General features: G+C 63.3%; 50 protein-coding genes, 2 tRNA genes and 4 pseudogenes (1 of these 56 running past the window's edge). 21 read left to right on the plus strand and 35 right to left on the minus strand.

The window, feature by feature from the left end; all coding sequences use genetic code 11:
• A partial coding sequence (locus AB4Y34_RS35355; protein WP_368718657.1) for a hypothetical protein occupies positions 1-278 on the minus strand: 278 nt, incomplete at its 3' end.
• A gap of 458 nt (positions 279-736) precedes the next feature.
• On the opposite strand from AB4Y34_RS35355, the gene AB4Y34_RS35360 reads away from it, so the two are divergent.
• The 3 genes from AB4Y34_RS35360 (at position 737) to dhaL (ending at position 4,375) form a co-directional block, all read left to right on the plus strand.
• Positions 737-2,227 carry a M81 family metallopeptidase gene (locus AB4Y34_RS35360; protein WP_368718658.1) on the plus strand — a complete coding sequence of 497 codons (1,491 nt, stop codon included), beginning with the start codon at positions 737-739 and terminating at the stop codon, positions 2,225-2,227.
• Between the two features lie 78 nt (positions 2,228-2,305).
• A tRNA-Val gene (locus AB4Y34_RS35365) sits at positions 2,306-2,382 on the plus strand.
• Positions 2,383-2,668: 286 nt separating this feature from the next.
• Positions 2,669-4,375: a dihydroxyacetone kinase subunit DhaL gene (dhaL, locus tag AB4Y34_RS35370; protein WP_368718659.1), complete on the plus strand. Its 1,707-nt coding sequence runs from the start codon at positions 2,669-2,671 to the stop codon at positions 4,373-4,375.
• 40 nt (positions 4,376-4,415) lie between these two features.
• Here the strand turns inward: dhaL and AB4Y34_RS35375 are convergent, their stop codons facing one another.
• The 5 genes from AB4Y34_RS35375 to AB4Y34_RS35395 form a co-directional block, all read right to left on the minus strand.
• Entirely contained in the window at positions 4,416-4,550 is a 135-nt protein-coding gene (locus tag AB4Y34_RS35375; RefSeq protein WP_368718660.1) for a hypothetical protein, read from the minus strand.
• 36 nt (positions 4,551-4,586) lie between these two features.
• A complete protein-coding gene (locus tag AB4Y34_RS35380) occupies positions 4,587-5,642 on the minus strand; it encodes a permease (protein WP_368718661.1) in 1,056 nt (351 codons plus the stop codon).
• Between the two features lie 25 nt (positions 5,643-5,667).
• Positions 5,668-6,735: a tRNA 2-selenouridine(34) synthase MnmH gene (gene mnmH, locus AB4Y34_RS35385; protein WP_368718662.1), complete on the minus strand. Its 1,068-nt coding sequence runs from the start codon at positions 6,733-6,735 to the stop codon at positions 5,668-5,670.
• 118 nt (positions 6,736-6,853) lie between these two features.
• Entirely contained in the window at positions 6,854-7,909 is a 1,056-nt protein-coding gene (selD, locus tag AB4Y34_RS35390; RefSeq protein ID WP_368718663.1) for a selenide, water dikinase SelD, read from the minus strand.
• A 271-nt stretch (positions 7,910-8,180) separates the two neighbouring features.
• The gene (locus AB4Y34_RS35395; protein ID WP_368718664.1) at positions 8,181-8,507 is read right to left on the minus strand and encodes a beta-xylosidase; all 327 of its coding nucleotides are present in this window, start codon (positions 8,505-8,507) and stop codon (positions 8,181-8,183) included.
• A gap of 225 nt (positions 8,508-8,732) precedes the next feature.
• Between AB4Y34_RS35395 and fdnG the strand changes: the two genes are divergently transcribed.
• From fdnG to AB4Y34_RS35435, 8 genes and pseudogenes are all read left to right on the plus strand, one after another.
• On the plus strand, positions 8,733-11,801 hold the full coding sequence (gene fdnG / locus AB4Y34_RS35400) for a formate dehydrogenase-N subunit alpha (RefSeq protein WP_368718665.1): 3,069 nt from the start codon (positions 8,733-8,735) through the stop codon (positions 11,799-11,801).
• Between the two features lie 9 nt (positions 11,802-11,810).
• A complete protein-coding gene (fdxH, locus tag AB4Y34_RS35405; RefSeq protein WP_176107291.1) occupies positions 11,811-12,734 on the plus strand; it encodes a formate dehydrogenase subunit beta in 924 nt (307 codons plus the stop codon).
• Positions 12,731-13,387, plus strand: a complete 657-nt coding sequence (locus AB4Y34_RS35410; RefSeq protein WP_176369582.1) for a formate dehydrogenase subunit gamma — start codon at positions 12,731-12,733, stop codon at positions 13,385-13,387. The genes fdxH and AB4Y34_RS35410 overlap by 4 nt, the downstream gene beginning before the upstream one ends.
• Before the next feature lie 145 nt (positions 13,388-13,532).
• Entirely contained in the window at positions 13,533-14,531 is a 999-nt protein-coding gene (gene fdhE / locus AB4Y34_RS35415) for a formate dehydrogenase accessory protein FdhE (RefSeq protein ID WP_368718666.1), read from the plus strand.
• Positions 14,532-14,577: 46 nt separating this feature from the next.
• Positions 14,578-16,026 (plus strand): L-seryl-tRNA(Sec) selenium transferase, encoded by a 1,449-nt coding sequence (gene selA / locus AB4Y34_RS35420; RefSeq protein WP_176384721.1) that lies wholly within the window; start codon positions 14,578-14,580, stop codon positions 16,024-16,026.
• Positions 16,027-16,039: 13 nt separating this feature from the next.
• A complete protein-coding gene (gene selB, locus AB4Y34_RS35425; protein WP_176384723.1) occupies positions 16,040-17,953 on the plus strand; it encodes a selenocysteine-specific translation elongation factor in 1,914 nt (637 codons plus the stop codon).
• Between the two features lie 51 nt (positions 17,954-18,004).
• Positions 18,005-18,100 (plus strand) — tRNA-Sec (locus AB4Y34_RS35430).
• Between the two features lie 772 nt (positions 18,101-18,872).
• Positions 18,873-19,178 (plus strand): annotated as a pseudogene (locus tag AB4Y34_RS35435) (LysR substrate-binding domain-containing protein); the annotation flags it as partial.
• A 332-nt stretch (positions 19,179-19,510) separates the two neighbouring features.
• On the opposite strand, the pseudogene AB4Y34_RS35440 reads toward AB4Y34_RS35435, so the two are convergent.
• Together AB4Y34_RS35440 and AB4Y34_RS35445 are read right to left on the minus strand one after the other, a co-directional pair.
• A pseudogene (locus tag AB4Y34_RS35440) lies at positions 19,511-20,229 on the minus strand (SDR family NAD(P)-dependent oxidoreductase).
• A gap of 95 nt (positions 20,230-20,324) precedes the next feature.
• The gene (locus AB4Y34_RS35445) at positions 20,325-20,459 is read right to left on the minus strand and encodes a hypothetical protein (RefSeq protein ID WP_255209060.1); all 135 of its coding nucleotides are present in this window, start codon (positions 20,457-20,459) and stop codon (positions 20,325-20,327) included.
• Between the two features lie 41 nt (positions 20,460-20,500).
• On the opposite strand from AB4Y34_RS35445, the gene AB4Y34_RS35450 reads away from it, so the two are divergent.
• Both AB4Y34_RS35450 and hemA read left to right on the plus strand, forming a co-directional pair.
• Positions 20,501-20,824 (plus strand): hypothetical protein, encoded by a 324-nt coding sequence (locus AB4Y34_RS35450; RefSeq protein ID WP_368718690.1) that lies wholly within the window; start codon positions 20,501-20,503, stop codon positions 20,822-20,824.
• 148 nt (positions 20,825-20,972) lie between these two features.
• A complete protein-coding gene (gene hemA, locus AB4Y34_RS35455) occupies positions 20,973-22,244 on the plus strand; it encodes a glutamyl-tRNA reductase (RefSeq protein ID WP_368718691.1) in 1,272 nt (423 codons plus the stop codon).
• 64 nt (positions 22,245-22,308) lie between these two features.
• Here hemA and AB4Y34_RS35460 read toward each other — a convergent pair whose 3' ends face one another.
• The 8 genes from AB4Y34_RS35460 to AB4Y34_RS35495 all read right to left on the minus strand — a co-directional run bounded on the left by AB4Y34_RS35460 (position 22,309) and on the right by AB4Y34_RS35495 (position 31,769).
• Positions 22,309-23,316 (minus strand): LysR family transcriptional regulator, encoded by a 1,008-nt coding sequence (locus AB4Y34_RS35460; RefSeq protein WP_368718667.1) that lies wholly within the window; start codon positions 23,314-23,316, stop codon positions 22,309-22,311.
• Positions 23,313-24,302: a LysR family transcriptional regulator gene (locus AB4Y34_RS35465; protein WP_176384744.1), complete on the minus strand. Its 990-nt coding sequence runs from the start codon at positions 24,300-24,302 to the stop codon at positions 23,313-23,315. Before AB4Y34_RS35465 ends, AB4Y34_RS35460 begins: the two co-directional genes overlap by 4 nt.
• Positions 24,303-24,508: 206 nt before the next feature.
• A complete protein-coding gene (locus AB4Y34_RS35470; protein ID WP_368718668.1) occupies positions 24,509-26,605 on the minus strand; it encodes an FUSC family protein in 2,097 nt (698 codons plus the stop codon).
• Between the two features lie 14 nt (positions 26,606-26,619).
• Positions 26,620-27,219 (minus strand): lactate utilization protein C, encoded by a 600-nt coding sequence (locus AB4Y34_RS35475; RefSeq protein ID WP_368718669.1) that lies wholly within the window; start codon positions 27,217-27,219, stop codon positions 26,620-26,622.
• A complete protein-coding gene (locus AB4Y34_RS35480; RefSeq protein WP_368718670.1) occupies positions 27,216-28,589 on the minus strand; it encodes a lactate utilization protein B in 1,374 nt (457 codons plus the stop codon). The genes AB4Y34_RS35475 and AB4Y34_RS35480 overlap by 4 nt, the downstream gene beginning before the upstream one ends.
• Positions 28,586-29,329 carry a (Fe-S)-binding protein gene (locus AB4Y34_RS35485; RefSeq protein ID WP_368718671.1) on the minus strand — a complete coding sequence of 248 codons (744 nt, stop codon included), beginning with the start codon at positions 29,327-29,329 and terminating at the stop codon, positions 28,586-28,588. Before AB4Y34_RS35485 ends, AB4Y34_RS35480 begins: the two co-directional genes overlap by 4 nt.
• A 30-nt stretch (positions 29,330-29,359) precedes the next feature.
• The gene (cydB, locus tag AB4Y34_RS35490) at positions 29,360-30,349 is read right to left on the minus strand and encodes a cytochrome d ubiquinol oxidase subunit II (RefSeq protein WP_368718672.1); all 990 of its coding nucleotides are present in this window, start codon (positions 30,347-30,349) and stop codon (positions 29,360-29,362) included.
• 13 nt (positions 30,350-30,362) lie between these two features.
• Positions 30,363-31,769 (minus strand): cytochrome ubiquinol oxidase subunit I, encoded by a 1,407-nt coding sequence (locus AB4Y34_RS35495; protein ID WP_368718673.1) that lies wholly within the window; start codon positions 31,767-31,769, stop codon positions 30,363-30,365.
• A gap of 243 nt (positions 31,770-32,012) precedes the next feature.
• Here AB4Y34_RS35495 and AB4Y34_RS35500 point away from each other — a divergent pair, with 243 nt between their 5' ends.
• Positions 32,013-32,765 (plus strand): response regulator, encoded by a 753-nt coding sequence (locus AB4Y34_RS35500; protein ID WP_368718674.1) that lies wholly within the window; start codon positions 32,013-32,015, stop codon positions 32,763-32,765.
• Positions 32,766-32,959: 194 nt separating this feature from the next.
• Entirely contained in the window at positions 32,960-35,410 is a 2,451-nt protein-coding gene (locus AB4Y34_RS35505; RefSeq protein ID WP_368718675.1) for an ATP-binding protein, read from the plus strand.
• 40 nt (positions 35,411-35,450) lie between these two features.
• On the opposite strand, the gene AB4Y34_RS35510 is transcribed toward AB4Y34_RS35505, so the two are convergent.
• The 10 genes and pseudogenes from AB4Y34_RS35510 to AB4Y34_RS35555 all read right to left on the minus strand — a co-directional run bounded on the left by AB4Y34_RS35510 (position 35,451) and on the right by AB4Y34_RS35555 (position 44,787).
• On the minus strand, positions 35,451-35,840 hold the full coding sequence (locus AB4Y34_RS35510) for a response regulator (protein ID WP_176384763.1): 390 nt from the start codon (positions 35,838-35,840) through the stop codon (positions 35,451-35,453).
• 59 nt (positions 35,841-35,899) lie between these two features.
• Positions 35,900-36,679: a twin-arginine translocase subunit TatC gene (gene tatC, locus AB4Y34_RS35515; RefSeq protein WP_368718676.1), complete on the minus strand. Its 780-nt coding sequence runs from the start codon at positions 36,677-36,679 to the stop codon at positions 35,900-35,902.
• A gap of 28 nt (positions 36,680-36,707) precedes the next feature.
• On the minus strand, positions 36,708-37,220 hold the full coding sequence (gene tatB / locus AB4Y34_RS35520; RefSeq protein ID WP_368718677.1) for a Sec-independent protein translocase protein TatB: 513 nt from the start codon (positions 37,218-37,220) through the stop codon (positions 36,708-36,710).
• Positions 37,221-37,310: 90 nt separating this feature from the next.
• A pseudogene (tatA, locus tag AB4Y34_RS35525) lies at positions 37,311-37,472 on the minus strand (Sec-independent protein translocase subunit TatA); the annotation flags it as partial.
• Positions 37,473-37,542: 70 nt separating this feature from the next.
• Positions 37,543-38,211: a YoaK family protein gene (locus AB4Y34_RS35530; protein WP_255209057.1), complete on the minus strand. Its 669-nt coding sequence runs from the start codon at positions 38,209-38,211 to the stop codon at positions 37,543-37,545.
• Between the two features lie 87 nt (positions 38,212-38,298).
• On the minus strand, positions 38,299-39,810 hold the full coding sequence (fumC, locus tag AB4Y34_RS35535) for a class II fumarate hydratase (protein ID WP_368718678.1): 1,512 nt from the start codon (positions 39,808-39,810) through the stop codon (positions 38,299-38,301).
• A gap of 699 nt (positions 39,811-40,509) precedes the next feature.
• Complete coding sequence (locus AB4Y34_RS35540) at positions 40,510-40,980, minus strand: acyl-CoA thioesterase (protein ID WP_368718679.1); 471 nt, start codon at positions 40,978-40,980, stop codon at positions 40,510-40,512.
• A gap of 89 nt (positions 40,981-41,069) precedes the next feature.
• The gene (locus AB4Y34_RS35545; RefSeq protein WP_368718680.1) at positions 41,070-42,395 is read right to left on the minus strand and encodes an NAD(P)/FAD-dependent oxidoreductase; all 1,326 of its coding nucleotides are present in this window, start codon (positions 42,393-42,395) and stop codon (positions 41,070-41,072) included.
• A 73-nt stretch (positions 42,396-42,468) separates the two neighbouring features.
• Positions 42,469-44,121, minus strand: coding sequence for an NAD-dependent malic enzyme (locus AB4Y34_RS35550; RefSeq protein ID WP_176384778.1), 1,653 nt, complete (start codon positions 44,119-44,121; stop codon positions 42,469-42,471).
• A 351-nt stretch (positions 44,122-44,472) separates the two neighbouring features.
• Entirely contained in the window at positions 44,473-44,787 is a 315-nt protein-coding gene (locus AB4Y34_RS35555) for a DUF4148 domain-containing protein (RefSeq protein ID WP_176384780.1), read from the minus strand.
• 259 nt (positions 44,788-45,046) lie between these two features.
• Here AB4Y34_RS35555 and AB4Y34_RS35560 point away from each other — a divergent pair.
• A pseudogene (locus AB4Y34_RS35560) lies at positions 45,047-45,284 on the plus strand (cyclic nucleotide-binding domain-containing protein); the annotation flags it as partial.
• Positions 45,285-45,452: 168 nt separating this feature from the next.
• On the opposite strand, the gene AB4Y34_RS35565 reads toward AB4Y34_RS35560, so the two are convergent.
• The 4 genes from AB4Y34_RS35565 to AB4Y34_RS35580 form a co-directional block, all read right to left on the minus strand.
• Positions 45,453-46,427 (minus strand): alpha/beta fold hydrolase, encoded by a 975-nt coding sequence (locus tag AB4Y34_RS35565; protein WP_368718681.1) that lies wholly within the window; start codon positions 46,425-46,427, stop codon positions 45,453-45,455.
• 115 nt (positions 46,428-46,542) lie between these two features.
• Positions 46,543-46,881, minus strand: coding sequence for a muconolactone Delta-isomerase family protein (locus tag AB4Y34_RS35570; RefSeq protein WP_176386092.1), 339 nt, complete (start codon positions 46,879-46,881; stop codon positions 46,543-46,545).
• Positions 46,882-47,038: 157 nt separating this feature from the next.
• The gene (locus AB4Y34_RS35575) at positions 47,039-47,515 is read right to left on the minus strand and encodes a hypothetical protein (protein ID WP_368718682.1); all 477 of its coding nucleotides are present in this window, start codon (positions 47,513-47,515) and stop codon (positions 47,039-47,041) included.
• Positions 47,512-48,066 (minus strand): Tautomerase enzyme, encoded by a 555-nt coding sequence (locus tag AB4Y34_RS35580; protein WP_368718683.1) that lies wholly within the window; start codon positions 48,064-48,066, stop codon positions 47,512-47,514. The genes AB4Y34_RS35575 and AB4Y34_RS35580 overlap by 4 nt, the downstream gene beginning before the upstream one ends.
• A gap of 106 nt (positions 48,067-48,172) precedes the next feature.
• Here AB4Y34_RS35580 and AB4Y34_RS35585 point away from each other — a divergent pair, with 106 nt between their 5' ends.
• The 5 genes from AB4Y34_RS35585 to AB4Y34_RS35605 all read left to right on the plus strand — a co-directional run bounded on the left by AB4Y34_RS35585 (position 48,173) and on the right by AB4Y34_RS35605 (position 52,767).
• Complete coding sequence (locus tag AB4Y34_RS35585) at positions 48,173-48,490, plus strand: hypothetical protein (RefSeq protein WP_368718684.1); 318 nt, start codon at positions 48,173-48,175, stop codon at positions 48,488-48,490.
• 637 nt (positions 48,491-49,127) lie between these two features.
• On the plus strand, positions 49,128-49,535 hold the full coding sequence (locus tag AB4Y34_RS35590) for a BON domain-containing protein (RefSeq protein ID WP_176383750.1): 408 nt from the start codon (positions 49,128-49,130) through the stop codon (positions 49,533-49,535).
• Positions 49,536-49,828: 293 nt separating this feature from the next.
• Positions 49,829-50,089, plus strand: coding sequence for a hypothetical protein (locus tag AB4Y34_RS35595; RefSeq protein WP_176383748.1), 261 nt, complete (start codon positions 49,829-49,831; stop codon positions 50,087-50,089).
• A 161-nt stretch (positions 50,090-50,250) separates the two neighbouring features.
• Positions 50,251-51,267, plus strand: coding sequence for an alpha/beta hydrolase (locus tag AB4Y34_RS35600; RefSeq protein ID WP_176383746.1), 1,017 nt, complete (start codon positions 50,251-50,253; stop codon positions 51,265-51,267).
• Positions 51,268-51,336: 69 nt separating this feature from the next.
• Entirely contained in the window at positions 51,337-52,767 is a 1,431-nt protein-coding gene (locus AB4Y34_RS35605; protein WP_176383744.1) for a winged helix-turn-helix domain-containing protein, read from the plus strand.
• Positions 52,768-52,884: 117 nt separating this feature from the next.
• Here AB4Y34_RS35605 and AB4Y34_RS35610 read toward each other — a convergent pair whose 3' ends face one another.
• The 5 genes from AB4Y34_RS35610 to AB4Y34_RS35630 all read right to left on the minus strand — a co-directional run.
• Entirely contained in the window at positions 52,885-54,399 is a 1,515-nt protein-coding gene (locus AB4Y34_RS35610) for an alginate export family protein (RefSeq protein ID WP_368718685.1), read from the minus strand.
• A gap of 92 nt (positions 54,400-54,491) precedes the next feature.
• Positions 54,492-55,187, minus strand: coding sequence for a YoaK family protein (locus AB4Y34_RS35615; RefSeq protein ID WP_176383740.1), 696 nt, complete (start codon positions 55,185-55,187; stop codon positions 54,492-54,494).
• The gene (locus tag AB4Y34_RS35620; protein ID WP_368718686.1) at positions 55,184-56,098 is read right to left on the minus strand and encodes a glyoxalase; all 915 of its coding nucleotides are present in this window, start codon (positions 56,096-56,098) and stop codon (positions 55,184-55,186) included. The genes AB4Y34_RS35615 and AB4Y34_RS35620 overlap by 4 nt, the downstream gene beginning before the upstream one ends.
• 40 nt (positions 56,099-56,138) lie before the next feature.
• A complete protein-coding gene (locus tag AB4Y34_RS35625; protein WP_368718687.1) occupies positions 56,139-56,585 on the minus strand; it encodes a DoxX family protein in 447 nt (148 codons plus the stop codon).
• Between the two features lies 1 nt (position 56,586).
• A protein-coding gene (locus AB4Y34_RS35630; RefSeq protein WP_368718688.1) for an amidohydrolase crosses the window boundary here: on the minus strand, positions 56,587-57,479 show its end. Its footprint extends 997 nt past the window's final position; the window shows 893 of its 1,890 coding nt (coding positions 998-1,890); its start codon lies beyond the right edge, outside the window; the stop codon is at positions 56,587-56,589.

A 57,479-nucleotide genomic window follows, 5' to 3' on the forward strand; every position in this document is an offset into this window, starting at 1 on the left:
GATGTCATGCGCAACGCCAATCCAGCCATCCGGTCCGCTCGGTCACGTTCCCGAAATAACCGGTCACGTTGCCGAAATCGCCGGTCACGATCCCGAAACGGCCGGTCACGTTCATCCGAAATACGCATTACCCGCTTCCTTCGACGAAAACGTTTGCTGGCGACCACTTGCGCGCAGATTGCCGGCATGTCGCGGCGTCCGTAGTCGAGCGGATTGACACCTAAATCGCTCGCGGTGCGCAATTCGCTACCCTCGAATCCAGCGGTTTTCCCTCCCATCCTCGCCCACGGAAAGGCGTCGCCGCATTGCCGCCTCGCGGACGTCCGGCCGTCAGCCTCGGCCAAACCTCTCTATCATGACAACTGGAACAACGCCGACCAGCAAGCCGGAACGGAGCAAGTCCCGTCGGCAAGCGCCATCCAGTTGCGTTCGACCCGGGAAGCATCGAAGCGGGCTCCACGCGGCGAACCGCATCGGGCGCGCGATCATGCGCCGCGTCGCCGCGCCACGGTCGGCTGGCTCGAGGTGTCTGTCCTCGACGGATGTGACCAGCGGCGCGGGCAATGACGCGGTCTGTTTCGCGCGCATCAGACTCAGCGCGACGATCTTCGTTCCGTGCAAGGACGGCATCAGCCACGACGAAATCGAGGACGCGCGCCGATCATCTGGAAGCCGGCTTCAAGGTGCTGCTGCAGGTGATGCTGAGCGCCGCGTCGAGAACAGGGAGCGTACGCGTATGAAGATCCTGATCGCACGAATGAACCACGAGACCAACACGTTCTCGCCGGTAGAAACCCCGCTGGCCGCATTCGGCCGCACCGGTCCCAGCTACGGCCGCGCCGCGTTCGACGAAAACAAGGGCATGCAAACGGCGATGGCCGCGTTCATCGACGCCGCCGAGCGCGTGCACGCCGAAATCGTGACGCCGATCTCCGCCATGGCGAATCCGAGCGGGCCGGTGGACGCCGTAGCCTACGATACGATCTGCGACGCGATCCTGGCAGGCGCGACGGGTTGCGACGCGGTGATGCTCGATCTGCACGGCGCGATGGTCGCCGAGAACTCGGCCGACGGCGAAGGGGATCTGCTCGCGCGCGTGCGTGCGTCGTTGCCGCACGCGCGGATCGCGGTCGCACTCGATCTGCACGGCAACGTCACGCAAAAGATGATCGACAACGCCGACATCATCGTCAGTTTCAAAACCTATCCGCACGTCGACATGTACGAGACTGGCGCGCATGCGGCGCGCCTGCTGTTCGACATGATCGACGGCCACGCGAAGCCGGTGATCGCGTGGCGTCAACCGCCGCTGCTCACGCACACGCTGCGCAGCGCGAGCGCCGACGGCGCGATGAAACGCGCGCTCGACGCCGCGCGCGCCGCCGAGGCCGATGGCATGCTCGCGGTGTCGGTGCTGGCGGGCTTCTCGCTCGCCGATATCGACGCGCCATGCATTAGCGTCGTTGTAGTGGGCAATGGCGAGCGCGCGGATGCCGAGGCGGTCGCCGAGCGTGTCGCGCGACAGATCTGGGACGAGCGCGACGATTTCGTCTATCGCAGCGCGCCGCTTGCCGAATCGGTCGCGCGGGCGGCGTCGCTCGCGCGCGGCGCCGACAAACCGGTGCTGCTGCTCGATCATGGCGACAACTGCATGTCAGGCGGCACGTGCGACACGATGGATCTGCTCGAGGAAGCATTGAAGCAGGGCCTTGAAGACATCGTCAGCGGGCCGTTGTGCGACCCGCAGGCGGTCGCGGCCCTGGCGGCTTCGGGGGTCGGAAGCACGGTCACGCTCGCGATCGGCAACAAGCTGACAAACGATGCTTTGCCCTCGCGTTCGCCGCTCGCCCTGACGGGCGTCGTGCGCGCGCTGACGGACGGCGAATACGTGATCAGCGGTCCGACCTACACCGGCCAACGCGCGTACATGGGGCGTGCGGCAGTGCTCGACGCCGGCACGGTGAAACTCGTCGTGACCGAACACACGCATGAGCCGTGGGATCTCGGCGTGTTCGAGAGCGTCGGCATCGATCCGCGCCGCGCGCGTTTTCTGCTGCTCAAATCACGCATGTATTGCCGGCCGGTCTTCGTGCCGATCGCGGCGGCGCTCGTCGAATGCGATAGTCGCGGCGTCACGAGTTCGGACTACAGTCTGTTCAGATTCGAGCGCGTGAAACGGCCGGTTTATCCATTGGACCCTGACACCGAATGGACCGCGACCAACTGATCAACACGCATGCGATTCGATAAATCGCCGCAAGGGCTTGTGAAGTCTGCAACGAGTCTCTATAATTCGCGCCTCTAAAGGCTCGTAGCTCAGTTGGTTAGAGCACCACCTTGACATGGTGGGGGTCGTTGGTTCGAATCCAATCGAGCCTACCAACGCATCTGTGACGTAGACGAAAGCGGTTCCGCTTTCGTCTACGGACCAGTCAAATCCATCCCGTCGTTCCCGCAGTTTCGCCGTTCGGCATCACGTCCCCTTCGTTTTCGTTGTCCGCTCGTGGCTCGCAGCTCGCGCACATTCACGCGTTTTCTGCCGCTGTTGCGTCGTCGTTCGACAATGCGCGGTACAGTTAGTCCTTCCGCTTTCGCCGACGACCCGACTGCCGTTGCCATCGCATCATTCGATCATGCGCTGCCGGCAGCATCCAACGGAGCTGACGCAATGAAGAAGCTCATCAACGATGTGTCCACCGTGGTCCCCGACATGCTCGACGGGCTCATCGCCCTCAATCCCCAGCTCTCGCTGTTGCAGGGCGGCACGATCGTGTTGCGCGCCGATGCCGAGGCCGTGGCCGCGCGTGGCGAGGTCGCGCTGATCTCCGGCGGCGGCTCGGGCCACGAGCCCGCGCACGGCGGCTACGTCGGCCACGGCATGCTGAGCGCGGCGGTGGCCGGCGAGATCTTCACCTCGCCATCCACCGACGCCGTGCTCGACGCAATCCGAGCGGTGGCCGGCCCCGCGGGCGCGTTGCTGATCGTCAAGAATTACACGGGCGACCGCTTCAACTTCGGCCTCGCGGCCGAAATCGCGCGCGCCGAGGGCATTCCCGTCGAGATGATGATCGTCGCCGACGACGTCGCGCTGAGCGCGAGCGGCGATCACGCGGGCCGTCGCGGACTCGCAGGCACGGTGCTGGTTCATAAGATCGCGGGCGCGGCGGCCGCGCGCGGATTGCCGTTGCCCGAAGTCGCGCGGATCGCCAAAGAAGCGGCCGCGTCGCTCGGCACGATGGGCGTCGCGCTGACGCCGTGCACGGTGCCGGCCGCGGGCAAGCCGGGCTTCGAACTGGGCGATCGCGAAATCGAATGGGGCCTCGGCATTCATGGCGAACCCGGGGTGGCGCGCGGTGCGCTGGAACCGGCCGATGCGATGGTCGGCAAGCTGCTGGCAAAGATCATCGACGATCTCGCGTTGCAGGCCGGCGAGCGCGTCGCGCTGCTCGTCAACAATCTTGGCGGCACCCCATCGAGCGAGCTCCACGTGGTAGCCGGCGCCGCGCTGCGCGAGCTCGCCGGGCGCGGCATCGAAGTTGCGCGCGCGTGGGCCGGCACGTTCCTGAGCGCGCTCGAAATGGCTGGCGTGTCGCTGACGCTGCTGCGGGTCGATGACGAACGGCTGAGTCTGCTCGACGCCGCCTCGCATACGAGCGCATGGCCCGCGCTGAGCGGCCGCGTCGCGCAGGTCGCGGTGCGTGCGGCGCCACCCGCGCCGCCAGGCGCGAGCGGCGCGACGCTCGCGCGTGACGCGACGCTGCGGCGAGCGATCGAAGCGGTCTGCGAGTGCCTGCTGGCAGCCGAGCCGATATTGACCGAACTGGACCAGCGCGTCGGCGACGGCGACCTCGGCATCAGCCTCGCGCGCGGCGCACGCGCGGTGCAGCTCGAACTCGATTCCTACGCGTCCGCAACCACGCCGAGCGCGGTGTTGCGCGGCGTCTCGGCGACGCTGCGGCGCGTGGTGGGCGGTACGTCGGGTCCGCTATACGCGGTGATGCTGCTGCGCGCGGCGGCCGCGCTCGAACCGTCGGGCGGCGGGGCCACGGCACGGCAATGGGCGACGGCGTTCAGCGCCGGTGTCGATGGATTGATGGAACTCGGAGGCGCGACGCCGGGCGATCGCACGATGGTCGATGCGCTGAAGCCCGCCGCCGGCGCGCTGTATGACGCACTCGCTCAGGGAGCGTCGACGGATGCCGCATTGCAAGCCGCCGTCTGTGCGGCAATCGATGGCACGTCGCGTACCGCTTCGATGCATCCGCGCCGCGGGCGTTCGAGTTATGTCGGCGAGCGAGCGATCGGTCATGTGGACCCGGGCGCGCACGCGGTAGTGTTGTGGCTCGCGGCGATTGGCGAGGCCCTTTCCGGTTAGGCGCGGGCGAACGCGAACGCTACTGCGAACAACGACCCCTTCAAGGCGGCAGCAGATCGAACCCAGCGAAAGCAACGACGCCGCTCAGCGCGATCAGCGCCACCGAGTGCTGTCCAACGTACAGCAGCCCGGCGGCGGACCAACACGTGACGGCGAAAGCGGCGATACGTTTCATGCTTCCTTCTTCTACGACTCGAACTCGAATACCGGCTCAAAAGCCCAGCGCAACGGCCAGCAAACCACTGACGACACCGCACACCACCACCGCACAGGCCACCCCCGTCAGCACGCGCCGCGGAAACGACCGCGCGAGCATCGCGAGCGACGGCACGCTGACTAGCGGCAGCGTCATCAGCAGCGCGCCGGCGGGGCCGGCGGCCATGCCGAACGACAGCATCGCCTGAATGATCGGCACCTCACCCGCGGTCGGAATCACGAACAGCGTGCCGGCGATCGACAGCGCGATGATCCACAGCAAGCTGTTGTCGACGTCCGGGCCGACGTGCGGAAACAGCCATGCGCGCGCCGCGCCGAGAATCAGCACGAGCACGATGTATTCCGGCACGAGCCGCAGCGTCATGCGCCCGAGAATCGAGACCCAGCGCGAGAACGCGGTGCCCGGATCGTCGGCGCTGACCAGTTGCGCGACGGCCTCTCGCGACGCTTGCGCTTCCTGCGGCGTGATCATGCGGTTCACGAGGTAGCCGAGGCCGAACACCATCACGATGCCGAGCGCGAGGCGCAGGCCCATCCACTGCCAGCCGAGCACGAAGCCCATGAAAATCAGCGTCGCGGGATTCAGCGCGGTGTTACCGAGCCAAAAAGCAATCGCCGCGCCCGGCGCCGCTTCGCGCGCGCGCAGGCCGGCGACGACCGGCGCCGCGCAGCAGGTGCACATCATGCCAGGCAACGACATCAGGCCGCCTTTGACGACACTGTTGAAGTCGGCGCGACCGAGCGCACGCGCGACCCACTGCGGCGGAATCAGCGCTTGCACCGCGGAGCCGAGCAGCAGGCCAAGCACCATCGCCTGCCAGATCGCCTTGCCGTACGCGAGCGCGAAGTCGATCGCGGCCTGCCACGAGGCCGCCGGCGCACTCGCGGACGTGCCCATCAGGATCGACTTGCCGATTGAATGCTGGCTCGCGGCGACGAACGCGCGGTTGTAGTACGGAAACCACTTCACATAGAAGAGGCCGACGACGGCGATCAGCAGGAAGACGATCCAGCCAAACGTAACCCGAGGTTGCCGAAGGGTTGATTGCATGATGGTTCTTAAATGTCGTTGTGAGTCAACCGAGGACTAGCGTACGGGTGTCGAGCTGCGCGAGCAGCGTTTTCGCCTGCTCGACGACGTCGGCGTCGTTCGGGCGGAAATGGAGTTGCAGTGCAGTCGGCAGCTGATCGAAATGCTGGCCGCTGCTGCGCGCGTACGCGGGATCGTAGTGAAGTTCGATCAGTTCGTGCGCGAGCTCGGCGCGCCGGTTGTCGTCGACGAGCCGCTGCCAGCCCGCGACCCGCTCGCGGCTGTGCAGGCCGATCAGCCGTTCCAGCTGTCCCTTGAAGTAGTCGGGATGCTCGAACAGATGCGCGTAATCCTGCAGTAGAAACGCCGCGCGATCCTCGCGGCTCGAACGCACCTCGACGCACGCGCCGCGATGAAACGTTTCGAGCAGCGCGAGCGGCAGCGTGACGGAGCCGATGCGCCGGCTTTCCGCCTCGACGAACACCGGCCGGTTCACGTCGAAGTCTTGCAGCGCGGTGACGAGCAGCGTGTCGAAGCGCTTTTGCGACGGCTGCTGCACGCCCGTGTACGCGCCGAGCAGCGAGCCGCGATGCGAGGCGAGCGCCTCGAGGTCGAGCGTTTGCGCGCCGGCCTCATGCAGCGCCGACAGCAGCCGTGTCTTGCCGCTGCCGGTCGGGCCGACGAGCGCGATGTAGCTGAAACGGCGCGGCAGGGTTTCGAGCCTCTCCAGCGTGGCGCGCCGGTAGCTCTTGTAGCCGCCCTCGAGTTGCCGCGCCGACCAGCCGATCATGTTGAACAGCGTCGTGACCGACCCAGAGCGCTTGCCGCCGCGCCAGCAGTAGATCAGCGGGCGCCAGTTGCGCGGCCGGTCGGCGAAGGTGGTTTCCAGATGATGCGCGATGTTGCGCGCGACGAGCGCCGCTCCGAGCCGCGTGCCCTCGAACGGCGACACCTGCTTGTAGGTCGTGCCGACCAGCACGCGTTCCTCGTTGCTCAGCACTGGCGCGTTGGTCGCGCCCGGAATATGGTCTTCCTCGAACTCGAGCGGCGTGCGAACGTCGACGATTTCATCGAAATCGCCGGCTTTATCGAGGCTGACTAGAAGACTTTTCAAGGGAGTAGGGACGAACCGGACCGCGGGAAGACCGAAATTATCGCATGCGCGGCTCGTTCGGGCCGGTTATGCGTCCTTTCAGGCGTTCTCTAGTGACGCGTTCCTTCAACCGCCTGCCTCAGATGACCTCGACCCGCGCTTCACCGCTCACAAGTTCGCCAATCACTCGCGCGTCGGCGAAGCCATCGGCGCGGAACAGTGCGAGCACCTCGTCGACCGCCTCGGGCGCGCACGACACCAGCAGCCCGCCCGACGTCTGCGGATCGGTCAACAACGCACGGCCGGCCGACGGCAACGTGGCGGGCAGCACCACGTCGCGGCCATAGGCATCCCAGTTGCGGCCCGATGCGCCGGTGAAAATACCGGCTTCCGCGAGGCTCGCGACGTTCGGCAGCCACGGCAGGTCCGCATAGTGCACGCGCGCGGTGAGCTTCGAGCCGCGCGCCAGTTCCAGCGTGTGGCCGAGCAGGCCGAAGCCGGTGATGTCGGTCAGCGCATGCACGCCGTCGAGCCGCGCCAGCTCGGCGCCCGGCCGGTTCAGCTTGGTGGTCGCGCCGATCATGGCCGCGTAGCCGGCCTCGTCGAGCCGGTCTTTTTTCAGTGCCGCGGACAGAATGCCGACGCCGAGCGGCTTGCCGAGGATCAGCACGTCGCCGGCCCGGCCGCCCGCATTGCGCTTGACGCGCTTCGGATCGACGATGCCCAGCGCGACGAGGCCGTATATCGGCTCGACCGAATCGATCGAATGGCCCCCCGCGAGCGGGATGCCCGCGTCCGCGCACACCGATTCGCCGCCTTTCAGCACGGCCGCAATCACGTCGTGCGGCAGCACGTTGATCGGCATGCCGACGATCGCAAGCGCCATGATCGGCTTGCCGCCCATCGCGTAGACGTCGGAAATCGCATTAGTCGCGGCGATGCGGCCGAAGTCGAACGGATCGTCGACGATCGGCATGAAGAAATCGGTGGTCGCGACGATCGCCTGGTCCTCGTTGAGCTTGTAGACGGCGGCGTCGGCGGTGTCGTTGCCGACCAGCAGGTCGGGGAAAAACGGCAGCGGCGCGCTGCGCTTGAGCAGATCGGCGAGCAGGCCGGGCGCGATCTTGCAGCCGCAGCCGCCGCCGTGCGACAGGCTCGTAAGGCGGGGCGACTGGCTTGCTTGGACTTGGGTCATGAGGGCGGGAGTTCGGGTTCGTCGAATGACCGCATTATGAGGGTAGTTTTCATACTGTGCAGCGTCGACGCGGGCCGCAAACTGGCTTAATGCCGAAGCGGTATATCCGAACGATAAACGCCCGCGTAGAAAGTACCAATGCCGAAGCAAATGCAAACGGCAAGTGCGCGCAATGAAACGAATTCTTCACGCGCTAACACAATTGCGCACCGCCGCGTGAATTGATCGCCGTCGACAATTAGCAAACCAATTACCGCACGATTGCAAAGCCTTATTTATTGCTGCCTGCGCCGGTCCCATACAAGCCATTGTTAAATCCGCCAGCGCCCTCGGCTTTTTGTCCCTGGCCGGCGGTTTTGCCGCGCGCGTTACCTTGCCCGCTGTCTTTCGACTGAGGTTTCAGTGATTCGTGGACCGCCGACGCGCCCGGGTCGGGCGTCGAACCCATCCCAGACGAGCGGCTTTCCATGTGCGAAGAGCCGCCCGACTGGGGAATCTGCGCAAGGCTGGGGGAGTTCGCGGCCAGTAGTGCGGCGCCGAGAAGCGCAAGCGAGGCTGCGCCGGCTGCCACGCGACAGGAGTAAGGAGAGGAGTTCATAGGAGCGCAATAATCCGTCGAGAAGGTCAATTGAATTCACCATTCGCGGATTCAGCATGAACGGTGCCCGGCGCCTGGAATAAATCGTGCATACAGAGAGCGCCGTTCATTCAAGCGACTTTCGCATGTCTGATTTACCCGGGTGGCGAATGCACTACGATCGAGCTACGTGTCGTGCAACGGCATCTATAATCAATTTGTTCCCAAAAGAGCCGAGGCCATGCAATGACGCAAATGACTCGGCGACAATTCCTGAAGGTTTCTGCCACCTCGCTCGCCGGATCGAGCCTAGCCCTGATGGGCTTCTCGCCGACCCCCGCGCTGGCCGAAGTCCGTCAGTACAAATTGTCGCGTGCTACCGAAACCCGCAACACCTGCCCGTACTGCTCGGTGGGCTGCGGCGTCCTGATGTACGGCCTCGGCGACGAAGCCAAGAACGTGAAGACGAGCATCTTCCACATCGAGGGCGACCCCGACCATCCGGTCAATCGCGGCACGCTGTGCCCAAAGGGCGCGAGCCTGATCGACTTCATCCATAGCCCGAGCCGTCTGCGCTATCCCGAGTACCGCGCGGCCGGGGCGAACGAGTGGAAGCGCATCTCGTGGGAAGACGCGCTGGACCGCATCGCGAAGCTGATGAAGGAAGACCGCGACGCGAACTTCGTCGAGACGACCGCAGACGGCAAGAAGGTCAACCGCTGGCTGACTACCGGGATGCTCGCGGCGTCGGCCAGCAGTAACGAGGTGGGTTATCTGACGCACAAGACTGCCCGCAGTCTTGGCATGCTTGGATTCGACAATCAGGCGCGTGTCTGACATGGCCCGACGGTGGCAGGTCTTGCCCCGACGTTTGGCCGTGGAGCGATGACGAACCATTGGGTCGACATCAGAAACGCGGACTTGATTCTCGTGATGGGCGGCAATTCGGCCGAGGCCCACCCATGCGGATTCAAATGGGTCACGGAAGCGAAGGCGCACCGCAAGGCGCGCCTGATCGTGGTCGACCCGCGCTTTAATCGCACGGCGTCGGTCGCGGACTACTACGTGCCGATCCGCACCGGCACGGACATCGCGTTCCTCGGCGGCGTGATCAACTATCTGCTGACGAACGACAAGATCCAGCACGAGTACGTGAAGAACTACACGGACGTGTCGTTTATCGTCCGTGATGACTTTGCGTTCAACGACGGCCTGTTCTCCGGCTACAACGCCGACAAGCGCAGCTACGACAAGACCTCGTGGGACTATGAGCGCGGCGAGGACGGCTTCGCCAAGGTCGACCCGACGCTGCAGGACCCGCGCTGCGTCTATCAGCTGATGAAGAAGCATTACTCGCGCTACACGCCCGAGCAGGTCGAAAAAATCTGCGGCACGCCGAAGGACAAGTTCCTGCACGTGTGCGAGATGCTCGCGGCGACGTCGGTGCCGGGACGTGCGACCACGATCATGTACGCGCTCGGCTGGACCCAGCACTCGATCGGCTCGCAGATCATCCGCACCGGCGCGATGGTACAGCTGCTGCTCGGCAACATCGGCATCGCGGGCGGCGGCATGAATGCGCTGCGCGGTCACTCGAACATCCAGGGCCTGACGGACCTCGGCCTGATGTCGAACCTGCTGCCTGGCTACATGACGCTGCCAACGGAAGCGGAGCAGGACTTCGACGCCTACATCGAGAAGCGCACCCAGCATCCGCTGCGGCCGAACCAGCTGAGCTACTGGCGCAACTATCGCGCGTTCCACGTGAGCTTCATGAAGTCGTGGTGGGGCGACACGGCGACCGCCGAGAACAACTTCGCGTTCGACTATCTGCCGAAGCTCGACAAGTCCTACGACCTGCTCCAGGTATTCGAGCTGATGAGTCAGGGCAAGATGAACGGCTACATCGCGCAGGGCTTCAACCCGCTTGCCGCCGCGCCGTACAAGTCAAAGAACGGCGCGGCTCTGGCCAAGTTGAAGTGGCTCGTGATCATGGATCCGCTCGCGACCGAAACGTCGGAGTTCTGGAAGAACCACGGCCCGTTCAACGACGTCGACAGCGCATCGATCCAGACCGAGGTGTTCCGTCTGCCGACCACCTGCTTCGCCGAGGAACGCGGCTCGCTCGTCAGTTCGAGCCGCGTGCTGCAATGGCACTGGCAGGGCGCGGACGGCCCGGGCGAAGCGAAGAGCGACCTCGAGATCATGGCTGGGCTGTGGCTGCGGATTCGCGACGCTTACCGCAAGGACGGCGGCAAGTATCCCGATCCGATCCTGAACATGAGCTGGCCGTATGCGAAGCCGGACAGCCCGACGCCGGAAGAGCTCGCGATGGAGTTCAACGGCAAGGCGCTCGCGGACGTCACCGATCCGAAGGACCCGACCAAGGTGCTCGCGAAGAAAGGCGAGCAGCTCGCGAGTTTCGCGCTGCTGCGCGACGACGGCTCGACTTCGAGCGGCTGCTGGATCTTCTGCGGGGCGTGGACCCAGGCGGGCAACCAGATGGGCCGCCGCGACAACTCGGACCCGACCGGCATCGGCAACACGCTGAACTGGGCGTGGGCATGGCCGGTGAACCGGCGGGTTCTGTACAACCGCGCGTCGTGCGATCTCAACGGCAAGCCGTTCGATCCGACGCGCAAGCTGATCGCGTGGAACGGCAGCACGTGGTCGGGCGCCGACATTCCGGACTTCAAGGTCGACGAGCCGCCTGACAGCGGCATGAATCCGTTCATCATGAATCCGGAAGGCGTCGCGCGGTTCTTCGCGCGCGACGCGATGGTCGAAGGGCCGTTCCCCGAGCACTATGAACCGTTCGAGACGCCGCTCGGCTACAACCCGCTGCATCCGGACAACAAGCTGGCCGTCAGCAACCCGGCGGCGCGCGTATTCCCGGCCGACAAGGCCACGTTCGGCACGCACGAGAACTTCCCGCATACGGCGACCAGCTATCGTCTGACCGAGCATTTCCACTACTGGACGAAGCATGCGAAGCTGAACGCGATCATCCAGCCCGAGCAGTTCGTCGAGATCGGCGAAGACCTCGCGAAGGAGATCGGCGTGGTGGCCGGCGACCGGGTCAAGGTGAGCTCGAACCGCGGGCACCTGATAGCCGTCGCGGTCGTGACGAAGCGCATCAAACCGCTGACTGTCGAAGGCAAGAAGGTGCAGACCGTCGGGCTGCCGATTCATTGGGGCTTCATGGGGCTCGCGAGGCCGGGCTATCTCGTCAATGGGCTGACGCCCCCGGTGGGCGACGGAAACTCACAGACACCGGAAACCAAGTCGTTCCTCGTCAAGGTCGAAAAGGCATAAGGTAAAGAGATGGCACTGCAATCACTAGACATCAGACGCGTCTCGGCCACCACCACGCAACCGCCGGTGGCTCGCGCGCCGGCCACCGGGCAGGTCGCGAAGCTGATCGACGTATCGAAGTGCATCGGCTGCAAGGCGTGTCAGACGGCCTGCATGGAGTGGAACGATCTGCGCGACGAGATCGGCGTGAACGTGGGCGTCTACGATAACCCGCCCGATCTGACCGAGAATTCGTGGACCGTCATGCGCTTTGCGGAGTACGAGAACTCCGCCGGCGATATCGAATGGCTGATCCGCAAGGACGGCTGCATGCACTGCGAAGACCCGGGCTGTCTGAAGGCCTGTCCGTCGCCGGGCGCGATCGTGCAGTACACGAACGGCATCGTGGATTTTCACGAGGAGAACTGCATTGGCTGCGGCTTCTGCATCGCCGGCTGCCCGTTCAACATACCGCGTATGTCGAAGAAGGATCGCCGCGTGTACAAGTGCACGCTGTGTTCGGACCGCGTCGCGGTCGGCCAGGAGCCGGCCTGCGTGAAGACCTGCCCGACCGGCGCGATCATGTTCGGCACCAAGGAGGACATGAAGCTGCAGGCCGAGGACCGCATCGTCGATCTGAAGGAGCGCGGTTTCCAGAACGCTGGCCTGTATAACCCGGAAAAGGTCGGCGGCACGCATGTGATGTACGTGCTGCATCACGCCGACCGGCCGTCGCTGTATCACGGCCTGCCGGACGATCCGCGCATCAGTCCGATGGTGACGTTGTGGAAGGGTATAGCCAAGCCGATCGGACTCGCCATCATGGGGATCGCCGCGCTCGCGGGCTTCTTCCACTACACGCGCGTCGGTCCGAACGAGGTGACCGAGGCCGACGAAGCCGCCGCCGTCAAGGAAGCCGAAGAAGCGCGCCGTTCGCGGGAGGGTAAGCAATGAACCACTCTGAGCACACCGACTTCACGGACGTAAAGGGCAACCGCCTGATCGTGCGCTATACGCCGAACGAGCGCACGAATCATTGGATCACCGCGATCTGTTTCATCCTGCTCGCGCTGTCCGGTCTCGCGATGTTCCATCCGGCGATGGCGTTTCTGTACTTCGTGCTTGGCGGCGGACAGTGGACGCGAATCCTGCACCCGTTCATCGGCTGCGTGATGTTCATCTCGTTCCTGATTCTTGCGTTGCGCTTCTGGCATCACAATTATCTCGACCAGGCGGATATCCAGTGGATGAAGCAGTACCGCGACGTGCTGAACAACCGCGAGGAGCGCCTGCCCGCAATCGGCAGGTACAACGCCGGGCAGAAGCTGTTGTTCTTCGTGATGGTGATCTGCATGCTGCTGTTGTTGTTGAGCGGCATCGTGATCTGGCGGCGCTACTTTTCGCTCTACTTCCCGATTGACCTGATCCGGCTCTCCGCGGTCGTGCACGCGGTGACGGCGTTTTTGCTGATCGTCGGCATCATCGTGCATGTCTATGCGGCGCTGTGGGTCAAGGGCTCCATAGGTGCGATGACGCGCGGCACCGTTACTTATGGCTGGGCGCGCAAGCACCATCCGAACTGGTTCAGGGAAATCATCGGCAAGTAAAGTATGCTCAATCGGCGCTGCCCCAGTGCGTGTTTCAATGCGCCGCACGCCGCACGCCGCACGCCGCACGCAGCACCCCGCGCACCGGGCCGCCGCGCCGCGTCGATGACGGGCGGCGGCTCTTCCGTTTTCAGAGGTCGATAACTTGGCTCAACGAATTCTCGAAGCCGCCGACATCGAGTCGCTCGATCCCTCGGCAATCCCCCGCATCCGCATGCCGGAGCGGCTCGCGGTGTTCGCGCCGCGCGCCGCGCGCCTGCGCCAGCTAGCCTCGCGCGGCAATCCGATTGCCGGCTACCTGCGGCTGATGGCGGCGCTCGCCGATGCGCAGCAGGCGGTGCTCGCGCACTTCAAGGCGCAGCCGCCGAGCCCCGAGCTGATCGCGAGCGCGCAGCAGTATTCGATGCCGCTGATTCCGGCGCTGTCCGGCGCGCGCGATCCGGCGTGGCGCGACGTGCTGCTGCAACTGCTCGACAAGATCGAAGCCGCGGGTCCGTTGACGCCGCCGCTCGTCGCGGTGTTCACGCAACTGCGCTCGCTCGACGTCGCCACGCTCGAAGCGCAGGCCGACGCGATCTTCGCGCAGCGCTTCGCCGACGTCGAGCCGGCGAGCGCGCCATTCATCATGGCCGCGCTGCAAGTCGTATGGACCGACCTCGCCGCCGACATCGACAAGCGCGCCGTGCCGTACCTCGACACACCGGGCCTGTGCCCGGTATGCGGTTCCCATCCGGTGGCCAGCACGCTGCGCATCGGCGGCGCATACGACAACTATCGCTATCTGCAATGCGGGCTGTGCGCAACCGAATGGCATATGGTCCGAAGCAAATGCTCGAACTGCGATTCGACGAAAGGCATTGCGTACCACGTGGCCGGCTCGCCCGACGCCGACACGGCCACGCGCGAAGCCGAAACGAAAAACGCCGTGCTGAAGGCGGAGTCGTGCGACGAATGCCATACTTACCGCAAGATCGGCATCCAGGCGAAGGACTACGAGTTCGATCCATTCGCGGACGACCTCGCGAGCCTCACGCTCGATCTGCTGATGGGCGCGGAAGGTTACCGGCGCGCGTCGCCGCATCCCTGGCTGTGGCCGGAGCAGACGGCCGGCGCGACGGACGCGGAGGACGACGAGTCCGCCTGACGGCGACCTGGCCGGACGCAAGTTCAACACGACGTAAGGATTGCTCGTGAGCGATGTGAGCGGCTCGGAATTGCGCGCGCTGATGGCGCGCGTGCCATCGGTGGACAAGGTGATGGCGTCGGCCGAATTCGCGCCGCTGATCGGCGAATACGGCCGCACTCAGGTGCTCGATGCGTTGCGCGACGCGCTCGACGCGTGGCGTATCAACGCGCAATCGGGCGATGCGGCGGCCAACCCGGCGGTGAGCGCGCTCGAAACCCCGCAGCTGCATGCGACGGTCGCTGCGGCGCTGCTCGCGCGCAACGCGTCGCGGCTGCGCAGTGTGTTCAATCTGACCGGCACTGTATTGCACACGAACCTCGGCCGCGCGCTGCTGCCCGACGAGTCGGTGCGCGCCGTGATGACCGCGCTCACGCAACCGGCGAACCTGGAGTTCGATCTCGCCACCGGCATGCGCGGCGATCGCGACGACCTGATCGACGATGTGATCTGCGAGCTGACCGGCGCCGAGGCGGCAACCATCGTCAACAACAACGCGGCCGCGGTGCTGCTCACGCTGTCCGCGCTCGCGGCGAAGAAGGAGGTGGTGGTGTCGCGCGGCGAGCTCGTCGAAATCGGCGGCGCGTTTCGCATTCCCGACATCATGAGCCGCGCGGGCGCAAAGCTGCGCGAAGTCGGCACGACGAACCGCACCCATCTGAAGGACTATGAACAGGCGATCAACGCGCGCACCGCGCTGCTGATGAAAGTCCACGCGAGCAACTATGCGATCAGCGGCTTCACGAAGGAAGTCGGTATCGACGAGATCGCGCCGCTCGCGCACGAGCGCGGGCTCGCGGTCGCCGTCGATCTCGGCAGCGGCACGCTGGTCGATCTCGCCGAATGGGGCTTGCCGCGCGAGCCGACGGTGCGCGAGACCGTCGCGGCCGGCGCCGATGTCGTCACCTTCAGCGGCGACAAACTGCTCGGCGGACCGCAGGCCGGGTTGATCGTCGGGCGGCGCGATCTGATCGCTAAGATCAAGAAGCATCCGCTGAAGCGCGCACTGCGCGTCGGCAAGCTGACGCTCGCGGCGTTGGAGCCTGTGCTGCGGCTGTATCGCGCGCCCGAGAAGTTGGCGGAGCGGCTGACCACGCTACGGCTCCTCACGCGTCCCGCCGAGGACATTCACGCTGCCGCGCAGCGCGTGCTACCGGCGCTGCAGCAGGCGATCGGCGCGCGCTACACCGTGGCGGCGGAGCCGATGTTCAGCCAGATCGGCAGCGGTGCATTGCCCGTCGACGTGCTGCCGAGCCATGGACTCGTCATCAGGATGACCGACGGCAAGCGCGGCGGCCGTCATCTGCTCGCGCTCGAAAAGCAGTTGCGCGAGATGGCGCGGCCGGCGATCGGCCGGATCGCGGACGACGCGTTGCGGCTCGATCTGCGCTGCCTCGAAGCCGCCGATGAGGCGCAATTGATCGCACAGCTAATCGCGCAACCGAAGAGCAACTGAAGGACAGGCACGCATGATCGTCGGTACAGCGGGGCATATCGACCACGGCAAGACCAGCCTCGTGAAGGCACTGACCGGCGTCGATACGGACCGGCTCAAGGAAGAAAAAGCGCGCGGCATTTCGATCGAGCTCGGTTACGCATACGTGCCGCTCGAGAACGGCGACGTGCTCGGTCTGATCGACGTGCCGGGCCACGAAAAGCTCGTGCATACGATGACCGCGGGCGCGAGCGGCATCGACTTCGCGCTGCTCGTGATCGCCGCCGACGACGGCGTGATGCCGCAAACGCGCGAACATCTGGCGATCGTCGAACTGCTCGGCATCCGGCGCGGTGCGATCGCGTTGACGAAAGTGGATCGCGTCGACGAGGAGCGACTGCGCGAAGTGCACGACGAAGTGAGTGCGTTCGTCGGCAATAGCGTGCTGCGCGACGCGCCGGTATTCGATACCTGCGCGACTCGCGCGGGCGATGCGGGCGTCGCCGCGTTGAATGCGCATCTGCGCGAGCAGGCCGCCACATGGCGTATGAAGCGCGACGACGGCCTGTTCCGCCTCGCCGTCGATCGTGTGTTCACGCTCGCGGGGCAGGGCTCGATCGTCACCGGGACCGTAGTGGCAGGCAGCGTGAGCGTCGGCGACACGATGCTGCTCGCGCCGAAAAATCAGCCGGTGCGTGTGCGCAGTATCCACGCGCAGAATCGCCCCGCCGAAACCGGCCGCGCCGGCCAGCGCTGTGCGCTGAATCTGGCGGGCATCGACAGGAGTGCGATCGAGCGGGGCGACTGGGTTGTCGATCCGCGGCTGTCGCAAGCGAGTGAGCGTATCGACGTCTCGTTGACGCTGCTGCCCGACGCGCCGCACCCGCTCGAACACTGGACGCCGCTGCACGTGCATCTCGGCACGCAGCATCAGGTTGCGCATGTCGCGCTGCTCGAAGGCGACACGCTCGCGCCCGGTCAGCGCGCGCGCGTGCAACTCGTGTTCGAGCGGCCGCTGTGCGCGGTACCGGGCGATCGCTTCGTCGTGCGTAACGCTCAGGCCAATCGCACGGTGGGCGGCGGGCATGTGCTCGATCCGTTCGCTCCGGCGCGCAAGCGGCGCTCGGCGGAACGCTTCGACTGGCTCGACGCGATACAGACGCTGCTCGACACCGGCTCGCTCGATGTGCCGTTCGCGCGCGCGCCACACGGTTTGTCGCGGGCGTTGCTGGAGCGCCTGACGGGGATGCCGGCAGCCGCGCTCGCGTTGCCCGCCGGGACGCGCATGATCGAACTGCCGGGCCATGACGCACTGCTGCTCGCGGACGCGGCATGGCATGCACTGGCCGGGCGCGTGACGAGTGCGCTCGCGCAATACCACGAGCGCTTGCCGGATGAGTTGGGCCCGGACGTGTCGCGCTTGCGGCGCATCGCGGCGCCACTGGTCGACGACGCACTGTGGCGCGCGTTGGTCGACGATGCGGCGGCGCGTGGCGAGCTGATCAGACGCGGACCGTGGCTGCATTTGCCCGGCCACACCGTGACACTCGATGCCGCCGATCAGGCGCTTGCCGCGACGCTGCTGCCCGAGATCGAGGCGGGACGTTTCGATCCGCCGTGGGTGCGCGAGCTCGCGAACGGGCACGGTGTGCCGGAGGAGCGCGTGCGTCAGTTGCTGCGCAAGCTCGCGCGTCAGGGCGAGCTGTTCCAGGTCGTGCATGACCTGTTCTATCACCAGCAGGTGATTCGCGAACTTGCGTCGATCGCGGCGACGGAGGCGCACAAGAACGCTGGCACCGTGGCGGCCGCGCCGTTTCGCGACGCGACAGGACTCGGCCGGAAACGCGCGATCCAGCTTTTGGAGTTCTTCGACCGGGTTGGGTATACTCGCTTCCACCGTGGCCTGCACCTCGTGCGCACGGATAGCCGCTGGCTCGATCTGCGTTGATCTGGCTTCTGCGGCCTGTTTCTATCGGGCACGCGTCATTCAATCACCGTAGGAAGGCATTCGTATCCGGTGGTGCGGCTGGGCTTCAAACCCAGTTGAGGGCGTCAGACGCTCTCAGGTCGGTTCGACTCCGGCTGCCTTCCGCCACAAGACTTTGCGGGATTTTGACGTTCCTCATTGTAGAGGTAACCATAAAACTTCCGCCTGGAAGTTAATTGGTTTAAAAATCGCCTGCCCAATTTACGTTTTGTTACGCATGACGGTAGCCGCCTGCATTCTGGCAGTCGATACGGTCGTTCCCTGCGATGGTGGCCATTGGAATCATAGAAATCAGGCGGCTTGCTCCGGCTTTAGCCTTCGCTATCTTCGTTGTGTGAAACCAAGGCGCGGATTGCATGAACCATTCTTTACCGCAACGTCACAGACTCATTGCCGGCGCGTGATCCCGGAATGCCTATACCGGTTCTCGAGCGCGCCAGCCTCGAGTATCTGGCCGGTTCGGTGCAGTCCGAAATGCTGCATGAGGACAATGCCAGTCCCATCGGCATGCTGTGCAACATCCGGCTGAACGTCCCTTCAGGATTCGCGGATCACTGGGTGCGGAGGATGTCGTCTGGGGCCTCAAGTTTCTTGGCGAGGACGAGAACTTCGCGTGGGCGAAATGGCTGGAGTGCTGAACCGCTTTTCACTGTGAAAACCCACGCTCGTTTCACGTGGGGTGTGCTGCAAACATGTGGCCACCTACGGAGCGACAACAGGCATTCACGGTTTACCTCGATACCCGCCGGAGTCGCGTCTCGTCGCGCCTTGCCACGGGGTGCCAGTCACCGGTCGTCCCGAATCGAAGGGTGTTATGACGCCGTGACGGTGGCGTTGGCGTGCAGCGTGGTTGCGATGGTGTTGATATCGCCGAGGGCAGCCGCTTTCATTGCGGGTCAACACAGATGGGGAATCGCGGCGCATCTCTCCGCCTCCGACTCATCAGATAAGTGACGGCGATACCATTGTCGACGCCGCGTTGTCCGGACTCGGAATTTGCCAGATGCCGATGTCTCTGCTTCGACCGGGCTTGAAGAATGGAACACTCGTATCGGTGCTCGACAAGGTATCGAAGGACCTTATCGACGTGCACGTTGTATGGCCCAAGGTGGCGCATCTCCGGCCAAAAGTCCGACACGTTGTTGATACGTTGGTTGCGCTGGCCGCAGAAGGGGCGCTCGACTGATCAGTCGTTTCCGTTTCTGTAAGTGTGCGACGAGATTCAGGGGACGACGATATTGGCGTGGGCTGAAATGGCAGCAGGGGCGGGAAGTTAGTGCGAAGGACGTCAAAGAGCAGCTGAAGACGATCGGTGACGCCGAAGGTCTGCAAAAGTCCTGGCATTGACGCCTCGTTCAGCCATCCTGGAAGCGCGAATTGGTTGAGGAGAAGAGTAATGTCGCAGTTGGGTCTTGGCCTGGATCGGTCAACCAAGCGGCCTTTCACCCAGCGCCGGATCGCCATACTGCCTTGGGAAGATCTGGCCGTCACCGGCGCGGGCCGGTTGATGATTCGGGACTATTGGGCGAGATATCCTCCGTCAATTACCAGTTCGCTTCCGGTGACAAACGACGCTTCGTCGCTCGCCAGAAACACACATCCTGCCGCGACCTCGTGAGGCGTGCCGATTCTCCCCATGGGAGTACTGGCAATGATGCCGCCATTCATATCGTCTGACTGTGCCTCGACGAGTGGCGTTCGGATCAGTCCCGGATGCACAGAGTTGACTCGCACATTCTCCGGCGCGTAGGTGACGGCCGCATTCTTCGTCATGTTGCGCACGCCGCCTTTCGCTGCGTTGTACGCTGCCGCGCCTGGAACGCCTACGTTGCCCAGATCGACGAGAAGTTGATTGTTGGACCTTGCTTTGCTCGACGCATGAACGGTAGCACCGCCTGCATGCCAAGAAAACTCCCCGTCAGGTTGACTGCGAGCACGCGTTGCCAACTTTCGATATCCGTGCCATGCACGGGTTCGTAGCACGCCACGATGCCGGCGTTGTTGACGAGTACATCGATGCGACCATGGGTCGCTATGATCTCGGCCACGACGCTTTGCCAGTCATCGCTGGACGAGACGTCGAGTCGGACAGGTTTGATCCCTTCCGCTTCTTTGCCGGTTTGCACATCACCAGCGAAAACGACAGCGCCTTCGCTTGCGAATGCCTGTGCGACAGCGAGGCCGATTCCTTGCGCAGCTCCGGTCACGAGTGCGATTTTTCCTTTAAGGCGATCCATGTTCTGTTCACCGATTCAGTTTGCCAAAGCTCCATGGGTGGGCGACGACCTTCGCGTATTGGTTATGAAGATCGAAAGGCCGGGAGCCCCGGACTTCACGAGGGCATGGATACGAGAATCTTGAGCTTGGCGCTGCCTGGCGTGAGCAGTGCGTCGAAGCCATCCTCTTTAACGCGTTGCATTGTTACCTCTGCGTCGACGACCTTCTCGACCGGAAAGGCGTCCACCACCGCGGCATCCTGCCGAGCTGGCCGATCATGTGTTCGTCACGGTGCCGCCCTCGATGCATAAGCCAACCCTGACGTTCCAGATCGACCACGAAACCGTCGCAGTCCAGATCAAATACGAGATCGCCTCGAATAACCCGATATTCAATCGCGACATCATTCTCGAGGGATACGGTGTGGGTTTGCTTCCCTTCGCGCTTGTGGCACAGGACATCAAGGTTGGCCGGCTAATACGTCTGCCTGAAGGCTTCGAGATCGTCGATACGGCGGCTGAAGTCCGACTGGCTTATATCGGCCGCACGCTGTTACCCACAAAGGTCAGGGCATTCATCGACCATAGCGCTGAGTTCTTTGAACGGGGCATGTGAGCGACTCACCGCTCAGTCGCGTTGCGAAAGGATTACATCTGCAATTCGCGCAACATCATTTGGTAATGCTTCCGCAAGAGCGACGATGCATTCTACGACCGACGGCCAAAGACCACAGCCCATGTGGCAAGAAAGCGAGAGGTTCATGGTGCAACTGACTGCGATCGGAATCAATCACCAAACGGCGCCCGTCGCCTTGCGCGAACGCGTGGCGTTTCAGTTCGAACAGATCAAGCCCGCTCTCGCCCTGTTCAGGGCAGCATGGTCCGGGAAGCGCTCGCTGAGCGCGCCGGAAGCCGCCATTCTCTCCACCTGCAACCGCACCGAACTGTACTGCGCGACCGATGCGCAAATCTCACGCGACGAAGCCGTGAGCTGGCTGGCGCAGTATCACGGTATCCGCACGGAGGAGCTCACGCCGCACGTCTACACGCTGCCGCAGTCCGAAGCGGTCCGTCATGCATTCCGGGTGGCTTCGGGGCTCGACTCCATGGTGCTGGGCGAAACGCAGATCGTCGGCCAGATGAAGACCGCGGTGCGCACCGCGACCGAAGCCGGCGCGCTCGGCACCTACCTGAACCAGCTGTTCCAGCGCACCTTCGCCGTCGCAAAGGAAGTGCGCAGCACCACTGAAATCGGCGCGCAGTCGGTATCCATGACCGCCGCCGCAGTACGCCTCGCCCAACGCATTTTCGACAAGATCGCGAACCAGCGCGTGCTGTTCATCGGTGCGGGCGAAATGATCGAGCTCTGCGCGACGCATTTCGCCGCGCAGCATCCGCGTGAACTCGTCGTCGCGAACCGCACGGCTGAGCGCGGCATGCGGCTCGCCGAGCGCTTCAACGGCCGCGCCATTCCGCTCTCCGAGTTGCCCTCCCGGATGCACGAGTTCGACATCATCGTGTCGTGCACGGCGTCCACGCTGCCGATCATCGGTCTCGGCGCGGTCGAGCGCGCGATCAAGTCGCGCCGTCACCGGCCGATCTTCATGGTCGACCTCGCGGTGCCGCGTGACATCGAGCCAGAAGCCGGTCAGCTCGAGGACGTGTTCCTGTACACCGTCGACGACCTCGGCGCGATCGTCCGCGAAGGCAATGCGTCGCGCCAGGCCGCGGTCGCGCAGGCCGAAGCGATCATCGAGACACGCGTGCAGAACTTCATGCAATGGCTCGACGCGCGCAGCATCGTGCCGGTGATCCGCCACATGCACACGCAGGCCGACATACTGCGCCGCGCGGAAGTCGAGCGCGCGCAGAAAATGCTCGCGCGTGGCGACGACCCGGCCGCGGTGCTCGAAGCACTGTCGCAGTCGCTTACCAACAAGCTGATCCATCCGCCCACGTATGCACTGACCTCGGCGCCTGCAAATGAGCGCTACCTGCTAAAGGAAATTGTCGGACGCTGGTACTCGCCTCGCTGACCGGGGCCGCTTCCTGCATCGATAGAAACCGCACGCATTCGCTGCCCGCCGACGTGCCATGAGATCAAGGGTAAGCAGCCAACGGCTCTGGCCGTATCGACGGCTCCGTTAAGGCCGCGACGCCTGGTGCTTCGGTTTCCCGTGCAAGTTCGCTCAAGGCCGCCTCGTCATTGTCAAGACGGGGCGGGAGCCAGTCGCAGATGAAATCGATCCACGATCGGGTGCGCGCATCGATAAACCGGCGGGACGGATAGAGAATGCAGATTTCGCGGGTCTCGATGGTGTATTGGGGCAGTACGCGCACGAGCGTGCCGTCGCGCAATTCGTCGAGCGCGGCATAGGCGGGCAACGGCGCAATCCCCATGCCCTCGCGCGCAGCCGTTGCCAGCGATTCCGCAATGTTGATGCTGACCACGCTGTCGACCGCGAGCGTGACGCTCACCCGGTCGCAGCCCTCGAGGCACCAGCGTTGCGACGACGCGGTGGCGGTGCGCAGCGTCAGGCAGTCATGCAACTGCAGATCGTCGGGCGATTGCGGCACGCCGCGCGCGGCGAGATATCCAGGTGAGGCGCAAAGAATGCGCTGCGACCAGCCAAGCTGGAGCGACGCAAGGTCGTCGTCCGGCGGCGGCGAGAAAGCGACGATTGACGTATCGCAGCTGCCGTCGAAGAGATTGGCAAGCGCCTGCGACAGGCTCAGTTCCACGTGGACGTCGGGATAGCGAGCCCGGTAGGCCTGGATCGCAGGCATGATGTGCCGATGGCCGAGACTCGCGAAGCTGTGCACGCGCAGCAGTCCGCTCGGGTGGTCGGCGGCGAGGGCGGTGTCGTCTTCGGCCCGCGCTACGTCGGCCAGAATCCTGCGGCAACGTTCGGCGTAGGCCAGTCCTTCGCGCGTCGGGGAAACGCGGCGCGTGGATCGGTGCAGCAGCCGCGTGCGCAGATGCTCCTCCAGTTCACTGACTGCCCGCGACGCGGTACCGAGGCTCACGTCTAGCGAGGCCGCTGCGGAGGTGAAGCTGCCCGTATCTATCAGGCGGACGAGGATCTGCATGTTTTGGAAGGTGTTCATGCGACGGTGTGCAATCTCAAGTTTGGATGTGCCGGCTGCCAGCCGCGAGGGTTGCCGAGGCTCGCGAGCGCAGCTTGATCGCGTGCGAGCGCGGGGGGCAGATACTCGCGCATGTAGTCCAACCATGTCCGCGTTCTGGCGTCGACGTAGCGGCGCGATGGAAAGAGAGCGCAGATATCCTTGCTGTCCAGCGTGTATTCCGGCAGCACGCGCACGAGTGTTCCCGCGCGCAAGCCGGCGAGCGCCGAGTAGACGGGCAGGGGCCCGATGCCCATGTGCGCGCGGATTGCCGCGGCCAGCGACTCGGCGATATTGATGCGAAATACGCTGTTGATCTCAATGTTTTCGGTTTTGCCACTGCCCGCCTTTTCGAGCACCCACCCGCTCGACGAACACGTAGGCCTGCTAAGGGCGAGGCAGTCGTGATCGATCAGGTCGCCGGGATGCAACGGCGTGCCGCGCCCGTTCAGATAGCGTGGTGAGGCGCACAGGATGCTGCAGCTCGAACCCAGCCGGTGCATGACGATCTCCGAGTCCGGCAGGCCGGAGACCGCGAGAATTGAGGTGTCGCATTTACCGTCGAACAGGTCCGGCAAGTTTTGCGAAAGCTGGAGATCGATCGTCACTTCGGGGTATAGGCGGCGATACGCGTGAATGGCGGGAACGAGGTAGTGCTGTCCGAAGCTCGCGAAGCTATGGACCCGCAACATGCCGCGAGCGAGACTGCCCGCCTCGGAGACCTCGTGCTCCGCTTCGTTGACTGCACGTACGATCAATCGGCAGTGGCCCAGGTAGGTGCGCCCTGCATCGGTCAATGCAATGCGGCGCGTGGAGCGCGTCAGCAGCCGGACCTTGAGGTGTTGCTCCAGTTCGCTGACTGCTCTCGATGTCGAGGCCGCGCTTAAATCGAGCGAATCAGCCGCCGCCGTGAAACTGCCCGTGTCCACGACGCGCACGAATATCCGCATGTTCTGCAACAGGTTCATAAACCGTTCCTGAGGGCTGGAGGTTGGCGGCGCGCTTCGCCCCGGCATCAGCGCCGGCGGGCGTTCGAATCGCCGCGGGATGGGCGAAAGTTTGCAGGTGCGCGATTACTGCGTTGTTTCGCGCCACGCACGGCGGTATTGCAATTGAAATCGGGCTTGACGGGACGCGGCTCGGCAGCGCTTAGGGGGTGCCGCCGAGACTAACCTCAGCGCAGAAGGCGGGCGCGCAGCAGCTGTGCGACACACGCGCTTTCGGTAACTTCGCGTTCGATCTCGCGCGCGTGGCACGACGATGCGTGAGGTGCCGAGTCGTCTCCCGGATGGTGGAGAAGCTCGTCGGTGCAGGTATCGCGCGTGAGCCTCGCGTGCGCCTTGTGAGCGAGTGCGGCCAGTCGTGCGCGTTCCGTGTCATCGAGCAACGCATCGACGTATTCGAGTGGGCAAAGCGCGCCAACCAGCGTTCGCAGGCGCTGCATCAGCACACTCGCGCACGCAGCCCGTTGATTCACGACCAGCGACTCGAACCGCGTGGCGCCGATCGTGGCTTCCAGCGTGTCGATATCGAGGCAGGCGCGTCGCCGCAGCGCTCTGAGTGTTTCGCCTCCGCGAGCCACCGGCTGAGCGAGACTGCGCGCAACCGCGTCGAAATACGCGGCCGTGCCCTCCAGCGCGCGCGCCGCGCTGCTGCCGAGACGATGATGGTCGCGCTCGGGCCACGCGAAGAGGCTCACGACGAAGCCGACGAGCACACCGGCCACGCTGAGCTCCGCCCGCGCGACAGCCAGCGCCCAAGGCGCGCCGGCGGGCGTGCCGAGATGCGCCACCAGGATGAAGTGTGAGGTGAGGAACAGGATGTACGAGAGGTAGCTCACTGCGCGCGCCGCCAACGTTCCGGTGGCCAGCGGGAGCACAACGAGGGCGAGCAGCAGCGGGTCGTGAAAGATAAACGAGAACGCCGTGGCCAGCACCGCGCCAAGCAGCGTCCCGCCGATGCGCAGACCGGACACCTTCACCGTTTGCGCAAGCGTGGGCTGCAGGATGAACATCGTGGTGAGGGGCAGCCAGTAACCCTGATGCATGCCCGAGAGGCGTGCGAGCGCGACCGCGAGCATGGCTGCGACGGACAGGCGCGCAGCGTACCGGGCGTAGGCATGGCCGGCGGCGAGTTCCACTATCCGCGCGGCCAAGCGGCCAGGTCGCGGACGCTCGTGCGGCGCTCCGTGCGGGCCGGCTGCAACTCCCGGTGCAGCATCTATGCGCAAGTCGCGAGCGAGCAGTACGGCGAGGCGCTCGAGGAGATCGACATTCGCCCGCAGCCACGTCAATCCCTCGCCGGGCTCGTGGGTCGCCAGCCAGGCGCGCTCGCAGCCACCCAAGGTTTGTTGCACGCGAGCCAGCCGTTGCTCGACGTCGCCCGGCAATGCGCGAGGACCGCGGCGCAAGCGTGCCGCGCTCGCGTCGATCTGCAAGGCGAGTTGGGCGTAGGCGGGCGCGAGAAGGCTGGCTGCTTCACGCCGGGCCGCATCGTGGCCGCCGTCGAGCAGCGTTTCCAGGCCCGCGAGCAGGGCGATGGCCTGCTCCGCGTCGTCGATCCACCGGCCGCACGCCGAAGGCGCCTCGCCGCAGCAGTTCGCGATGGCCGCTGTCATCGCGCCGAGCTTCGGGCGCAGCTCCGCGCGCCCTTGCTCGAGCCGTGCCCGGTTGCCGTGGGCCGCCTGTCCGAGGCGATCGACGAGCGACGACATTGCATGGAGATACGCAAGCGTTGCCTGCTGCGCGCGTTCGCCGGCGCTGGTTTGCCAGAGCGTGCCTCCCGCGACCGTCGCCCATACGCTTCCCGCAAGATAGAAGGCGGCATAGCGCGTCGCGGCGTCGATGCCGTGCGCCGGAAAGCATGCGGATACCGCACACGCCGTTGCCGTGAGCAGGCCGCGCAGTCCCGACGCCGGACCTCGTGCGCGAACGCAGGCGCCCGCGTAGACAACGACACCGACCACGGCAATCGGGAGCACGGGCAGCGCTTGAGCAGCGATCGCGCAGGCCGACGCAAGGGCGCCGGCCATACCGAACAGGAGCCCCTTGCAACGGCGCTCGACGCCCGGGCGGCCGGGCTCATCTGCGAGGCATGTCCAGAACGCGGCGATCGCGGACCAGCACAGCAGCGGCATGTGCAGCACTACGGCTAGCACGGCGGGCACGACGCAGATCACGCCGCCCCGCAGCGCGTCCGTCGTGGGCAACTGGTGGCGGCCGTGGTGCCAGAAACGCAGCAGTTGCGCGCGTGCGCTCACGAAGAGTTGCATTGTCGTGGGTCCGGCTATCGGGTCGCGTTGGCTCGCGGCACGGGAATCACGGTCAGCGACCGGATGCCCTGGGCCCCGCGAATGAGCACACCCTCGATATCCGCCGTTGCGGATGGGCCGCTCATCAGGCATGCGTAACGGGCCTCGAAGAACTCCCGCCGATGATAGGCGTGGTGAAGATTGTCGACGATATCGGACGGATCGACGAGCGCCACGAGGTGCTGCGACAGATAGCCGAGCGCATTGACGCGATACTCGTGCTCGCTCAGCCAGATCGAGCCGGTTTCCGCGACCGCGAACGCGGGACGCACGATGCCCACGTCCACATCCTCGAGATCGTGCGGACGCTCGACATCCTCGATGCGGCGGGTGCCCTCGACCTCGGGCGCGGCGGAGCAGACTACGCGCGCCTGCGGGAAGCGCGAATGGATCCAGGCTTCGAGATGGCCATCGGCGGGCATGTCGCACCAGGTGCCGCCAAGACGCGCGAGCGACTTCTTGAACGTCTCGAGCGTGGGCGGAAGATGCTGGTCGAACATCGGCACTTCCGGCAGCGGACGCGGCGCGGGCGCCACTTCGCGAAGACGGGAGAGAATCAGGTCACGGCTGCTCATTTCTTGTTCCTCTTCAGGTACCAGTCACGGAAGGTTTCGCTCGGCGCTACGGGCACCTCGCGGTGCTTGCCCCATTCGTTGAGCGGGTTGTAAAGCACCACGCGCGGCAGCGTGGAAACGGCCTTGTTGGCGGTTTTGATCGCGGCGCGGTAGAGCTTCGGGTGCGACAGCACCTGGCCTGCGACCTTCATGGCTTCCTGCTTGACGAACGGCAGCTCGTGCTTTTCGGCGATGATCTGCCGCCACTTGTAGATCTGCTCGTGAATGTTGATCTTCACCGGGCAGACGTTGGTGCAACTGCCGTTCATCGTGGAGGCGAATGGCAGCGAGCTGTACTTCTTCAGGTCGTAGGTCGGGTTGATGATCGCGCCGATGGGGCCGGAGTACACGCCGCCGTAGCTCAGGCCGCTGCTGCGCCGGTACACCGGGCAGGTGTTCATGCATGCACCGCACCGGATGCACTTGAGCGAGTACCAGAAGTCGTCCATCGCGAGCCGCTCGGAGCGGCCGTTGTCCACGAGCACGAAATGCATCTCGCCGCCCTCGCGCGGCCCGCGAAAATGCGACGTGTACTGGGTGATGGGCGAGCCCAGCGCGTTGCGCGACAACATGCGGATAAACAGGCCGAGATGCTCCAGCTTCGGAATGAGCTTCTCGATACCGATCGAGGCGATATGCAGCGGCGGCACGTTCGCGCTGAGGTCGGCGTTGCCCTCGTTCGTGCAGACCGTGACGCCGCCCGTTTCCGCCACGGCGAAATTGCAGCCGGTCATGCCGGCGTCCGCGTTCAGGAACAGCGGGCGCGTGGCGTTGCGCTGCGCTTCGGCGAGCTTCGGAATGTCCTTTTCATTCGGATCCGTGCCGAACTTCTCGGCAAAGGTCCTGGCGACGTCGGTGGCCAGCTTGTGGACCGCCGGCACGACGATGTGCGAAGGCATCTCGTCGTCGAGCTGCTGGATCTGCTCGCCGAGGTCGGTCTCCACGACGGTGATGCCGCGCTCCTCGAGATACGGACGCATCTCGCACTCTTCGGTCAGCATCGACTTGCTCTTGACGAGAACCCGTGCGTTACGCTCGCTCAGGATCTCGTACACGATGCGATTGTGCTCCTCGGCATCTTTCGCCCAATGCACCTTCACGCCATTGGCGGTGGCGTTGCGCTCGAACTGCTCGAGATAGTCAGGCAGATGCGTGAGCGTGTGCTCCTTGATCGCCGAGGCGAGCGAGCGCATTTCCTCCCATTCGGGAATGCCGTGGACTTCGATGTCGCGGGCGCTGCGCAGCCCCCACAGACGCTTGTCGTGGAATTCGATGTGCTTTTCGTCCGCGATGAACTTCTTCGAAAAGCCCACGTGATCGACGCGTTTCATGCTCGTGCTCCATTCAGGATCTGGGCGATATGGATGAACTTCAGACCGAGCCCGAGGCGGTCCGCGCAACCCTTCTGGTGCATCAGGCACGAGGAGTCGGCCGAGACGATGTACTCGGCGCCGTTGCGCTTGTGGTCGCGCACCTTGTCCGCGCCCATGCGGGCCGACACGGGCTCCTCGGAGACACAGAACGTGCCGCCGAAACCGCAGCATTCGTCGGGCCGGTCCGGCTTAATGAACTCGATGCCCTTGACGCCGCTCAGCAGCGTCATCGGCTTGGAAAAGACGGGCCCCGCGATTTCCGACATGCTGGCCGTCTTCAGGCTGCGCAGCGTGCCGCAGCTGTTGTGCAGACCGACCTTGTGGGGAAACTCGGCCCACGGAAATTCGCGCACCTCGAGCACGTCGTGGATGAACTCGACGAGTTCATAGGTGTTGCGGCGCACCTTCCGGGCGTCGCTGGTCTGATCGGCCGCCGTCAGGTTGTCGCGGACGTGGTGCACGCAGCTGCCGCTCGGCGCGACGATGTAGTCGTAGCCTGTGAAATTGCGCACGAAGAGATTCTCGGTGGCGGCGGCTTGATTCTCGCAACCGCTATTGCCCATGGGCTGACCGCAACAGGTCTGATCGAGCGGATAGTCGACGTCGCAGCCGAGGCGCTCGAGCAGCTCGAGCGTGGCAATGCCGACATCGGGAAAAAACGAATCGATGAAGCACGGAACGAACAGGGCGACCTTCATGGCAGCATTTCCTCAAATGGAAGGGTCGATTCAGTGATAGGCATGGTCGCTGGAGACGCGGCCGCGGAATACCGCATAGGCCACGTACGTATAGGCGACGATGAGCGGCAGGACGAAGAGACCCGCGCCCCAGAACATGAAGGTTTGACTGGAGGCCGGTGCGGCTGCCTGGTCGATCGTGAGATCGAACGGAACGACGTACGGCAGGTAGGATGCCGCGAGCGTCACGAGAAGCAGCGCGCAACTGAGCGCCGCAAGGACGAAAGGTGTGCGTCCTTCACCACGGCGCGCGGCGAGCGGCAGGCCGACCTGCGTCGCGAGGCTCAGCAGCGGCAGAACGAAGAGCGCCGGGTGAAGCTGCCAGCGCGCCTCGATCACGCGATGGTCGAAAAGCGTGACGGCGAACATCGCGGCGAGAACAAGGACCGTCATCGGCGTCAGGCGGTTCAGAGCCGAGCAGCCAAACTGGCGCAGGTCGTGCTCGCCCTTGAGCACCAGCCAGCCGGCGCCGAGCAGACCATAGGAAAGGACCGCGCCGAGACCGCACCACAACGGGAACGCTGAGGCCCACTCGAAGCCGTTGCCGGTGTAGTGCATGTTCTCAACAGGGACGCCCTGCGCGTACGCGCCGAGCGAAACACCCTGTGCGAATGCGGCGAGCAGCGAACCCGCGAACAGCAACACGTTCCACACCCAGCGCGAACCGTGCGCCTTGTGGCGGAATTCAATTGCGACACCGCGCATGATCAAGCCAGCCAGCATGGCGGAGAGCGGAGCGTAGAGCGCCGGGAGCGCGATCGAATAGATCGACGGAAACGCTCCGAACAGGATGGTGCCCGCGATCACGAGCCAGGTCCCGTTGCCGTCCCAGACGGGCGAGATCGAGGCGACCATCTGGTCGCGCCGGGCGGTGCGCGCGGCGAAGCCGCTCAGAATGCCAACGCCGAGGTCGAAGCCGTCGAGCACGATATAGGCGGCGAGGGCGAAGGCGAGCTCGAAGAGCCAGAACCAGTCAAGCATTTTGTTCTCCCTATTAGTGATTGGACGATGAAGCGCGCGTTGTCGCGGGCAGACGGGGTTCGTACGTCTGCGGAATGACGTGCCCGTTCCAGACGGTGAGCGCCTTGCCGCTGAAAACGCCGCTGCGGATGATGCTCAGGATGTAGTAGACGCCGAAGCAGAAGATGAAGCCGTAGACGAGCACGTACATGATCAGCGACGCGAGGGCGAAGTGAGCGGAGAGGCCGGGCGTCACGGCGTCCGCGGTGCGCAGCACGCCCCAGATGGTCCAGGGTTGACGGCCGACTTCGGCGGTGAACCAGCCGGTGAGGATGGCGACGAAGCCCAGCGGGAAGCTCAGGGCGACTGGCCACAGCAGCCACTTGCGTTCCTCCAGCTTGCCGCGCCGTGCAACGTACGTGCCGATCCAGGCGAGGGCGAGCATCAGCATGCCGCAGCCGACCATGATCCGGAATGCGAAGAAAGGAACGAGGATCGGCGGCCGGTCGGCGACGGGGAAATCCTTGAGGCCGACTTCGCGCGAATCGAGCGTGCCGGAGGCAATCACGCTGCCGAGCACCGGGATCTTCCACTCGTAGCGATTGCGTTCGGCCTTGGCGTCGGGCACCGCGAAGATCACTTCGGCAGCCGGCTGCTCGTCGACCCAGCGGCCTTCGACGGCCGCGAACTTGGTGGGCTGGTCATCATGGATGTAGTCGCCCGTCAGGTGGCCGAACAGGATCTGCAGCGGCACGAGCACGGCGGCAAGGCCCAGCGCCATGCGGAACATGACGATGGCCTCCACGCGGCTCGTGTCCTTGAGCAGGTGCCAGGCGCCGACGGCCGCGACGCAGAACGCCGTGGTCAGATAGGCCGCGAGCAGCATGTGCGGAAAGCGAACCCAGACCACGCTGTTGAAGACGATGGCGGCCCAGTCGGTGGGAACATAGACACCGTTCTGCACGACATAGCCGACCGGATGCTGCATCCACGAGTTGTTCACGAGGATCCAGAACGCCGAGAGCGTGGTCCCGAGTGCCACGAGCATGCACGACATCAGATAGAACCACGGCTTGACGCGGCTACGTCCGAACAGCATGACGCCGAAAAACGTGGCTTCGAGCGCGAACGCAGTGAAAGACTCATAGCTGAGCAATGGCCCCTGAATCGGACCGCTTGCACGCGACAGCTCGCTCCAGTTCGTGCCGAACTGGAAGGCCATGACGATGCCGGACACCACGCCCATGCCGAACGCGACGCCGAAGATCTTCAGCCAGAAGTCGAACACGCGCCGGTAGACGGGGTTGCCGGTCGCGAGCTGCATGGCCTCCAGCACGGACAGCCACGCGGCAAGGCCGATGGTGAACGACGGAAAGATGATGTGAAACGAAACCGTCGCGGCGAACTGTATCCGCGATAGCAGCAGTGCGGAGGTTTCCACGTGCTCGCTCCAGTGAAGTGGTGTTGGCTGGAGTTTGGGTCTCGCATGTTGCTGGTCGGTTTCGAGGCGGCGCTCGCGCGTTACAGCTGTAACTCTGTGCCGATTCCGCCGCGAGCCGCTAATATGTGCGTACGATCGAATCGATACCCCGACTTTTCCCTTACAGGAGAGTCGCCGGACTATCGGACATTCGAAATCGCTTGAGCTAGCTGCCAGGCCTTTACTGTCGTGAGGTTTCCAGTCATGGCCGACATCACCTTGCCTCACATCCTCGTCGTCGACGATGACCCCGCAATTCGTGACATAACGACCGAATACCTCGGACAAAACGACTTTCGCGTGTCCGCCGTGGCTAGCGGAGCAGAAATGGCCGCCGTGCTCGGAAACGGTGCGGTCGATCTGATCATCCTCGATCTGCGCATGCCGGGCGAAGACGGTATCCAGATAGCCGGCCGCATCCGTGAAAAATCATCGCTCCCGATCTTGATCCTTTCGGGTCGCCTGGAAGAGGCAGACCGCGTGATGGCGCTCGAGCTGGGAGCGGACGACTACATGACGAAGCCGTTCAGTTGCCGCGAGCTGCTGGCGCGTGTTCGTGCCCTTCTGCGCCGATCCAGGAACACGCAAGTTGCCACCGGGCGGCAGGCAAAACCGCGAGGCTACCGTTTTGCGGGTTGGGAACTGAACATCAACACGCGGCGCCTTGTCTCCCCAGCGGGTCGCACGGTGGGATTGACCAACGGCGAGTTTTCGCTGCTTGCCGCGTTTCTCGCGGCGCCCGGCCAGATCCTGACGCGTGACCAACTGCTCGAATCCAGCCGCCTGTACGACGAGGTCTACGACCGCGCCATCGACGTGCAAATCCTGCGGCTGCGCCGAAAAATCGAGGAAGACCCGTCTAACCCGCGTTACATCAAAACTGAACGCGGCGCGGGCTACGTCTTCACCGCGCAAGTCGAAAAACTGCCCGCGCCGGTCGAGTGGGAAACGCGCTGACCGGCAGTTTTCTCGCCGCGTCTCCTGCGCTTAACATGCAGTACGCGATTAGCGGGACTTTTCGGTCGCAATCGATGTAGCCCGAAACGGAAACGGCTGAGTCATTGCCGGTAATTGTCCCCATCGAAAATGCTCGCGGCAATACGGCGTGGCCACGTTTGTCCAATCGTCGCGAACTGAACACAAGAGCCTCGATGAGCAAGGAAAGAATCAGGCGCAGGTTTGCATGGCCGCATCAGTACAGGTTGTTGGCAGCAGGGTGTCTGCTGGTACTCCTTTTGTGGATCGGCGCGGTCACAGAGAGCTTTCGATCGCGCCAACTGGTGCTTCAGTCCAACGCCAGGGAACTGTCGAGCCTCGCGAGCGCGCTCGCAGAGCAAACAGCCCGATCGCTGCAGGGCGTCGAATTCATTCTCCGGCGCACTTCCGGCTGGTCGCACGACGCAAAGTACCCAGCGGACGGGCAGGCAATGAACCGCTTTCTTCGCGAGGAAATCGCCGGCGTACCGCAGATCAGGCAACTCGATATCGTCGATGCCACGGGCCAGCGGATAGCAACGACCCTCCCGGGCAACCCCGCCGCCAATGTCTCACAGCGGCCCTACTTCAAGGCGGTGCAGCGCGCATCTGGCGACGCGATGGTGGTGAGCGAGCCGCTCGTCAGCATGGTCGACGGGCGCCCTACGTTTGCGGTGGCTAGCCGTCTCGAGGACGCAGATGGCCGATTCGCAGGCGCCGTTGTCGCCCTGATCGAAGACGGCTACTTTCGCGACTTCTACAGGCGGATCGATCCAGACGAACGCACCCGCATCACGCTCCGGCGCGACGACGGTGCGCCGGTGGTGGCGTCCGTAAGCGGGAAGCAAGCCGCTGAGCGCGGTCTGCCGGTACTCGCCGCCCGCAAACAGGTACCTGGATTCCAGTTGACGGTCGACGTCATCCGTGACGAAGCGCTCGCGCTTCAGACATGGCGCATATCGACCATTTACGACTTCATCGGCGCCAGTGCGCTTTCGCTACTCGTCGCGGCGCTCGGCATTGCGCTGATGAGGAGGATGCATCAACTGGGACGCTTCACGCGCCGGCTACAGTCGAGCCAGCGACGCTGGAGAACGGTGTTCGACAACGCCCCGGCGGGCATCATGCTGCTGCGGCCGCGCGGGCGATACATCGCCGCGAACCCCGCGTTTCAACGCATGGTCGGTTACTCGTCAATGGAACTCCAAAACCTGACCGAGGCCGACATCGCCCACCCCGAAGACGTCGAGCTCACCCGCAAGCATGTCGAGCGGCTGTTGCGAGATGGCTTGCCAAGCATTCGCTTTGAGAAACGCTACCAGCACCGCGACGGATACACTGTCTGGACAGACGTGCGGCTCGCGCGCATTACTGTGTCGGACGAGACGACGGATAAAGACCCGGAACGCCAGGAAGATATCATCGTGGCGACCGTGGAAGACGTCACGCAGCGCCGCGAGGACGAGCAGGCGCGCCGTCAGCTAGAAAGCCAGCTCAGGCAATCGCAGAAGCTGGAAGCGCTAGGCACGTTCGCCGGCGGCATCGCCCATGACTTCAATAACATTCTTGGCGCGATCGTCGGCTATGGCGAGCTCGCGATCGAGGCACTCGCGGACCAGACGCCGCAGCACCACTATGTCGCGCAGATGCTCAAGTCGGCTGACCGCGCACGCTCGCTGGTCGAGCGGATTCTCACCTTCAGTCGCAGCGGACTCACGACCCGGCAACCCGTACAGGTTCAGCCCGTCGTTCACGACTCGATCGAAATGCTGAAGGTGCGCCTTCCCGCCGGCATCCGACTGGAAGTCGAACTGAACGCACCGGAGGCCCACATCGAAGGCGATCCGGCGCATCTCGACCAGCTGGTGACCAACCTTTGCGTCAATGCGATCCACGCCATGCCGGGCGGCGGAACGCTCAGCGTGGTCCTCGACACGCTCGAGCTCGACGCAGCATGCTCGCTGTCGCACGGCGCCGTGGAAGCGGGGCATTTTGTGCGGCTCGGCGTGTCGGATAGCGGTGTGGGCATGACGCCCGATCTGCTCGAACGCATTTTCAATCCGTTCTTCACGACGCGCAAAGCCGGTGAGGGAACCGGGTTGGGACTGGCGCTCGTCGACGGGATCGTTCGCGAATATGGCGGCGGCATCGACGTCCGGACGGTGGTCGGTGAAGGCAGCCAATTCACGCTTCTGCTTCCAACAATCGATTCGCATGCCAGTCAAGCACCCGGGGACAAAGAGGCTTGCCCCCACGGTGAAGGGCAGACCATCCTGCTCGTCGACGATGAAGAAGCGCTGGTGCGGATCGGCGAGGAGCGCCTCGCGGAACTGGGCTACGAGCCGGCAGGCTTCGTCTCCAGCGACGCGGCGTGGCAGGCGTTCCGCGCCGATCCTCAGCGCTTCGACGCGGTCGTCACGGACCAGACGATGCCCGGGATAACCGGCGTCGAACTCGCCCGGATGATCCGCTCTGTACGCGCCGAGATACCCATCATTCTCGTCAGCGGATTCAGCAGCCCCGCGCTGGAAAGCCAGGCGCGCGAGGCTGGCGTCAACGCGCAATTGCGCAAGCCGTTGCCTAAGGCAGAACTTGCGCGCACGCTGAAGCAGCTACTGCCCGGCTAGGCGCTCGCATCGCCATAGCCGTCTACGGCGCCACGCCTCGTCACCCAGAGCCCTTCGCGCCCCGGTCGATCAACGCCGCAGCGGCTTGTAACAACGCTTCGCGCTTGAACGGCTTGGCCAGCGCCCGTTCTACGCCGAACCGGCTGGCAAGCATCGACATGGCATGAGCCTGTGTCGGGAAATAGCCCGAAATCGCGATGACGGGCACCGACGGAAAGGCAGTCCGAACGACAGCGATCCGCTCCGGATGCATCGCCTTCGGCTGATTGATATCGATCACCGCAAGATCAATCGGGCCTACCAGCAAATCCGGGACGTTCGCGCCCGCTGACTCCAGCACGTCATAGCCCGCATCCCGGAACGTGAGGGAGAGCAGCGCCCGCATTGACGTGTCGTCCTCCATCACCAACACCCTTTTTCGATCTTCCACAATCGATCCTTTACGGTTTTCACGAATTGGCCTGAGTGCGCCATCGACCTGCCTGCGCGTCACTGGTCAGCCGATTTCCCGATGCTGCCAAACATCCTTGCTGCCACGATCCCGAGCTCGTAAAGGAGCACGAGCGGGCCGGCAAGGAGCAACTGCGATACGACATCGGGCGGTGTCACGATTGCGGCGACGACGAACGCGCCGACGATTATGTAAGGACGAATCTGCTTCAATTTGGCGATATCCACGAGCGCACTGCGGACCAGCACGACGATGACGACCGGCACCTCGAAAGCCACGCCGAACGCGATGAACAGGCGAACGGTAAAGCGCAGGTAATGGTCGATGTCCGTCATCATCTGAGCGCCGAGCGGCGCGTTATAGTGCGCCATCACGTGAAGGATCGCGGGAGATACAAGGAAATATGAAAAGGCCATCCCGGCGAGAAACAGTACATAGCTGCAGACCACGAGCGGCCCGATGAGCTTCCTTTCATGCCTGTAGAGGCCCGGCGCCGCAAACGACCACAACTCGTGCAACACGACCGGCAACGCGACGACGAATGCCACCATCATCGTGACTTTCATCGGCACAAAGAACGAGCCCGTCACGTCCGTGACGATGAGCTTGCCGTTTTGCGGCAGGTTGTCGGCCAGAGGCCGCACCACGAGGCGGAAGATCTCCGGCGCCCAGTAGACGAGTCCCACGAAAGCCCCGAGGACCGCTGCGGCTGCTCTCATCAAACGCCGGCGCAGCTCCACGATGTGGGTCAGATACGGCTGGTCGGTTTGGACGGCTTGCTCATCGGCTCCGTACGGGAGTTTTCGTGTACTGCTCATCGTGTGTCACCTTTTGCGTTTCCCGCTGTCACCGGGCGATTTCCATCAGGATGCGGTTCCTTCTTCTGGCGGCCGCATGGCGTAGCGGACGCGGCTGCGCAGCACCGATGTGTCGGCGGCTCCGGCGCGGAGGGTGCCCATCGCCTGCGCCTGTCGTAGGTGCATTCGCACGCCATGATTCCGTTGCATGACGTGATAGCCGCGCGGGCCTAACCGCTTGATCGTGCTCGGGTGGAGCGGCCATCGGGGTCTCTGACGTGTCCGCGTCCAGCAAAGTCACGGCGTTGCGCGCGAGCGACCCGCCTCGGTCCGCGAGCGCGGCGAATTCCTGTACGCCCGACTCGATCTGCGATTTCATTGCGCGCAGTTGGCCGAGCTCGAGATCCTCGGTGACCTGCGACCTGAGATCGTCGAGGTATCGCCTCGAACGCCCAATGAGGACACCCAACGCGCGCGCAGCAAGCGGCAGGCGTTCGGGCCCAAGCACGACGACTGCGACCGCCGCGATCAACAGCAATTTCGAAAAATCCACGTCTAACATCGACTGCTCTCCAAAATGGTGAAACGGCGGGCAACGAAGCGTCGCCGAAGATCAATGGCCGAGTCCGCCGCGCTCACCTGAGAGCTCCGCGTCTGCGCTTCGCGAAAGTGACTCGGCTTCTTTGACTCCATCCTTGAAGCCCTTCACCGCAAAGCCAAGGTCGGAGCCGATATTTCGCAACTTCGCCGTTCCGAAGACCAGAGAAACGATGACCAAAACAATCAACCAATGCCAGATACTCAGCGATCCCATGACAATGCTCCTTAAAAATGCGGTCGTTGTGACGAACCGGAAATTGGGCTGGTAGCCCGTATATGTAACGTCAAGCTTCTTGCCTGCAATTGCGGGTTTTCAGCGCGACAAGACAAATCAGTGCGATGAAGGCGAGGGACGAAGGGCCGAGCAACGCGATATCGTGAAACCGTTGCGTCGCGACGGCACCCGCCGTAGCACCGCAGGCGAAGCAGAAACATATTGTTGCGAGCACAGCTGCGCTGCGTATTCCTGCGAAATCGCGCCGCGGTATCGTCGATCGAAAGAAACCTTGCAAGGTCCTCAGCAAGTTCCCTGTCGTCATGACCGACGAGTAAGGCTGTGTGCCGGAATGCGTGAAAATGGTCGTCTGCAAAGCGGCAACGAATGAGATTCCCGGTATCAGCAATAGCTGCGGCATGCCGACTATTGCGGCGGCGAAGAGGAACACAGCTTCGAGCAGCAGCGCAACGATGGCGGAAAGCGCCTCGTCTCGTGAAGCAGCCAGACGCAACAGGTGCGCGCCGAACACCCCAACAGCAAATCCGCCCAGAGGCACTAGATGAGCAAGTGCTGCGCCGCGGTTTCCGGCGGCGAGACTGACCGCCGTCACCACGATGTTTCCCGTCATCGAATTTGCAAATATGCGGCCGTGACCGACAAATGTGAACGCATCGAGAAATCCGCCGCATAACGTGAGCAGTATCGCGACTGCCGGATGAGCTTTCACTGATTCCATCTTCATTCCCTGACGGCGGAAGCCCGAGCACCATCCAGTCCGAGTCGGGGCTCCCGCTTGTGAATGACATCGCTGATACGTCGCGCTCTATTTGTGCGCAACGTAAGGCGTCACCATTTTGCGCGGATCGACGATCCGGTCGAAGTCCGCTTCGCTCACGTAATTGAGCTTGAGTGCCGCTTCCTTCAGCGTGAGGTCATTGTCGTACGCGTAATGCGCGATCTTCGAAGCCTTGTCGTAACCAATGACCGGCGACAGCGCAGTCACGAGCATCAACGAGCGGTCCACGTACTCCTTGATCTTCTTCAGATTCGGCTTTGTGCCTTCCACGAGGAACTTGCGGAAGTTCGTGCTGGAGTCCGTCATGATCGTGATCGAGTGCGTGATGTCGAAAATGATCAGCGGTTTGTACACGTTCATTTCCAGGTATCCGCTTGCGCCGCCGATTCCCGTGGAAACGTCGCTGCCCATCACATGCGCGGCGACCATCGCGAGCGCCTCGGCCTGCGTGGGGTTGACCTTGCCGGGCATGATCGACGAGCCGGGCTCGTTTTCCGGAATGATCAGTTCTGCAAAGCCGGCACGGGGCCCGCACGACATCAACCGGATGTCGTTAGCGATCTTGTAGAGCGAAACCGCCAGCGTGCGCATTGTGCCCGACAGGTGAATCAGCGCATCGTGAGCGCCCTGAACGGTGAACTTGTTCGGAGCGGTCACGAACGGCAGGTTCGTGAGGCGCGCGATCTCCGCCGCGACAGCGGGCGCGAATTGCGGCGTCGTGTTCAGGCCGGTGCCTACGGCAGTCCCCCCCAAGGCAAGGCGATAGGTTCCCTTCAGCGCATCGTCGAGCCGTTCGAGGTTGTCGGTCAGCATGCCCTCGTAGCCGGACCACTCCTGACCGAGCGTGATCGGCGTTGCGTCCTGCATGTGCGTGCGACCGATCTTGACGATGTCCATCCATTCCTTCGCCTTCGCGCCGATGGAATCCCGCAGGTTCGCTATGGCGGGCATCAGGCGGCGCTTTACGTTGATCGCCGCGGCCACGTACATCGCGGTCGGAAAAGAGTCATTGGACGACTGCGACATGTTCACGTGATCGTTCGGATGAACCGGCGTATGACTGCCGAGCGGCGTGCCCGCGATCTGGCAACAGCGGTTGGAGATCACCTCGTTCACGTTCATGTTGAACTGCGTGCCGCTGCCGGTCATCCATACGTGCAGCGGGAACATGTCGGCATGCTGACCGTCGATGATTTCGTCGCACACCTTGACGATCAGGTCGTGCTGCTGGTCAGTGAGCCGCTTCTCCGAGTAATTGACGTTGGCCGCTGCCTTCTTCAGGATCGCGTAAGTGGTAACCATCTCCCTCGGCATCAGATCGGGGCCAATGCTGAAGTGCTCAAGGGAGCGCTGCGTTTGCGCACCCCACAGTTTGTCGGCAGGCACATTGACGATGCCCATACTGTCAGTTTCCTGGCGGAAACCCGCCACCGACGCGGATGCCGATGCACCCGCACCACCCGTTTGTGCAAACGCTCCTGTGCTGGCAAGCGCCACCGAGGCAAGAAGGGTGGATTGCATCATTTCCCTGCGATTCATCTGCGTTCCTTTACTATCCAATTGCGACGCCGTGTCCGGCCTGTCGAGAGATTCAACGCCGCTGGACTGCAGCGGCACCCGAGTCGGGGCGCCGTTTCCGATATTCGACTGCGCGTCCCGATGACAAGCATTTGACCCGCGAGCGGTTATCGGAGCGTTTCGGATTTGAGCGTTGCCATTGCAACTGAAACACGGGGAATGATGGTAGTTGCAGCCGTAACAAGCGGCGCAATCAGGGAAACAGGAAGGTAGCTGGCACTAACGAAGATCTTCTAGCCGGTTTTCTCGTCGAGACTCCGGAGTGGAGCGGCTTTCCGTTTGACTGTGCTGCGATTTGCCTACCGAAGAAACCTGTCGGATGAAAAAGCGAAAGTTGACGATCTTTTTCAGCGACGTATTTGCCGTTTGCGGCTCGCACGCAGAGCGGCGTCACGCTGTAGGGTCTTATCGATACGGGCGTCGGGCGGACGTTTGTGGGGAACCGGGGGCTGTAGCATGCAGTGCTGCGGGTGCGTGTGTGGCACCCGGTGAGATAAAGCCAGGACGGGCAGTTCAAACTCCACAACTTATGGGCGCGTAAATTCCCACCTTCGTGAAGCAGGATGAGAGCTTTATTTAGCTCTCTTTCGTTTTTGCGCGAAAGGGCTTCGTCAGCCTCCTCGACCCGATAGCTACGACCGTCGAATTCGAGCAGGCCAGTCAGTGCATCGTGTCAACTTCGACCCGCACAGCGGCTTCCTCGACGACCGCACCCTGCGCGGCCGGCGCACTGCTCATGCGATAGCGCGCGAATGCCTCGTCCGCATCGCGAATGCGTGTGCGTCCGTGCGGTGCCGGCTCGCCGTTCTCGCCGAGGTTCACGAAAACCATCTTCTCGACCGTCAGAATGCTCTTGCGCGTTATCTTGTTGCGCACTTCACAGCGCAGCGTGATTGACGTACGGCCAAAGTGGGCCGCGGTCATGCCCAGTTCGATGATGTCGCCTTGGCGCGCGGAGCTGACAAAATTGATCTCCGACATGAACTTGGTCACCACGCGCTGGTTTTCCAACTGGCAAATCGCGTAAATGGCGGCTTCTTCGTCGATCCAGCGCAGCAGACTGCCGCCGAACAGCGTGCCGTTCGGGTTCAGGTCTTCCGGCTTGATCCATTTTCTGGTGTGGAAATTCATAGCTTCTGTGGAACTGAAAGTGGGTCCGGCACCGTGCCGAACCTGGGGTTAGCGCTAGGGAATATAAGAATGCCGGTCGCGTGTCATCCTCAATGCAGCTTGATGCGAGGGTTCGTCGATCGGCGCAGCCAGTTCGCCATGGTGTCGAGCACCATTCGCCGGATGCCGTACAACGCCGCCACATGCATGCGCTCGAGCGATGTGTGCAAGCCGCGCGCAACCAGCCCGGCGACGTACAGGCCTTCACCGCTGCCCGCGACGAGGTTTCCGACCGCGCCGAATCGGCTCAACGAAACCAGAGACCCGAAGTCGCGATACCGGAACTGTCGCAGCGTCTTGCCCTCAACGCGGGATGTGAGCGCTTCGACTAGAAAAGCGGCCTGCTGATGCGCCGCTTGCGCGCGCGGCGGCACGCCACCGCTTTTTCCCGGCCATTCGCATGCTGCGCAGTCGCCGAGCGCGAAGACGTCTTCGTCGGTTTCGGACTGGAGCGTATCGCGCACAACCAGTTGGCCACGCCGATTGATGTTCAAGCCGTCGAGCAGGGAAAGCACGGGCGGCGCGGTCACGCCAGCGGACCAGACCGTCAAATCCGCGCGTATGCGCTTGCCGCTGCCCGTGAGGACACTGCCGGGGAGCACGCGCGCGACGGACTCTCCAACCATCAACGTCACGCCCAATTGGCCGAGACGTTCGGCCGTTGCGCGTGCCACGCGCTCTGGAAGGGCCGGCAGGATGCGCGGCCCCGCCTCGATGACGACGATTCCCACATCGTGCGTCGGGTCGAGATCGTGAAGTCCATATTGCGACAACTCGCAGGCGGCGTCGCGCAGCTCCGCCGACAGTTCGACACCCGTTGCCCCTGCACCGACGATGACCACCTGCATGCGCGGCGCGAGGGCGCCGTTCTCACTGCCGCGCGCGGCGCCGGCCCGACTGCACGCTTCGATGAAGCGCCTATGAAAGCGCTCGGCCTGGTCGACCGATTCGAGCGCGATCGCATGACGGGCCGCGCCGTCCACGCCGAAATACTGAGTCGTGCTGCCAATCGCGATCACCAGCGTGTCGTAGTCGAGCGCGCGCTGCGGCAGCAACTCGACACCTTGATCGTCGCGCACGGCCCCGAGCATCACCTGCTTTGACGAACGCGAGAGTCCGACCAGTTCGCCCTGCTGGAAATCGAACCCATGCCAGCGACCTTGGGCGGCATAGGAGAGCTCGTGGGCGGCCGGGCTCATGCTGCCAGCTGCCACCTTGTGCAGCAGGGGCTTCCAGATATGGGCGGGGTGGCGGTCGACCAGCGTGACGCAAACATTGCGCTCGCGTTGATGCTTGCGCAGGCCGAAGCGGTTACTCAGCCGGGTCGCCAGCTCAAGGCCGCCGGCGCCACCGCCTACGATAACTATGCGATGCATTCAGGCACCTTCGTTTCAGTGGGTTCGATGTCGGTGCGCCGAACTGCGCCGGGCGGCGCAGTTTGAGACGCGGTCATGCGGCGGCGCTGAAGTCCACGACGCCTGGATAATCCGGACGATATGCGCAGGCGCGGATGTGAGCCGCCATGTCGGCCGGGCGCGGCGCACGGGCAAAGCCTCGGTCATGGATGAAGCTCGCCACGCGCGTGGCGACGCGCAGCGAAGCTTCGAGAATCGATTGCTGCGGCGGATAGATCAATCCCTTCTCGAGGTCGGCGGCGGATACCTGTTCGGCCACTGCCTGCGCAGCAATGATGAACATTTCATCGGTCACGCGCGTGGCCTCGGTCGCGTAGATCGCCATGCCCAATGCGGGGAAGATATAGACATTGTTGCCTTGCCCCGGGACGAAGGTGCGGCCGTTGAACGTCACCGGCGCGAACGGGCTCCCGCTCGCGAAGATCGCACGACCATCGGACCAGCGATAAGCCTCTTCGGCCGTGCATTCGGAACGCGAGGTCGGGTTCGAGTAGGGGAAGATGATGGGCCGCTCGTTGAGCGCGCTCATGGCCTCGATCACATCCTTGTCGAACAGGTGGGGCACGGTGCTCACGCCGATGATGCCCGTCGGGCGCAATGCCTGGATCGCGTCGACGAAGCGGTCGACCGGAGCGTGGTCGAGCGCGAAGGGGCGCTGGAAGTCAGCCAGATCGTCGCGCGAACTCACCAGCAGGCCGTTCACGTCGAACAGCGCAGTGCGTTGCAGCGCTTCCTCGCGCGACAGACCTTCCTGCATCATCGCCTGCGCGATCAGGCCCGCGATACCGGTTGCCGCGGCGCCTGCGCCGAGGAACAGGAAGCGCTGCTCCGAGAGCTTCTGACCGGTGATGCGCAGGGCGCCGTAGATGCCGGCGAGGGCGATCGCGGCTGTGCCTTGAATGTCGTCGTTGTACGTGCAGATTCGATCCCGGTAACGGGCGAGCAGCGAGACCGCGTTGAAGTTCGCAAAATCTTCCCACTGAATACAGCACTTTGGAAAGCGCAACTGAACCGCTTCGACGAATTCCGCCAGAAATGCGTCGTATTGTTCGCCGCGAACGCGCCGACGGCGCAGGCCGAGATATAGCGGGTCGTCCAGCAGTGCCTGGTTATTCGTCCCTACATCGAGCATGACCGGCAGGCAGACTTCCGGTGGCACACCCGCGCACGCGGTATAGAGCGCGAGCTTGCCGATCGGAATGCCCATGCCGCCGACGCCCAGGTCGCCCAGTCCCAGGATGCGCTCGCCGTCCGTCACTACGATGAAGCGAACGTCTTCGACCGGCCAGTTGGCGAGCAGTTCGTCGACACGGCCGCGAGCCGTGATGGGAAGGTACACGCCTCGCGTCGCACGAAAGATATGGTCGAACTTCTGGCACGCCTCGCCAACGGTCGGGGTGTAGACGATCGGCATGAACTGGGCGGGATCGGACATTACCGTCGCATAGAACAACGTGTCATTGCGCGCTTGCAGATCGGACAGCAACAGGTATTTCTGTAGGTCGTTGTCCAATGCTGCGACTTCGGCCTTGACTCGGGCAATTTGCCGATCGAGCGGCAGCACCGCGGGAGGCAGCAGCCCCTCGAGCCCATAGCGGCGGCGATCCTCTTCGCTGAACGATGTACCGCGGTTGCGGCGGGGATCCTGAAGGATTTGACGTGCGGTCAGTGCGTTACTCGTGCTCATAACATGCTCCACAATTTTTCCAGATGACATCGGCGGCAGCCGTTCGCAAGCGCGCGGTGGTTGCGCTCCAGGCAATGTCCGGTTGGTTCTTGCCTGCGTTCGGGGCTAATTCTTGTTCTCCCTGGGCAGGTTGTCCAGATCTTCCAATTTACAAATGAAATCTGCCTGATGTCATCGATCAAAAAAACGCCTGCTGGTAAGCGGTTTTCGACTTGAAACGGATTGCCAATTAATCGGGCAGAGCCGTGCTTTGCCAGAGGCGCGTGAGAAAATCAGGAGGCACCTTCGCAATTGTTACAACTGAAACCGTGCACGGCTTTCGGCATGTGCCGTACATCCGATATCGATGGATCACTGATGGCTGTAAACCGTGTCCACGTTGGCGCTCAACACTGCGGGGCGTCCTGCATCGGAAGAACCACTCGCAGCACTACCGTAACCGCCGTCCGCTTTGGCTTGCTGCGCGGCCACCTTGGCTTCAGCTCCCTGGATGTCGGCGGGGTAGAACGGGTCTGTGCCGCGAGCCGGGTCATAGCCGGCCTTTTCAAGTTTGACCAGTTCGGCGCGCACCTGCACGCGGGTGACTGGCTGGTTGGATTGAGCGAACACAGCCACCGGAACAGCAAGGGCAGCAGCGACGACAGCAGCTTGAATAAGGGACTTCATGGTACTTAACTCCAGACTGTGGTTGGTTTCCGTTACGAACAGCCCTGTTCGTAAATCAGTGAACACAGTCTAGTCAAACCGGTCCCTAAGATTAAGCCGCGTGTCTGAAGGGACTTTTCCAAGAAGCTGAGGAAACCCTGGTACGGCGACGAGGGTGCCGCTGGCCGCTCCCGAGAGTGGTCCGCACTTATCGACCTGGTCCGAGTAGCAGCAAACAACCGGCTTAACCGAATGGAGTTACGACGCCTGACACATGCCCCGGCAGCATCAAATGTTTCCGCGCCTTTCTGATGCGGAGATCCGTAGTGCGAGCCGCTATGGCCGCCCCAAGGCGTTCAAGGCTGGCGATTCGATTTTCACGGACGGGGCGCGTTGCCGAAGGGCTATTTATCTTGCTGCACGGGAGTGTCCGGATCTATTCGTGCGATCCGCTACGACGTACCACGGTCGTGACAGACCATCATGACGGCCATTTCATGGCCGAAATGGCTCAATCCTGAGGGCGCCCGACGAAGTGGAACTCGCCACCCGGCTCGGCCTCGTGCCGACGTTCAGTGCGTCGCAGCGTTACGACATCGCATCGTTTAGGAATGCGCGACCGAAAGCGTGGCGAACGAGGCCACCGCGGTGTCGGCAACCGCGTATGCATCACCCGCGCATTCGCGCTAGTCACTGACAGGATTGCTGCCCGCGCTGAACGCAGCCCGAACTTCGTTCACCGTCTGTTCAGGCGCTTGCAGATGCGGAAAATGGCCGAGTTTAGGGAGAATCGAAAGCTTCACGCCGTTACGATTCGCGTACTCAACGCCCATTTCCTTCCCGATATAGATGTCCTGCTCACCCCACACCACCTTCACGGGGATCTTCAGGGTTGCCATATTGGCTTCGAAGTAGTCCTGGTCGCGGGTGAAGTGAGAGTAGTAATGAAAAAAGGCATCTGCCGAAGTGACATCACCGCCCCAGCCTTTCGCCATATCGTCCCTGAACTCCTGAGGCAACGCGTAGCGCTCCTCTGCCGACATGCCGCGGAAGAATGTGTTTGCCAGGATTTCGTCACGGTTCCTGTTCATCGCGGCACGCACGGCGTCGGACGAAGCCTTTGACTTCAGGCCCTGCAGGCTATCGTACATGTACTGTGGGCGGTTGAACGGGGCAAAGTCGCCAACGATGATCTCCCTTGCGATATCCGGTTGCTCCAATGCCGCCAGCAGCGCAGGCAGGGCCCCGATATCGGTTGCATAGATCACCAGCTTCGAACTGTCGATGCCAGACGCCCGGATATAGTCAGCCAGCACGTTGGCATAATCCTTCGGCGCGTACCCGAAGCGATCAGCGGCTGGACGCGAAGACTGTCCGTAGCCCGGCCAGTCAAAAGCATGCACCTCGTAGTCGCTCGACAGGGATTCGGCGATCGGCTTCCACGCATACATCGTCTCCGGGAAACCGTGCAGGAACAGTACCGTACCCCTGGATTGCGCGGGCCGATAGATCATATGACGCAGCTTGATGTCAGGATCGACCTGCAACTCGCCGACTTTAACTTTCGGCGCCGACGAGGATGATGCCGGCACTATCTGGCATGCGGAAACGCCCACAGCTACTATGGGGAAGACCGTCGCCTTCGTTACTAGTTTGAACATGATCGTCACTCTCGTTTAGTGCGAAATTGCGTCAGCTGAATGCGCTTCGTTGCTTCGGAATTCCTTGGGGCGCCCCAAAGCGGCGGCGCAGCAGCCCGGTACGCTCCAGCGCTTACTACTGGGGCGAAGGCGGATTCAAAAGCTTGCCCAACGGCTTCAGTGGACCCATTGGGAGCATCGAGAATGTCATCAAATGCGCTTTCCCCAATGGAAGTGCCTCGAGCATTTCATGTGCTTGACTCACGTCGGTAACGTTCAAAATGAACGCCACCCCAGCCCGGTCTTGCAGTGAATACCACTGATCAATCTTGCCCTCGAGGTAGAGTTGCGCCGTCTCGCGAGCTTCGGACGGAAGAATGTCTTGGACAAGCTGCATGTCCGTGCCCGGCGGAAAAGTACCAATCGCCAATATCTTCGTGGTCGGCGTGGCTGGCATCGGAGTGGTGTGGGCCATGGAAACTCCAGCGGAAGCGATCAGCACAGTGCTGTCGTCAAGTTAAGAAGAAGCCGTTTCATCGCTCGGCCTCGAACACTGTCTGTGAATGCGGTTTTCAGCAGCTCGATCACATTGGTCGTGCGATAGCGTTCGCGTACGTCATCAGGAGCATCTGTCATCGAGAAGTCGCTCCAGTGCAACCGTCCTCGCGTGAAGCCTGGCCCGATACCGTATTCAGTGCCGCTGCTTCAGGTCCGCTCAGATAGCGATCCCGGAAGCGCTCATCGACCCGCTCCCACATCAGTTTCGAAAACAGCAGCACCGCGTTGAGTGGGCGATGACTGATGACCACGGACTCCGTCTCGCCGTGCTCGTTCATGTGCGCGACGACCACCGTCTCGATCGGCACGCCCTGGATCTGCGAGCGATAGGACTCCATATACAAGCCATCGCCAATCGCGCCCTTATAGCTGTGCTGTTGGAATTCATAGAGCGAGACCGCGTGTTTGATCACGGAGAGAATATCGGCTCGTCCTTCGACTGGACGCTTCAGCACGGAGGCCTCGAGCGTCGCGTTTTCAGCGAGGTTGGTCAGCCAGAGCGGCGGACCGCCTGCGGGTGCCATTACGGGGGCTGTGTCGTTGAATTTCATGCTGGGCGCTCCACTGATGATTTGCTCGCGATGCCTGCGCTGGCGGCATCGAGCGCTGCTTCGAGCGTGATGCGCGCTTTTTCGAGCCGGCGTCGGGCAAGCCGGGCAACGCCTGCGTCCCGCTCCGACTCTCCCGCCAGCAGCGCATGAATATCGGGCAGCATCCAGATCGCGCCGCCCGTACCCCAGGCGCCATCGGGTATCTCGGTTGGGAAGACCCAGACGCGCGGCGCGACGTCATCGAACGGCCTGTTCTCCGCGCGCGCCACCGCTTCCGTGACCTGTCTGACGAGCCAGCGACGCGATTCGTCGGTGTATTGCCCCTCGGGTACGGACGGGATGATCCGGTAGCGGATCGTGTTCGTGCGTTCACCGCCGACGTAGATCGCAGCAGGCCGATGAAGATGGAATACAGTGACACGCGGTGCGATCTGACTGGCGGGATCGTACCCTTCGGCCCTGATGAGAATGTCGGTCAGTTCCTTGACGAGGCGCGCTTGGGCCTCGGGCGTCAAGGCGTCCTCGGGCCACAGTGCATCGATCATTGGCATGGTGCTGCTCCTGCGTTCAGTTCATGGGATGTGGCGATAATCGGGGTTTACCGGTTCGCCCCAAAGTGGCAGCATCGCCATTATTCGTGGAATTTCAGACACACTTATGGCTATCGCGACCGCTGCCGGGGATGCCCGCAAGTGCTCCGAACTGTGCCTGCCGGATGCACGAGCGGTCCGCAGGTTTATCCGCGCCCAGACCATGCTGTTTCGCTTACGTGATCAGTCGGTCGACGCTTGGTTACTGTCCCGTCGAGATCATGCGGGCCGCCTCGATCCGGATCGCCTTATCAAGCCGGTCATTCTGCCGCTCGCGGGCGGCCCTGACAGCTTCCCGACGTCTTTCCCGCACTGCTTCCGCTATATGGCAACACAGATCCGGAAATCGGGCATACGCCTCATTGGGCGACAGGGCGCAGGGTAGTACGTGAAAGGATTGGGGGCAGGGGAAGGGGACAACTGCCGCTGAAGACGTCCCTTCCCGGCAGAAGATCACGAACTGAAATCTGCAGGATGCTCAATGCGCAGTTGTCGGCCATTGCGGACGTTGGAGTGCCGGCCACTCTGAGGCAGTTGGGAGGCGCTTTGCCGCCGTTCGCTCCGTCGTAGCCTCGAATGTCAGGTAGGAGCGTACTAAGCGGCGTTGAGAAATCCACTACACCGACGACCGGAAAAACATCAGCGCGCGCCCGCTCGTCCTCGCGGCGACGGCGACCAGATCGTGCCGATCGACGGCTCCGCCAAGCTAACCACGAAGATCGTCAAAAACGCCGCTGAACGGCTAGGCTGCGCCCCCAACATGGCATGTCCGGCACGCATGTCGACGAACCCAACGCAGATCTGCTTACCCCCTTCGGAACTGCTGTGCACTCCAGCGTACTCGCATGGGGATGATCTGAGCTATTCATAACACTTCAGGTTTTATCAAGGACTTTAAGGTGCGCGATCCATAAGCTGCAAGGGTTCGATGACCGCTCTGACGCGGCATCATTCGCGCGGACGCGCGAGCTTCAAATTTTTAACGGCGGACAAAAGCTTCGCCAAACAAGGAGATCGACCCGATGAAACTGTATTCGAAGCTCAAACCGGCCGCAGCACTCGCTACCATCGTTCTGTTGACGGGCTACGCTGGCAGCGTGTTCGCCGACGACGCGGCGGTCTCATACTTGCCGCCCGTTCAGGCGCATTCCGCCGTGCCGAAGGATCCGGTCAAGGCGCAGCGTAAGACAGAGCAGAAGGCCGAGCGTGCTGCCGACCGTCATTTCGCCACCAACGTTCGTAAAGCAATCATCAAGGCAGGCGGGGTGGACGCTTCGCATATGTCGGTCGTCGCCAAGTCGGGCGCCATCACGCTGGAAGGCTCCGTGCCCGAAGCGGCGCAGATCGACCTCGCGCAGCAACACGCGCAGCAAGTCGCGGGCGTCACCGGCGTGACGAACCGGCTGAGCCTGGCAACTGCGGGACATTAAGCCGCCATCTGCATAGCGTGTGACGCGAAGCACGAGGTGTACGGCTACTCGGCTTTCCGGCACGCGCACACACCGCCCGAGACCGTCATTTCATTGCGATTTCTGCAACGTGGGGTTGCGTGGCGTCCGGCTTCCGGAGGGCAGGCGCCTCTTAGCCTTCCGATCTGACAAGTGTTGCCCTTCATCCGCGCCAGTGTTCGGCGGCCGCGAATACGGGGTGACCGGACCCCGCCTCGCCAAACCATGAGGCCTTCCCGACGGGGATCCGCTACCAGATCGAAGGCGCCGGCCGGTTGCTGGAAGTGCTGGCCGACTTCAACACGCCGCAGCGGCCGGTTTCCGTGGTGTCTCCGCCCACTCGCCATATGCCGCCCGAACTGAAGGTGTTCATCGAATGGCTCTCGGGCGCTCTACGCGGGCATTCCGGCGTTGCAGCGGCAGCGTCTTTCATGAGCGGGTGCGCGCTCAAGCGTGCAGTGGCGTGCTGCTTGCGATGGTGGGGCTCGCGGCGGCGCCTGATGCGGGCGCGCTGCCGGGTTTGCATCTGCGGCTAACGCTTCTTAGCAAACTTTAACTGAGCGGTCCGGCCCCGTCGCCTGGACAATAGCGGTTATCGGGACTCGGCATCGTTTCAAACTCAGCAGGTGCGCTCGGCACTGTGTGTGGCACGAGCGGGAGTCCCCGCCAACCGCTCAACTCTCCTACGTCGGCTTTTATGGACCACGTTCAGCCTGCAAGTACCGTCGATTCCGCGTCATCGCGTCTCGCGACGCCGTGGTCGTCCCACCCGGTCCTGGACCCCGACACGCAGCAGTTTCTCGATCTGGTCTCCGAAGCCGGCATGCATCCGGATTCGCTGCTCGCCCAAGAGCCATCGTTCCCCGGCCGCGCCGACAGTGACGACAGTTGCGCAGACGAATATGCCGTCACCACCGAAGCGCTGACCTTCGAGACCGGACCGACGGGCGCCATTGACGTGCACATCGTGCGACCGGCCGGCGCGCCGGGCTTACTGCCGGTCGTGCTCTACTATCCGGGCGGCGGCTGGCGCATGGCGAGCTTCGCAACCCACCGCAGGCTCGTCTCACGCCTTTCCGCTGAAGCAGAGGTGGCGGTTGTCTTCGTTCGTTGTTCGCCCGCGCCTCAGGCGCTGTTCCCGACACAGAACGAAGAGGCATACGCCGCGCTGCAATACGTCGTTGCACATGCCGAAGTGCTGCAGCTCGATGGCCGCGCGATCGCGGTGGCCGGCGATGGTGCAGGCGGAAACATCGCTGCAGTCGTGGCGCGATGGGCGAGAGACCGGCATGGCCCGAGTCTGCGCCTGCAAGCGCTGTTTTGCCCCATCCTGTCGGCAGACGCCACCACGCAGTCATATCGTCAGTTTGCGACGGGGCCCGGCATGACGGCCAGGGCGCTGGAGCGCTTCATTGAGTCACAGTTTCCTGAGAGATCGCGGTCACTCGCGGCGGCGATGCCGATAAAGTCGAAACCCGCCGAACTCGAAGACCTGGCCGCCGCACTCGTCATCACGGCAGAGAACGACATTACGCGAGACGACGCCGAAGAATATGCCCGCAAGCTCATGCGCGCAGGCGTCAGAGTGAACGCCGCTCGTTATATCGGCACGATTCATGACTTCATGGTTTTCGACGGGTTGGCTGACACCTGCCCGACAGACGCTGCGTTCAGACACGCCAGCAGCGTTATAAAGCGCGCACTCCGTCGGTAGCCGACATAACTTCAACACTGACCGCTGGGGAAGACACGCGTGTCTATTTCCCTTGCTGGAGGCGACCTTATGAAAATCGGCCGGATCGAACTCGACATGAACGCGCGATGTTTGCGGCGCGATGGCCAGGACCTGCGACTGGGCTCGCGCGCCTTCGACTTGCTGGCGACGCTCGCCTCGGCAAACGGTCGAGTGGTGTCGAGGTCCGAGCTGATGCAGACGGTCTGGCCCGGCACCGTCGTCGAAGACTGCAATATCGACGTCAACATCTCTGCGCTGCGCAAGGCGCTGGGTGATGACCGGGACCTCATAGTCACGGTCGCGCGCCGTGGCTACCGGTTGGCCCCGTCTCGGGACATACAGCCGAAACTCCGTACTGCCGCCAGTCCGCGGCCGCTCCCGCGCCGCGTAGGGAATCTCGTCGGGAGAGACGTGGCGGTGGCCAAGGCAGCCGAGGCATTGGTCGACTCCCAGGTGCTTACCTTGACGGGCACAGGTGGTGTCGGAAAATCGAGTCTTGCACTTGAACTCGCCTATCGGATAGCGCCGTCATGCCCGGCGACGGTGGCCTTTGTCGATCTTTCATCCGCAGCCACGATCGACGAGGTGCTGAGTGCGATTGAGTACGGTTGCGGTGTCGACATGCCGGAGGACGTCGTCTGTTCCGAGCGTCTGGGCGCAGCGCTGTCGAATGCGCCGTGGTTGTTGATACTCGATGGTGCGGAGCACGTCATCTCAGTGGTTGCACAAATCGTGGAAGCATTGTTGGCGGCAAGCCTGAATATCCAGTTCCTGGTGACGAGCCGGGAGCCGCTGAAGATTCGCAACGAGATGGTTTTCCGGGTGAACCCGCTTGGCGTTCCCAAACTTACGGACCGTTGCGACGAGATGTTGGACAGCCCGGCTGTCCAGCTCTTTGTCCACCGTGCGCAGCAGATGCATCCGAGGTTTGTCCCTAGCATCGGCGAGATAGCGAGCATCGCAAACATTTGTCAGCGCCTGGATGGTATTCCACTCGCAATCGAGTTGGCCGCCGGCAGGGCGGAATTGTTGGGCGTCGAAGGCGTGCAGCGCCTGCTGAGCGATGGACTGTCGTTCCTATCCGGGGGATACCGCACTGCGACGGCGCGGCATCGCTGTCTACGGGCGGCCTTCGATGTCAGCTTCGACCTGTTGAGCGACTCGGCCCAGTCCCTGCTCGTTCAACTTTGCCGGTTCGTCGGACCGTTTAGCTTCGATTCGCTGCGTGGAGTCGTCAACGACATGGCAGTGACGACAGGCAGCTTGATTGAAAACATCGATGAGCTTGTCTCGAAGTCGCTTGTCAATGTCTGTATCGACGGGCCGGAGGCGATGTATAGCCTGTTCGAATGCACCCGGACGTACGTCGCAGAGAAATTCCAGTGCGCGTCGAATGAGCACGTCGCCAGCAGGGCAGTTCAGATACCTCTCGAAGGCGATGTAAGCTTTCCCGGCGAGCTGTTAGCCTTGAGCGCCTGAACAACGAGCCCGTTCGTCCATCGGGCCAGCCGGAGTCGAAGCCCGAGCGACGTAGACACATGGCGCGGTCCCTGCAACGCTCCTGACGCCGCCGGGATCGGCGATAGCCGGCAAGTCCTACCACCCGTACTTGAGTTCGACGCCCGCGTAGTCGGCATTGCGGCCGCCCGCCTTACGAATCGAGTCTCCCACCTGGAAGTGCACGGCTTCGACCGAACCTACCAGGTTCGCCGCAATCGTCCAGTCCGCGCGCAATTGCACGTACATACCTGTCCACAGGCTGCCTTTTCCCGCCGTGCCCGGCACAGGCTGATTCGGCTGCTGGTATACGGCGTCGCCGGTCGTCTCGCGCCACTGGAAGCCCAACGCGCCAAGCAGCGTGAGACTGGCCGAAGGCTTGAGCGTAATCGACGGTTTGATATGGATCAGGTTCGCGTAGCCGGTATAGCCCGCCAGCGTGAAGTAATAGCCGTTCGGAAATAGCGGATTGAAGGTCTCGAGCCGACCATCATGCGGGTGCCGGTCGCCGGACGCCGCATCGATCTGCAGTGCGACGCGCGGCGTCCACGGCATGTCGAATTTGTAACCTGCGAGCGAGCCAACCGCCCACGCGAGAACCGTACTATTACCGACCGTTCCCGTCTGCAGCATCGCCTCCGCATCCCAATCGACGCCGCCGCGTGTGCCGAAATAGTGCAGATCCCAGACGTCGCGGTGCTCAGAACCCTGAGCGTCGAGGTATCGCGCATTGGCATTGTTATAGCGGGACCAGTACCCCGACATGTCACCCGGCCCGACGGATTGCCGCTCGAAACGCACGCCGCTGAAAGTGAGATTGCGGTTCGACACATCGTCGAACACGGTCGCGTTGCGGTACTGCACGGGCTGCGTTGCGTAGGCGATAAAGCGCCACTTCTGGTATTCGTAGTCTGCCCAGATGGCATCGAAGGCCTGTCGTACGTTCGGGCCATCGCGTACGGCAATGAAACGCTGCAAGTCGAATGCCATTTGCTGGCGGCCAACGCGAAACTTGAACGTACCGCCACCGAGCGCTCCAGTGTAGGCTACGAATGCCTGCTCGAGATCGAGCGGATTCTTGTCCACCGGCGTGACCACGTTTTTGCCAAATGCTCGCGCATCCTCAAGTTGGACGAAAAACTGCCAGTGCTCGGTGAGATGTGCGTCGGCATGCACTTCGATGCGCTGAAGCAGATAGGTGTCCGACTGCGCAGAGCCGACACCGAACAGCGGGGCGTCATTGGTTTCGACACGCTCACGCAGGTTCGCACCAAGCGACAGATATGACGCGGGGTCGCCGCCGAGCGGAATGTACTTGAGGCTGTCGAGCGGCTTGCGCGGAACGCAGGGGGCCGAAAGCACCGACCAGTCCTCCTGCCAGCGGTTGAACATCACGGCAGGACGTTTGACGTTACACGCGTCGCTCGATGCGGCGTCGTTCACTGCCGTGCCTGCGGTCGCGCCGACCGGGTCAGCCGCGAGGCTCGCATCTGCAACCGGTTGCGCAGCCGTTTGCGCGAACGCCGCGTCGGCGCCCGCCAGCAGCAGCCCGGCGATGGCCGTCAAGCGCGCGGCCTGCGCGCGTCGGCGAGCGCGCATCGTACTCGATACCATGGATTTCCTTGCCTTTGTCGGCTTATGTTTGTGTTGGCCCGTCCCACTCACGCGCCGAGCCTGCGCAGGATGATTCCCTGCACCGCCTGGATTCATGAGTGCCCCGGTGCAATCGCGCGCTCATGTTCTCCCGTGGTCGCCGCGAGCCCGACGAGGGCACACGCCGGCGCAAGCAGCGCCCAGAAGCCCATATAGACCATCCCTAGTGCGCCGGCTACCGCGCCAACCGCAAACGCGACAATCGCCGGCATCATCGAGCCGAAGCGCGAGCGCGCCGCGGTGCGCACGCTGTCGGGCGTGCCCGGCGACAGCATGTCGATCACATCCAGAACGGCTTGCGTGACATTGCCCGTCATGACGGTGTTGGGCACACCAGGGCGTTGGACCAGGCGCGGATGCGCATTCTGCACCCCCATCGCGAACGCCCCCACGACGCCCGCCAGGATGACAGGCAGGCTATCTGGCTGGTTGATCGGCGTCGCCCATACGCCGGCGAGGCAAAAGCCGAATATCAGCACGGCCTGCACCGCATAGAGCAGGCGTGCGCCCTGACGTGCCTGCCGCTGCGGGAGCCAACGCACGAGCAGGCTGCTGAGAACGACCCCGCCGATAAACGCGGGGAACACGATCAGCTTGAGCAGAACGCCCTGACCGGAGCCGGCGATGCCGGCGCCGATCAACACGAAGTTGCCCGTCACGTGTGCGGTGAACAAACCGAACAGAGCAACGAAGCTAAGCGTGTCGACGAAGCCGGCGATCGCGGCAAGGATCGTGTCCTCGGATTTCATTGCGCCGCGCCCGTGTGAATTTCGGCGATATAGCCGCCCGGGAACTGCACGATCGCGGCATCACGGCCGGCCGAGGTGAATGGCGGCGCGAGCACATTGACGCCAGCGGCCTTCGCCTTTTGAAGCGTATCGGTCAGATTCGCTACTTCGTAGCCGGTCACTTCGCGCCCGAACGGGTAAGGCAGATGACCGTCCGTCACGAGCACGGTCATCTTGCCGAACGGCGATTCGATACGAATGCGGCGATAGCTGTCTTGAGGCCTGCCGATCTCGACACCCGGCGCCTTCAGGTCATCGGACACCACCTTGCCGTGCGAGAATTTGACGAAATCGTGAACCAGCTTGTGCACGCTTTGCGGCGACACGTACACCCGATTCTCGGGAATGGTCTGCAGCTTGTCGTAATGCGGGGCCTCGGTGTGCCAGTAAAGCTGCATGTTGGTGCCGCCCGGCCATGTGATGATCGCGTCGCGGCCGATCGGGTCGGGGAACGTATCGACGATCACATCCGCACCGAGTGCGCGCGCCGACTTCACCGCCGCATCCATGTCCGTCACGAGGTAGCCCGTGCGCTCCGCGCCGAACGGATACGGCATGGGCGTCTTGAAGCCGAACACGGAGATCGTGCCTGCCGGGGTAAAGACGAGCTGCGACATCGTCTGGCTCGGTGTCGGCGTAACCTGGAACACGCCCTGCTTCGACTTGCTGCCGCCAAACGTCGCCACGAAGCTGTCGGTGAAGCGGTCGAAGTCCTCTGGTGCCACGTACACGTGCGTCGTGTCGTACTGCGGACCGACGGCGACCGACGGCGATTCCATCGGCATCACGGGCGGCTTCGCTAAAGCAACGGGCGCGGCAACGAGACCGCCCGCGATCATCAGGGCAACTAAGGCAGTGCGAATGGCTTTCATAGCGGAATTTCCTTGATATTTCATCGTACTGATCAATCGGTCAGGCGCGGCTCTCGCCGGCCGGACGCTGCGTATCGTCGAGCAGGGTCGCGAGCACGAGCCCCGCGATCAGTCCAAGATGCTCGAAAAAACTGTTGAGCGCGATGAAGCGCTCGACGCCGGCATGGTTCCAGAAGTCGTTGGCAACCAGCATCGCAACGACGGTCAGCATGCCGAGGCCGCCTGCGCCGATCCCCGTGAAGCGGCGCAATACCACGCACAGCGAGCCGACGATCTCGACCGCCACCGCGAGAGCGGCCCACAGGGCGGCCGGGTGCAGGCCGAAATGCGCCTGCTCCGCAATCGCGCCCTCGAAGTTCAGCGCTTTGCTGATACCGCCGATAAGGTAGGCGGACACGAGCGCAAGACGCACGAGCGGCCCAACCCAAGGCTGCGATAGCACCGCGCGAACCCATGCGGGGTTGCCACGGCCGTTCCATATCGTCATGTCAGATCGCCCAGCAGGAACAGCCGAATGCACCCCAGAAGCCCTTTGCATCCGAAGTCGGCAATGCAGTGGCCCACGCGCTCGCGTGCGCATGGCCGTGCAAACCGCAGGCGCTCGCGCAGGCGCACATCGCGGCGGCGGCGGCACCTGCGAGCGGCGCGCCCTCGCGCTGCGTCGCGCCCCAGCCGCCATAGCCGCCGTATTGGCGCACCGGCGACCAGTCAGGCATGGCAGGCGGGATCGGCCGATCGTGTTGCGAGAACGGGCCCGCACCCCAGACGATCTTTCCGCCGACCACCGTGAGCAACGCGGTGGTACCGGCAATGTCGTCCTCCGCGCACGAGAAGAAGTCACGGTCGGGAACCATCAGGTCGGCGAGCTGCCCGGCCACGATGCGCCCCTTCTTGCCCTCTTCGTTCGAGAACCACGTCACGTACTCGGTCCACATGCGCAGCGCCGTATCGCGATCGAGCAGGTTACGTTGCGGATACATCCGCAGACCGCCAACCGTCTTGCCGCTCACGAGCCATGCAAGCGACACCCACGGGTTGTACGACGCGACGCGCGTCGCATCGGTGCCAGCCGAAACCTTGAGGCCCTTCTCCAGCATTCTCGCGACGGGCGGGGTGGCTTGCGCCGCTTGCGCGCCGTAGCGCTCGACGAAATACTCGCCCTGGTAGGCCATGCGATGCTGAACCGCGATGCCGCCACCGAGCGCTGCAATGCGATCCATCGAACGCTCCGAAACGGTTTCCGCGTGGTCGAAGAACCAGTTGATGCCGTCGAGCGGAATGTCCTTGTTGACCTTCTCGAACACATCGAGCGCACGGCTGATGGTTTCGTCGTAGGTCGCATGCAGGCGCCAAGGCCAGCGGTTCTGTGCGAGTACCCGCA

The organism is Paraburkholderia sp. BR10954, from assembly GCF_040965775.1.
GTDB classification, from domain to species: Bacteria; Pseudomonadota; Gammaproteobacteria; order Burkholderiales; family Burkholderiaceae; genus Paraburkholderia; species Paraburkholderia youngii.

Bases quoted from the DNA above. Each gene is read 5' to 3' on its own strand.
- AB4Y34_RS35360 (WP_368718658.1), top strand. From the start codon at position 737: ATGAAGATCCTGATCGCACGAATGAACCACGAGACCAACACGTTCTCG.
- AB4Y34_RS35590 (WP_176383750.1), top strand. From the start codon at position 49,128: ATGAAACTGTATTCGAAGCTCAAACCGGCCGCAGCACTCGCTACCATC.
- AB4Y34_RS35410 (WP_176369582.1), top strand. From the start codon at position 12,731: ATGAACCACTCTGAGCACACCGACTTCACGGACGTAAAGGGCAACCGC.
- AB4Y34_RS35380 (WP_368718661.1), bottom strand. From the start codon at position 5,642: ATGCAATCAACCCTTCGGCAACCTCGGGTTACGTTTGGCTGGATCGTC.
- AB4Y34_RS35375 (WP_368718660.1), bottom strand. From the start codon at position 4,550: ATGAAACGTATCGCCGCTTTCGCCGTCACGTGTTGGTCCGCCGCCGGG.
- AB4Y34_RS35565 (WP_368718681.1), bottom strand. From the start codon at position 46,427: ATGTTCAAACTAGTAACGAAGGCGACGGTCTTCCCCATAGTAGCTGTG.
- AB4Y34_RS35600 (WP_176383746.1), top strand. From the start codon at position 50,251: ATGGACCACGTTCAGCCTGCAAGTACCGTCGATTCCGCGTCATCGCGT.
- AB4Y34_RS35575 (WP_368718682.1), bottom strand. From the start codon at position 47,515: ATGAAATTCAACGACACAGCCCCCGTAATGGCACCCGCAGGCGGTCCG.
- AB4Y34_RS35605 (WP_176383744.1), top strand. From the start codon at position 51,337: ATGAAAATCGGCCGGATCGAACTCGACATGAACGCGCGATGTTTGCGG.
- AB4Y34_RS35580 (WP_368718683.1), bottom strand. From the start codon at position 48,066: ATGCCAATGATCGATGCACTGTGGCCCGAGGACGCCTTGACGCCCGAG.
- AB4Y34_RS35465 (WP_176384744.1), bottom strand. From the start codon at position 24,302: ATGAACCTGTTGCAGAACATGCGGATATTCGTGCGCGTCGTGGACACG.
- AB4Y34_RS35615 (WP_176383740.1), bottom strand. From the start codon at position 55,187: ATGAAATCCGAGGACACGATCCTTGCCGCGATCGCCGGCTTCGTCGAC.
- AB4Y34_RS35485 (WP_368718671.1), bottom strand. From the start codon at position 29,329: ATGAAGGTCGCCCTGTTCGTTCCGTGCTTCATCGATTCGTTTTTTCCC.
- cydB (WP_368718672.1), bottom strand. From the start codon at position 30,349: ATGCTTGACTGGTTCTGGCTCTTCGAGCTCGCCTTCGCCCTCGCCGCC.
- AB4Y34_RS35550 (WP_176384778.1), bottom strand. From the start codon at position 44,121: ATGAGCACGAGTAACGCACTGACCGCACGTCAAATCCTTCAGGATCCC.
- tatB (WP_368718677.1), bottom strand. From the start codon at position 37,220: ATGTTAGACGTGGATTTTTCGAAATTGCTGTTGATCGCGGCGGTCGCA.
- AB4Y34_RS35610 (WP_368718685.1), bottom strand. From the start codon at position 54,399: ATGGTATCGAGTACGATGCGCGCTCGCCGACGCGCGCAGGCCGCGCGC.
- fdxH (WP_176107291.1), top strand. From the start codon at position 11,811: ATGGCACTGCAATCACTAGACATCAGACGCGTCTCGGCCACCACCACG.
- tatC (WP_368718676.1), bottom strand. From the start codon at position 36,679: ATGAGCAGTACACGAAAACTCCCGTACGGAGCCGATGAGCAAGCCGTC.
- AB4Y34_RS35585 (WP_368718684.1), top strand. From the start codon at position 48,173: ATGGCTATCGCGACCGCTGCCGGGGATGCCCGCAAGTGCTCCGAACTG.
- AB4Y34_RS35475 (WP_368718669.1), bottom strand. From the start codon at position 27,219: ATGAGCAGCCGTGACCTGATTCTCTCCCGTCTTCGCGAAGTGGCGCCC.
- fumC (WP_368718678.1), bottom strand. From the start codon at position 39,810: ATGAATCGCAGGGAAATGATGCAATCCACCCTTCTTGCCTCGGTGGCG.
- AB4Y34_RS35470 (WP_368718668.1), bottom strand. From the start codon at position 26,605: ATGCAACTCTTCGTGAGCGCACGCGCGCAACTGCTGCGTTTCTGGCAC.
- AB4Y34_RS35480 (WP_368718670.1), bottom strand. From the start codon at position 28,589: ATGAAACGCGTCGATCACGTGGGCTTTTCGAAGAAGTTCATCGCGGAC.
- AB4Y34_RS35555 (WP_176384780.1), bottom strand. From the start codon at position 44,787: ATGAAGTCCCTTATTCAAGCTGCTGTCGTCGCTGCTGCCCTTGCTGTT.
- AB4Y34_RS35505 (WP_368718675.1), top strand. From the start codon at position 32,960: ATGAGCAAGGAAAGAATCAGGCGCAGGTTTGCATGGCCGCATCAGTAC.
- AB4Y34_RS35625 (WP_368718687.1), bottom strand. From the start codon at position 56,585: ATGACGATATGGAACGGCCGTGGCAACCCCGCATGGGTTCGCGCGGTG.
- AB4Y34_RS35570 (WP_176386092.1), bottom strand. From the start codon at position 46,881: ATGGCCCACACCACTCCGATGCCAGCCACGCCGACCACGAAGATATTG.
- AB4Y34_RS35500 (WP_368718674.1), top strand. From the start codon at position 32,013: ATGGCCGACATCACCTTGCCTCACATCCTCGTCGTCGACGATGACCCC.
- AB4Y34_RS35395 (WP_368718664.1), bottom strand. From the start codon at position 8,507: ATGAACTCCTCTCCTTACTCCTGTCGCGTGGCAGCCGGCGCAGCCTCG.
- AB4Y34_RS35530 (WP_255209057.1), bottom strand. From the start codon at position 38,211: ATGGAATCAGTGAAAGCTCATCCGGCAGTCGCGATACTGCTCACGTTA.
- selB (WP_176384723.1), top strand. From the start codon at position 16,040: ATGATCGTCGGTACAGCGGGGCATATCGACCACGGCAAGACCAGCCTC.
- dhaL (WP_368718659.1), top strand. From the start codon at position 2,669: ATGAAGAAGCTCATCAACGATGTGTCCACCGTGGTCCCCGACATGCTC.
- AB4Y34_RS35540 (WP_368718679.1), bottom strand. From the start codon at position 40,980: ATGAATTTCCACACCAGAAAATGGATCAAGCCGGAAGACCTGAACCCG.
- AB4Y34_RS35545 (WP_368718680.1), bottom strand. From the start codon at position 42,395: ATGCATCGCATAGTTATCGTAGGCGGTGGCGCCGGCGGCCTTGAGCTG.
- AB4Y34_RS35460 (WP_368718667.1), bottom strand. From the start codon at position 23,316: ATGAACACCTTCCAAAACATGCAGATCCTCGTCCGCCTGATAGATACG.
- AB4Y34_RS35620 (WP_368718686.1), bottom strand. From the start codon at position 56,098: ATGAAAGCCATTCGCACTGCCTTAGTTGCCCTGATGATCGCGGGCGGT.
- selD (WP_368718663.1), bottom strand. From the start codon at position 7,909: ATGACCCAAGTCCAAGCAAGCCAGTCGCCCCGCCTTACGAGCCTGTCG.